This is a genomic window from Sulfurisphaera sp. (assembly GCF_059755235.1).
In genome coordinates, this window is the sequence record NZ_DBPRYF010000027.1 from 1 (window position 1) to 57671 (window position 57671).

A 57671-nucleotide genomic window follows, 5' to 3' on the forward strand; every position below is an offset into this window, starting at 1 on the left:
TCAACATTGTAGTTATGCTTAACCTTGTAGCTAAGAATCTTGTAGGAGTCTTTTTGCACCCTCGACTACCTCCTTGTACTTATGACTCCTCATGCCATAGATTTTCCCTGCGAAGTGGGAGATAATCGTTATTAAGTCCTCCACTAGTTCCTCCTTTGGTTCCTTCTCTTCTTGGTTTATCACAATAATTTCAGTGCCGTAGTTTTGAAAGAACTGCTGGAGAACCTTGAACCCAAACCTTGTCAGCCTGTCTGAGTAGGCGACGATAACTTTCGATACTTCTTTGTTCATGACCATTTTGAGGAGTTTTTGAAAGTTTTTTCTGTCCTCATTTAGCCCACTACCGATGTCTTTGAGGATTTCAACGTTTAGCCCCCGCTCTTTCGCATACTGGGTTATAGCTTCGATTTGTCTCTCTAAATCGTCTCTCTGTGTGTGAGAGGATATTCTAGCATATCCAACTATTTTTCTCTCCTCATGTAGCCCTAGAATCCTCTTAATCTCTGACTCAGGGACTCTCCTTTTGCCACCAACTGTTCTGACACAGTGTATCTTCCCTTCCTCATCCCACCTTTGCAAAGTCCTTAAATTGACGCCAAGCATCTGTGACGCTTCTTTCATTGAATAGAGTTTTTCCATCTTTGTCTATCAAAATATATCTTTGTCTATCAAATATTTAACTGTTTCGGAAGGCTCTTCTCCTAATACTTTTATCTCACCAGAGTCCTTTCTTAAAAGCCCAGAAAGTATTTTTATTGTTGTAGTTTTTCCAGCACCATTAGGCCCAATGAACCCAGTAATTGAATTTCTAGGCACAGTGAAGGTAACCCCTTTAAGTACTTCTCTCCCACTAAAGCTTTTCTTCACGTCGTAAAGCTCGATGACAAACACAAAGAATTTTCTTCTTCGCAATATAAAATCTTTATTTAACTTCAATTTCAAAAGAGAAAAATTTATAAGCTTTAGGGATACCCTAATATATATGATTAGTCTAAATGAAATCTTAAATCCACCTCATGGATTAACAGTACCAGAGATCCTAGTAATCTCGCTAATCCTTGGTATGTTGCACGGTGCTACACCAGATGAACATACATGGCCAATAACGTTCAGCTATGCAGTTGGAAAATATAGTACAAAAGGAGGAATGAAAGCTGGATTTCTATTCTCTCTAGGTTTTACCATTCAAAGAGCATTTTTAACAACCCTAGGATTTATAGGACTGGCAGCCATTTACGAAAAGTATAACTTAGACGGCCCAATATATGCAATTGTAGGTTTTGTAATGGCTATAGCAGGATCTTACATTTTGAAGGGAAAGTATATGCACTTACCAATAGACAAACTTATTCACAGACAAATTCATGAAGAAGAAGAAAACCAGCTAAAAGATATTCCATTAAAGATGACAATAGTCCATGGTCTTATTGCTGGATTTGGTTTTGGAGCATATGCAAGCATAATAACATTTGTCTTAGCTCCACAAATGCCAAGTATATGGTACGCTCCTTTGCCCGGACTGATGTTTGGAATTGGTACAATGATAATGCAGATAATATTTGGAGCAATATTTGCAAATATCTTAAAGGCGAAGAAGATGGGTGAGAAAGAAATAACTTATATAGCTAGGAAGACTGGAGGAAGAACGCTTTACTACGGAGGTATAGTATTTATGATTGCTGGGTTATTAATTATTGGTTTTCCAATAATCGATAACTGGGCAATATCGACTGGAAATCCAATACCCAACTTAGACGCAATTAATATTGGTTTCATGTTAGTAATTGGGGTAGTTGGTGCAATAGGGATTGGTAGTATGATAAAGTCTTACAGAGAAGTTAGCAGAAAGAAAGAAACGCAAAAGGAAGGAAAACCAATTCAAAAATGATTTTTTAAATAATGAACAATTTTTATTCGTCTTTTTATTTCTTTAATATTTTCTTATTGTTTTTGTTGTCTCAATAACAAGCAATGAAGACGAGATTAAAAGTAAGGTAGCAGATATTATGTTTGCCATGTCTAAGTTCTCTTTCAAGGTTTCATGTACTGCAGATGTTATCGTAACTGTAGAGTTATTGGGAACATTATATGTCCCCGCCCATTTGCCGGAGTAATAGAATGGAATAACTTCATATAAGTCTATCTTAGAGTCATTGAAAACCCAGAATGAAAGGTTATTTACCTCAACTAGGTACTGTGGCATATAAATTACGCTTACGTTAATTGGGGAAGTTGAGTTAAACTGAAGTGAAGGTAAGGCGACGTAAATTGCATACCTCATAGAGTTATTCACATATCTAGTTATGTTAAGAATCTGAATTTCGTCAAATTGGGTGTACCAACCAGATGTGAAAGTCACGTTATTTCCATCTACTAGTGCGTAAACAGGGTAGTTTGATTTTACAACGACATAATACTGGATAACCCATTTGGCTATATACGTTAAGCTTTTGTTGACTACTATAGTCTCTGGGTTAGACAATATATTCCTCTCCCTTTGGTTGATTAAATGATATTGAAAGGGAATTTCGATTTTCTCAGAATAGTTATACCAGCCACTTACAAGCTGTTCCCCGAGAGAGTTTAATAAAGGCAATGAGGAATTAAAGAAAACGTAATATTGAGTAATACTCTGAAATGTGACATTGTACGGTTTTGTAACATTTATGATGGTGAATGAGGGAACATACACTATCCTTTCCACGTTACTCAAATACTTGAAGTAAGTGGTATTTAGTTTTATAACTGTGAACATGTTGTACCAATTACTTGTTAAGTTTTCATTACTGCCGTTGACTTTACCTTGAACGGTCATTTCAAAGATAACATAAAACTGCACTGTAGCGTTGATTGTAATTTTCATAGGAGAGTTGACAATAACCTCTATAGGCAACTTAGAATAAATGTAAACCTCTCAAATTCGCCTATATACTGCGGGTTCTGATTAATTATAATTACTGTTGAGGCATTATACCATGAGCTATTTATCACTTCATATTTCCCATTAACGCTAGCATTTATTGGGAAGCTGACGAAAACGTAGTATTGCGTTTGCCATCTTGCTGTGTAGTTTATTGCTTGTGTTATTGTAGTGATTATGGGGTTTAGTAGCACTTCTCTTTGTTGACTATCAACGTAATATGTCTGTGAATGTATTACTATTTTTTCAGAATAATTATACCAGTTAGTAGACAAATTTTCCTTAACCCCATTTATATATGCTGTAACTGGGTACTCAGAGGTAACTTGTAAGTAATACTGTAGGACTTTAGCTACATACACAGTCACATTTTTAGTCATAACGAAGTGCGTGATGTTAGGTAAAAGCATATATCTTTCGAAGTTGTTTACATAGGAGAAATTGACAAAGAGATTAATTACAGTGCCATTGTGATAATAACCAGATTTCACCACCATCTCAGTCCCGTTTACGAGACCCCACAATGGTATGTTGATATCAAGGTAAAAGTAATACTTCAGAGAAATCCTTTCATAATTTGCAATAAGCAAATAGTATCCGTTCTGTAGTGTGAGCGTTTTCTGAGTAGTGTTGTACTCCTTGTTTATATAAGGCTCTTTAACAGTTACTGAAGTCAAAGAAATGAGGCAAGACTGTTCCTTGAAAGTGTAAAATGTAACTGTAATACTATTAGGCGAGGTAAATGATATGTAATATGGCAAACCGAAATGAGAGGAAGTGTTTTCTGGTTTATTGTAAGTGAAGTTGTACCCATTAACGTTGTAAGCCTCATTGGAAATAACTGTAACCTCACTCCAACCCGGTACTAATGGGGTAAAGTAATTAGTTAACAAGGTAGGGTTTGGTGTACCTAACACAAACTAACCCGTTAGTCCCAATATAGGATTGAAGGTCAGAGGCCGACTCTTGTGTGTCAAACCCATAGTTGTAAACAACTGGAAAGGGAGAATACAAGTTAGGTTTTACTTCATAAAATATCGCGAGATTAGACTGAAGGTAATTAAAATAAGCGCTGTTACCTCCACCATTTCCTCCCCAAACTAACTCTATATCATAAGGTAATCCAGACCCAGTTAGGGAAGGCGATATGAAAATTTCCGCTTGATTAAGATTAGCAACACTAATTGTCACTTCGTCATAGATATTTTCCCCGGATGATGTGTTATATCCAAAATAAACATAAATGTAGGAAGAGGAGTATGATATCGAAATAAATAGTGTTGTGGAGAAAGGAGTGGAAAGAGTTGAGTAAGGTGTTGAATAAGAATAATAAGAAACTTGTTTACCGTCGATTACTGTCGCGTAAACTTCTCCGATACCGTATATCGAACTAGGGTTTATGCTAGCATAAGGGGAAGTAAAATTCCAAACATTATCAGTGAAATTGTACTAATTCCCATTAAATTCTATGACATTCTGAACCCAGAAGTCAAAGGTTTGCCCGAAATTGTTCTCAGCCTTTATTACAGTGTTGAACTGAAGTGATGCTGAAGAAGTGGAAATCGCATAAATTGCAACGTAACCTAAGACCTTATTGGTACTTATGTTAAACGAACTCGATACCCCCATTGCGTAGTTATCACTTATGCTGTATCTGGGTATGGTTGCAGTTGATCCTTGTGGTGGTAATGGTAATAAAAGAGTTAGTAGAATCAAAATTACCGCTTTCATAAGATATGATATTTCTTGCTGTTTTTATTTCTTTCTTTTATTCTTCAAATAGTTATATAATTACTGATATAGCCACAAATAAAAAGAGTAAAATAAAACCTAACAATAAAATTCCTATAACTAAATCACTAACTAGTGGTTTTAAATATAACAAAAAGGTAAGAAGCCTTATGAACTTTATCATAAAAATAAAAAACGAAAACTGACTTATAAACTTATTATGGTGATGGCTCTGTTTTTGTTTCCTCTATTATTTCTTCAATCGCTTCTGTTCTAAACCCGCTACGAACAGCAAAATAGTGGAATATCAAGATTACTATGACAGCTATTATAGTATCTTCTGGGAATGGAATTACCGGAACTGAACTTAATCCGAAGTTTCCAAGATAAGATAATATGTATATTGCTAAAAGGAATCCAATATACCACCACGCTGCATTAATTTCCCTTTTAACATCCTGCGAAACGCTTGAAAGTAAAAACGCCAAGGTGCCAATTAGCATTGCAGCGATTGCGATAATATAAATCACAAATGCAAGGTTATTAGGTGCTGAAAGGTATGTTTGAGTTGAAGGATTATATGTTGCTGTATATAGATAATATCCTAAGCCTATATCTATCACTAAGTCAATAATACCTACAGTAGTTGCAATAACCTTGTTTATTCCAAGCATTTTACTAGCATAGTAGAACATGAAGATAGGTAACCCTAGGACTACAGCAGTAAACACATAGAAAAGTGTCGCAAACCCAGACCAATATAGTATTAGCCCAGCTGCAAGTGTAGCCAATGGCGCAATAATTGAGGCCGCCGGAGTCTTAAATGGTCTATTCAACTCTGGTGCTTGCTTTCTTAAAGATGCTAAACCAATACCACCCATGATATAAGTTAATACTGTAGCTGAAGAAATGAACCCTACGAGTGAATACCATGAAGGGAACGGTAATAGAAAGATAAACCCTATTATTAGTGCTGTAATTAGTGAGTATGTTGGAATTCCAGTTTTACCAATTTTTAAGAATATCTCTGGTAAATAGCCGTTAGTTGCGAAAGCATAAATAGTTCTAGTTGAAGTCCCAGTGTAAATCCATCCAGTGCCAGCAGGTGAAACTACAGCATCTATTATTAAGAAGTAGCTCCAACCTAAGAATATTAGAGATATCAATCCTGCTACAGGGGCACTTTGTAATAGTGCAAGATACGGGCCTGTTGATATTTGAACATAATGAGATGAAACGTTCACAAAAGCCGTACTCAAGGCAGACCAATTTCCGTGAGTTACTGGGACTAAATTACCTGATTCATTTAAGTATAAATTATTCCAATTAATAGCTCCGATAAAAGCTGTTTGTAAAAGTGTATATAAGCCAATTCCAATTAATAGTGAAGCTAACACTGCGAATGGTATATCCTTTTTAGGATTCTTTCCTTCACCACCATATTCCACAGATTGCCTGAAACCTAGATAAGAAAATATTACACCAGCACTTGGTATAGCGTACAGTACTGCACTTAATCCAGAAATACCGGAACTACCTCCTACTACATATTGGGCAGATGGAAAGAATCCTCCACCTAATGAGAAGTTAGAGGGATGGAAATAAAAAGCGATGAGTAATAACGCAGTGATTGTAGGTACCATTAGCTTCCACCAACCTGCGCCATGAGTGACTTTCCCTAAGATGTTAACCCCGAAATAATTCAAGAGGAAGAAACCAATTAACAGGAGTCCAGCAAGCAAAATTCCTATTGGAGATAATATTGTTATTGAGCTACCGTTAAAAGTTCCAGTAGTTACTAATTGGGGATAATAAATTGCTATATATTCTACCGCGGCGGCTGCTTCTATAGCAGGTACTGACGAAGCAGAAAGAAAATAAGCCCAAGTGATCAGATATCCTACTACCCCTCCGTGAGTATAGTGTGGGTATCTTGCTAATCCACCGCTTTTAGGTATTGCAGCACCGATTTCTGCGTAAGCTAGCCCTATAAACATGACTAAAATTCCTGCTATAATCCAACTAAGGACTGCTGCGCCACCAGCATAGCTTGCCGTACGTAGTGATGCAAATAGCCATCCAGAACCTATAATTCCTCCTAATGACAAATATAGTAATTCAAATTTTCCAAGTGCTTTTCTTAATTGTTTATCTGAGGATGTACCTAAATCCCTTGCCCCTTTAGTTTCTCTCCCAGCCATCAAACTATATAGTTATAAATACTTTATAAATGTTCATGTATAAAAAGTTTAGATATTGTAGATTTTTAAAAAATTTAGGTATTCCTAAAAAGATGAGTTTACAAAAAGATTGTTTGGCTGAAAACAATTTAACATTATAAGTATTCCCATACTCCTTTGCCACGGTAGTTATATACAATTGTTTTATAAGCAGTGACAGATTCTATCGTGTACCCTATACCTTCCCTTCCTATTCCCGAGTCTTTTCTTCCTCCAAACGGGAAGTAGCCAATACCATGCTTTGGATACTCATTTACGTAGATCGCTCCTACTTCAAGCATTCTCATGGCTTTTCTTATTTTAGTTATGTCATTTCCAAATATTGCTGCATCTAAACCATATCTCCTCCCGTTGCTTAGCTGGATAGCTTCGTCTATGTTGTCGACTTTGCTGATAACGGCTATTGATAGGAAGACCTCCTTCTTGTATAGGTAAAGGTCTTTCACTTTGTTTTTATCAATTTCAATAAGTGTGGGCTCAATATATGTAGGGCCTAATCTTTTTCCACCATAAAGTACTTTCCCACCTTTTTCTGTAGCATCTTTTACAGCGTATTCAAACTCGTCAACAGTTCTTGAATCAATAATGGGTCCCATCACTGTATCAACTTCTCTTGGGTCACCGACCTTTATCTTCTTTAGTTCTTCCACAATATTGTTCTTTAACTCCTCATAGATGTTTGGCTCAGCAAAGATGAATTTCACTGAGTCACACCTTTGACCAGAATAACTAGTTATCCCAGTAACAATTTTTTGTGCAGTGGTCTTAGGATCTGCATCATTTAGGACTATTGCAGGATCGCCACCACCTAATTCCATAACATATTGCTTAAGTCCAGCAGTCTTGATAACATGATCCCCAGTTTCTGCACTCCCGGTTAAGCTGATCACTGGTATTCTCTTATCTGATACAATCTTATCCATCTCTTTACCCGGCACAGTAATTATAGCCAAAGCCTCTTTGGGAAAACCTGCAGTTTCTAGCAGTTTAGCCATCATGATTGCGGGTAAAGGTGTTGCTGAGGCTGGCTTTAAAACAAAAGCATTTCCTGCGACAGTTGAATATACGAGTTTATTTGTAACGTCAAAAAGAGGATAGTTAAAAGGCGTTATAGCTAAAACTATTCCTAGGGGCTCTCTTCTGATTATAGCTTCCGCTTCTAAACTTTCACTGCTCCAATCTCCGGGCACATACTCACCATAAAGTTTTCTAACGTCTAAATCGGCTCTTGTGAGTCTTTCGATAGCTGCATTAACTTCTCCTTGTGCCGCCCCTCTTGTTTTACCATTACCTATCATTAAAACTTCAACGAAATCTTCCCTATACTTGTCAATTAAATCGGCTAAGGTATGAAAAACCTTTAGTCTTTTTTCACCGGGGAAGTCACGTATTGCCCATCTGCCTTTATTGTAAACTACGTTTAGGGTATTGTCAACTATCTCATAGTTAAGTTTTGGAACTCTGCTGTAAACTGATAGGTCAATCGGTGATTTAACATCTTCAACGTCCTTTGTTGTTACCCATTCCCCAGCTAGATATGTTTTAAAAACTGGTATACCGTCAGGGTCTATAGTATATATATCTTTAAATCCGGTTAACTCTTTCAGAGAAACCATACTATATTCTCTCTTTACTCATTTTTATTCTTTCATATCCTTGAGAAAAGCTTCTATGTCCTTTGTAGTAGGCAAGTTTTCTTGATCTCCTCTTATCATGACGTTCAATGTTGAGGCAACAATTGCATAATCTAAAGCTTTCTCTAACTCAAATCCGTTAAAATATAACGAGAGAAAAGTGCCACCTAAGGCATCTCCTGCACCCACAACGTCCTCGACCGGAACTTGGTAACCGGAAGAATAATACTTTTTGCCGTCATAATACAGATTGGCACCTTTTGGACCAAGCTTCATAATGACTATATCAGCGTACTTGGAAAACTCTTTTGCAGCCTTATCTGGGTCAGATTCTCCTAAAATAATCTTAGAATCATCAGTGTCAGTAATAAAGACCTTTAGATGATACTCGTTAAGCAAGTGCAGGATCTCGTTCTTAGCGTCTTCTAACTTTTGCCAAAGAACAGGTCTTATGTTTGTGTCAAATGACCTTTCTTTTGCAACTTCAAAGGCTTTATACACTGCATCTCTTGCTGTATTTGAGATAGCTAAAGTTATTCCAGAAGAGTGTACTAAATCAGCTGACTTGATGTAGTTCTCGTCTACATCTTCTGGAGAAAGCTTACTTCCAGCACTGCCTTTTCTGTAATAAACTGAATAGCTTTTAAAAGGAACAGGGTAGTGTCTTTGAATGAAGAAAATTCCAGTTGGAGCACTCTTATCAATTTTTATATGAGAAACGTCAAGCCTTTGTCCTCTTAACCACTCTATGGCATTGTAGCCAAACTCGTCATCTCCCACTCTAGCTATTATTCCGCACTCATTACCTTGCTTTATAAAGGCAACACAGTAATTTGCCTCGCTCCCTGCCACGTGTTTTTCGAAATATGTAACATGTCTTAAGGGGCCAACATTAAGCGGGTTGAACTCTATTAGGATTTCTCCTAAAGTTACAAGTTTTGCCATAAAGATAGTTATTGTGAAAAAAGTTCTTAACTTTTCTCTTCTGCGAGTTTATTTATCTCTTCTTTTAATGGTTTAACCTCATTTAATAAACTCTTTGCTTCATCATCTTCTAGGGGGAATATTGGACCTCTGGGTACACCAACGTCATAGCCTTGAAATTCCTTTACGAGATAATAATTTGCTGAGATAGAACCGTATTTTCTGCTTATATCAAGGATTTTATTAATAATTTTCTGTAACTCTAACGCTTTATCAAGTTTTTTCTCCCTTACTAGTTCTTTCATTTTTTTCATTACATGAGGTAAATAGTTTGATATTGCAGTTACGCTACCGTCTATAGAGAGGAGGGAATAATAGACAAGGGAGTCAGACCCATTGTATACTCTTAAGTTTGGCATCATTATTTTGTACTCTAGTGTATGGGCTAAGTCTTGGTTTGTATCTTTTAATCCAGCAAGTATATCCTTGAACTGATACATAATCTTAGCTGACACATCATAACCGGTAGCTAAAGGGTAGTTGTATAGATAAAGAGGATGAGGAGAGTATTTAGCTATAGTTGTAAAGTACTTCACTATTGTTTTTTCTGGTAATCTAGGGAAATAGTAAGGAGGGTATGAGGCAATTCCAACTATATCATAATCCTTTGATGCCTTTGCTAGATCAATTACGTCATTAACATTTAGTCCTCCTATTTGAAATATTATTTTATTGGTTACATCATAGACCGCTTTTAAGTTCTTTAGTTTTTCTTCTTTACTTAATGCTGGTCCCATTCCAGTAGTCCCATTCAAAAAAATCAAGTCAATTCCATGGTCTATAAGATACTTTGCATGTGCTTTTAATTTTTCAATGTCTATTTCTCCTTGCTGGGTAAATGGTGTTAATACAGGTGTTATAATTTCCATATATTAAAATAGAGATACATGTTAAAATACCTTGATGAATAAATATTACGCTTTGCTTGTCGTGGGCGGGATTAGCTTTGGTACAGCTTCTATTTTCATAAAATTCTCTGACATGTCACCATCTGCGTTAGCTTTCTTTCGCTTCTTTATATCAGGTTTAATCCTTTCAGCTTTCTCAAGCTTCAGCCCAAGAAAAGTTATAAAATACTCTCCTTTTGGGCTCCTCTTGGCTTTGCATATGTTAACTTTCATAATAAGTGTTTATACTACTACAATAATTGACGCAACAGTCCTTGTCTCTACTTCTCCCTTTTTCGTAATCCTTCTCTCACGCTTTACTTCATTTAAGAACACAAAAAAGGAAATAGTAGCCAGCATTATAGGATTTATTGGCGTTATCCTCGTTAATTTCCCCTTAACATTAGGTTATTTATTTGGTAACGTCATTGCAATTATCTCAGCAGTTCTAATAGCAATTTACACTACCTTTTTGAGCAGAGTCAATGAGGATTCTCTTTCCTTGACTTCGTCAATCTATCTTTCTTCATCAATCTTTACTTTTCCTCTGATCTTTATTCAAGGCTTAGGAAAAATTGATTTGATTTCGATTCTTTCTCTTTTAGGTCTCATTTTTTTGCCTACACTGATAGGACATACCTCAATAGTAGTTTCATCTGGTAAAGTAAAACCTCAGCATATCGAAGTAATTGGGCTGTTAGAGCCAGTAACTGCTTCGATCTTGGCTATTTTTCTCTTTAATCAAATACCCAGTTTGTATCAGATAATAGGATCTTCTCTAATTATTTTAGCTGTAATTTATGTAATAAAATAAGTAAAGAAAAAAATTACTCAGGCGGTATCTCTTTATATATTAAATTGAGGTCTATCCCTCTTCTCTTATTATATAAGTATGCTATTACATATACTGCTATAGAGAACAGTAACGTTCCGATTACAAATGTTAACGTTATTGGGTTTGGTAGACCATTGCTTCCTACGAACCCAAAGTCTGGGTTTGTCGCAGATACATAGGTTAAATACGCAAAATAACCGACGGTTATTAATGCAGGGACTAAGATCTTCATAACCTTGAATTTAATAGAATGCCATATACCAGCAATACCGACAACTAAGAAGTATAAGGCACCTAGTATTGTAGCTCCATACAATGATGTCGCATTTTGAGAACCTAGGAAAACTATTACTCCAAGGAAGAAACCTGTAGCAAATAAATCAAGAAGGTGAGTAAATACTGGACTACCACTCTTTGTAACGTTTGTCAAGAATGATGGTAATACTCTATCAAAAGCAATAGCGAATATGTACCTCGAGAAAACTACAGCACCATAAGATAATACGAAGAACTCCCAAGCTATTAATCCAAGACCTATTATCCACTGCAGAATTTCGTTACCAGCTAAACTAATAGCAGCTGTCCAAAATGTGAAAATATACCCGTTGTTCATATACTGGGCAGTAGTGTAAGTGTAGCCACCAGCATAATACATTATACCGTAACCAGCCATAACCAAAATGAATGTCAGTATTAGACTCGTATATACGTTATACCTTAATGAGTTTTTACCTTTAATCTCAGCAGCTACAGCTGGCCCAGCTTGCATCCATGGGAAAGTGAATAATGCGAGGAACGGTAACATAAACAGTGTTGCGCCCCAGTCAAATGTGGGTCCTTCATATTTGGCTACTGTACCACCCATAAGAGTTATCATGTCGCTCGTTTTTGTTACAAAATCACCAACATTAGCTAAAATTACGAACAAAGCAATTATCGTTGTGGCTAAAGAAAATATACCTAATACTGTTATTAGTGAAAAGCCCCACTTAGCTTTTGCAATATTTATTCCAATAATTATAGCAAAAACAGCAAAGGCTATGATAAATGAGGGAATAGGTTGTATTAGTATATTCCCAATGTTAACTAATCCTTGATTGCCGTTGAGCACACCTATTTCGCTTAATACTGTCTGTATAGCTTGTGACGCAAAAAACGCAGTTAAAGCGAAAAATGCTAGGGATTCTATCATTAGTGTAAGCGCCATTACTACGCCAACACCACCGTTTAGTGTTCTAGATACCCAGACATAATCTCCACCAGTCCTTGGTATTTTTGTAATGAAATATGTATATACAAGGGCTTGAGGCAATGCAAACAAAAATCCTATAAGTGTAGCTATTAGTAAATTAGACCCTGGCAACACATAAGGGGTTATTGATGTGAATAACGCTAGACCTGCAGACATATTACCAATATTTAACATAACAGTGTCTAGGAAGCTTACTTGTTTCATTAAGCCAGAACTCTCCCTTATAAAAAGGTGATGTGACTTTTCCGCCATTAAAATCTCCTTTATCATCTAGTTTCTCCGTTTTAAAAATTTTACTTATTTGTGTCAACATATTACATCATCCGTTCCAAAACAATTTACTTAATCAAGTAAATGTCTAAAGTTTTTATATGATTAGAATTTAAAAAGTATTGTGTACGTTGGCCAAAGCGTAAAAAGGAAGGAGGATCTAAAGTTCATTACAGGTACTGGAAGGTATGTCGATGACATAGAAATTCCAGGGAATCTTTATATTGCGATTTTAAGAAGTAATGTTGCACATGCAAAGTTAAAGAAAATTGATTATGCAGACGCACTAAAAGTTAAAGGCGTCTACGGAGTCGTCACGGGGTTAAATGTACAAGTTCCAAACAGGCCTAGGAATTTTCCAATGGCTAAAGACGAAATACTTTACATGGGTCAACCAATAGCTGCTGTATTAGCAACAGACAGATACACAGCAGCAGACGCACTAGATTATATAACATTTGACTATGAGGAATTGCCAGTTGTTGTTGATCCAGAGGAATCTATGAAAAATGAGGTCAAAGCAATAGAAGATAAAGACAATATAATTTATAAGAAAGTTTATTCTGGTGGGAACGCTGAAGAAGCGTATGAAAAATCTGATGTAAAAATTGAAGAAAAGATTGTAATTTCAAGAGTCTATGCTGCTCCAATGGAGACTAGAGGTGTAGTTGTAGATTTTCAACAAGGAAGACTTACTGTTTATGCTTCCACCCAATCCCCTCACTTTATGAGGTCGTATTTACTTTCAGCTTTTGGTGACAAAGTTTCAGATATTAGAGTTATACAAGCTGATGTTGGCGGAGCATTTGGCTCTAAACTGTTTCAGCACCCAGAAGAGTATATAGCTATTTATGCCTCCTTAACATTTAGAAAACCTGTAAAGTTGATTAACACAAGAAGAGACGACATGTTTGCAACTTACCATTCGAGAGATCAAATATACAAAATCAAAGTTGGTGCTTCAAAAGACGGCAAAATAAACTCGATAATTTCAGACCTAATCATTGATTTAGGTGCTGGTTGGCACGGTACTTATTTAGCTGATATACCCGCAACTTTGATTACTGGACCTTATGATATAAAGAACGCGAAAGTAAACGTTTATGGGGTATTAACAAACAAAACACCTTTAGATCAATATAGAGGTGCAGGTAGACCAGAAGCTGCTTTTGCCTATGAAAGGATTATGGATATAGTAGCTGATGAGCTAGGTATTGACCCTATAGAGTTAAGAAAGAGAAATGTTATCCAGTCCACACCTTATACAAATCCATTGGGAATGAAGTATGACAGCGGAGATTATAAAGCTCTGTTAGCGAAGGCTGAAGGCTTCTATAGGGAAATGGAGCAAAGAGCTCAAGAATTGAGGAAACAAGGTAAAAGAGTTGGTGTTGGTCTTTCATTTTACATAGAACAAAACAACTTTGGACCTTGGGAGAGTGCATCAGTAAGACTACTTTCTAATGGTAAAGTTGAAGTAATTATAGGAGCTGCTCCACACGGTCAAGGCACTGAAACTGGAATTGCTCAAGTAGTCGCTGATGAGCTTGGTGTAAGCGTTGATGACGTAATTGTAACTTGGGGAGACACTGATAAGATATCTAACGCTTTTGGAACTTACGGTAGCAGGAGCTTAACACTTGCGGGTAATGCAGCTTTGCTTGCCTCAAGGAGATTAAAGGAAAACATAATGAAAGTAGCTGCTGCATTTATGAAAAGTGACGTAGAGGAATTACAGTATAAAGATGGAAAAGTTGTCAATCCAAAATCTGGAAGAGAAATGACTCTAAGAGAGATTGCAGGAAAAGCTACAGCTAATTTAGGTGGTGTATGGAGGTATAAAGCTGAGCCAACGCTAGAAGCTACTGCATCATTTGGTTTCGATAACTACACTTTCCCGTATGGTTCTCACATAGCAATGGTTGAAGTTACAGAAGAAGGTTCAGTAAAGGTACTTGATTATGTCGCTATTGACGATATTGGCGTAGTTGTAAACCCAATGTTAGCTGAGACGCAAGTACACGGAGGAGTAATACAAGGATTTGGCGAGAGTTTATTAGAAGAAATGGTGTATGACAAACAAGGGAATTTACTGACTTCAACATTTGGCGATTACTTGATCCCTACTGCAGTTGAAGCATTTAATATGAAATGGCTTTATATGGAGTTAGGTAAATCAAACGCACCATTACCTGCTAAGGGTATTGGAGAAGGTGCTACTATAGGAGCACCTCCAGCAATAGTGAGGGCATTAGAAAAAGCTGTTGGTAGAAAACTAACAAGAATACCAGTAAAGATGGAGGAATTATCTCTCTGAATAAAAGGATTTACGATCTTTTTTTAAACTTAAAAAGTCCATTTTTAATATTTCCTTAAATAATATTATTGCATAAGTTTAAAAGATATGAAATCTAGTTGTATCACATGACAAAAGTACTTGTTTTGGGAGCAAGATTCGGAGGACTAACATCAGCATATACATTAAAAAGATTAGTAGGAAAAGCTGCAGATGTAAAAGTAATAAATCAAAGCAGGTTTTCTTACTTTAGACCAGCATTACCACATGTGGCTGCGAACTATATGGATGTAGACCAACTTAAGATTGATTTAGCAAAAACATTACCAGAAAAAGGCATTCAATTCCAAGAAGGAAAAGTTACCAAAATAGACGCTAAGAACAACAAGGTAATATACAAAAAAGCTGATGGGTCTGAAGTTGAAGAGAACTATGATTATGTAATAGTCGCACTAGGTGCTTACTTAGCAACTGAGTTAATTAAGGGATGGGATCAGTATGGTTACAGCGTATGTGAACCAGAGTACGCCTTAAAGCTAAGAGATAAGTTAATGAATTTCCAAGGAGGAAACATAGCCATTGGTTCTGGCTTCTTCTATCAAGGTCATAATCCAGCGCCAAACGTTCCAAAGAATTTCGTGCCAAATGCCGACTCAGCATGTGAAGGTCCAGTATTCGAAATGAGCTTGATGTTCGCCGGTTACCTAAAGAAGAGAGGAGTGTGGAATAAAACAAAGATCACAGTGTTTTCTCCGGGTGAATACTTATCTGATTTATCTCCAGCATCAAGAAAAGCTGTAGGAGAGATGTATAAGAGTATGGGAATTGAGTTAATTCATAACTTCAAAATTAAAGAAATCAGAGAACATGAAATAGTTAGTGAGGATGGTAAAACAATACCTTCAGACTTAACAATAATTTTACCACCATATGCAGGAAATCCAGCATTAAAGAACTCCACTCCAGACTTAATTGATGATGGCGGTTTCGTACCAACAGACCTAAACATGGTTTCAATTAAATATGATAATGTATACGCAGTAGGAGATGCAAACTCACTAACAGTTCCAAAGCTAGGTTACTTAGCAGTAAAGACTGGTACAATAGCTGCACAGCATTTAGCTAGAAGGTTAGGTTTTGACGTTAAAGTTGACAAATATTATCCAACAATAGTATGTGTAGCAGACAACCCGTATGAGAACTTCGCAGTTGCAGTAAAAGACGACACATGGTATGGAGGAAATGTGTCTGAAGCTGTACCATCTCAAGCAAACCACTTAAAGAAGGAATTGTTCACTAAATACTTTATGTGGACTAAAGGAGATATGGCACTAGAGAAGTTCTTAGCGAGCTGGTAAAAGATGGAGGAATTACAACTCAATAAACTTCTCTCAGAGGAAAATCTCTCAACATTAAATAAACTTCTCGGAGTTTGTTCCAAGGCTGAAAATAAGTATGGTCTGCTCTCATTGATTGACGGAGTCATAGACGATGAGGACTTAATAGGAAAAGTAATGAACAATGTAATGACCGATAACACTTTAGATCTAATGCAAAAATGGAATAACTTAGTAAAACTAGTAGATACAATGTCAGATGATGAAACACTTTCCACTATAACTCAAGCATTAGATTTAATCAAGCTACTTAGCAAGTCAGGTATCCTTGATCCAATAAAAGGTATATTTCAAGATGAAGAAACTATAGGTAAAGTAATGAATGCTATGATTAATGACTTTACGTTAAACCTATTGGCAAATTGGGGGGAAATAGTTAATGACTTATCACGTTTCGATTTAACAAACTTCAAGTATTATACATTATTGATGAATGAGACCGGTGAGGCATTAAAGGAAGAAAAGATAGTGAAGATCGACCACTGGTGGCAATTACTTGGTTTACTTAAAGACCCAGAGATCCAAGTAGGTTTAGGAGTAGTAATAGCAATATTAAGGCACATTGGAAAGTATCATATGAAATATGTTGAAACTAATGGACAGAAATAATTATGTAAAAACAACTTCCTATCTTCTTTATAATGTTTTTATTTCATCTAATGCTTTTTTAATTTCTTCAACGCTGCTCTTATCTTCTAAAGTACTCAGATCACCATGATTTTCGTTCGTAATTAAAGCTCTTAGCACTCTTCTCATTATTTTCCCTGTCCTTGTGTGGGGAAGTTTATTAACCAAAACAACTTCTTTTATATCCACGATTTTCCCAAGTTCATTTCTGACCTTCTCTAATATTTTCTCCCTCACTTTTCCATAGTCAGTAACTCCGTCTTTAGGTACTGCAAATATAACTACTCTACTCCCCTTAACCTCATCTGGTATTGCTATTACTACAACTTCAGCAACCTCATCTATATGTGCTACTTCTTCTATTTCTCCTACTCCAAGTCTATGTCCAGCTATTTTTATTACGTCATCAGTCCTACCTAAAATATACAAGTAGCCATCCGAATCTTTATAACCAAAGTCCCCAGTGAGGTAGTAACCAAACCTCTCATAGTACTTCAAGTATCTGTCATCGTTCCACAGACTTGTCATGAAAGCGGGTGATGGAGTCTTTATTATAATATTTCCAGCCTTACCCGGTGGTAATGGATTTCCTTCCTCATCAACTATATCAATGTCTATGCTAGGTAAAGGTAGGCCAACAGAACCTTTCTTTATTGTTAAAAACCCTTGTAGCATACCACCTGGGGAGGCTATATAACCAGAATTCTCCGTTTGTCCCCATGTTTCAAATGTCATTACATATTTGTTTAACCAATCAAAGGCGTCTCCTCCAAGTATTTCACCAGCAGAAACAACCATTTTTAAGCTAGAAATGTCCTCCTCCGGGGTAATCCCTTCTTTCATCAACTGTCTTACTAGAGTAGGAGCTAACCAGATGTAGTTAACTTTGTACTTTTCAACTAATTCCCATATTCTCGTTGGTATTCCTTCATACCATAAAACAGTACCACCATTAAGCAAAGGACCATATGTACTGTAAGAATGTCCGTTTATCCAGCCAATATCTGGCGTGGAGAAGAAGACGCTGTTTGAAAAGTCAAACAACCATTTATTGTGGAAATAAGCCCAGACGGTATAAGATCCCATTGCATGTACAACGCCCTTAGGTTTACCAGTTGTGCCTGAAGTGTAAAGGATGAAAAGAGGGTCAGTGGAGTCAACTGGTTCAGCCTCAACATTAGGATAACCTTTTGAGATAAACTCTTCAAAATCAATGTCTCTACCCTCTGTATAGTTGCTTTTCCCTTCTCTATTAAGGACTACAACGTGATCAACTCTTGTCTCTTTTAACGCCTCATCTAACACACTCTTTAACTCTACACTCTTTCCGTTTATCCCTAGAGGGTGATTTTAGCTTTTTTAGGATGTTTTATATTGTTCCGTAACATCTCTAATTTCATTTCCTCTAGGGACTTCCGCCTCGCCCATAGTTTCTTCTCAATTACTATGGGGTCATGGGTGGCTTTCATCCCCAACGGCACGGGGGATACATGTAGGTTTAATTTATTCTCACCTAGGCTTGGAGCATTGCTCCCATCACCTAGGCGATATAAAATGTTGTAGACCGCTACTACATCTCTATGCCATATTTCACTACCAACTTTACATATTCCACGTCTGTCCTTTCCATACTCAATTTCAACGTGGTGGATGGGGCAAAGCTTAGAGGTGTACCTTGGATCAACATGGTATACGGGTACTCCTTGCTCTTTTGCCTTTTCTTCAATTGCGTTTTGCGTACCGTTAAATGAAGCTTGATAAATTCTATGTCTCAGCTCTTTGTCTTTTATATGTTTCAACATTTCATTAGCTACGTTTTCTCCAAGATCCTTTAACACAATCCCCTCTTGTCTTTCCTTTGCCTCCCTAACTAATATGTTGGCATTCTTATACCTTGTATCGTTCTTTTTCTTTCTCTCCTTTAACTTTTTCATTACCTTGTTTTTCTCTCTTGACTTTACTCCAAACTTGCGGTCATACCTCTTTTGTATTTACTTCCTTCTGTAGTAATAGCCTAAAACAGTTTTTCCCATATTAGTCTCGAACAAGTAAGCTTTCCCGCCAATTAACGCAGTAATGTTATTCTCATTGACGTCAACAGAAATGAATGAGGTTGGCTTGTACTCCTCAACCTCTTTTGTAAAAGTTAGATAGATCAGAAGTCTTTTGTTTCTTCTATCGATCTTGATCCTACACCCGCTCGATAAGACCCATCCACCGTTAATATATTTCCAGAACTGTTTATGAGGATCTATCTCAAGCTCAATCCGCCCTTTATGAGTTGAAATACTTAACGTGGTATATCCTTTCAAATCCCACAGATGGTCGTCTAACCAAATTGAAACGTTCCTTACCTCGGGATAGCTAGTGTATGCTCTTCCTTCCTCCTTCTTTTTCATAAAGCTTTTAGCCCTCTGAGTTGCGTCTTGAGAAGCAGTGTAAATATAATGTACGGGCATTTGAGGGAACTTTTTCGTCAGATCTTTGTAGTTATCTAATCTTAAACGTGCATGACTCTTTATCTTTTTATCGACAGCATATTTAACTAGGTATGACAACATCTCTTTATACTTCTCTTCAACCTCAGTGAAAATGCGGAGAATGGTAGAGTTAAGTTTAGCGTAAACTACTACAGTCCTACTTACTGTCGCCATTTTCTTCCTCAACCTCCTTCATTAGTTTCTTAACTCCTTCAACAAGTTTTTTCTTCCTTTGACTCCTTATACCGTATAATTTACTAGCAAAACTTGTAATAATGCTCATCAAATCTTCAACGAATTCTTGATATGCGTCTTTTGCCTCTTCACCTAGAACAGCCTCGATCCTCACGTTATACTGTTTGAAGAAGAACTCTAAGTACTCAAAGCCAAAACGTGTTAGTCTGTCCTTGTAAGTTATAACAACTACATCAACTTTTCTGTTAACTACGTAATCAAAGAGTTTTAACAATCCCTTTCTCTCAGTACTTAAGCTACTACCAACATCAGATAAAACGTCAACAACCTTGTAACCTTTAGCTGTACTGTATTCTGTTAAATAACTTACTTGCCTTTTTAAGTCCTCTTTCCGGTCACTGCTTGAAACTCTAGCATAAATTACTGCTCTAGTCTCGTTACTCTGTCTTATCCCTAAAAATCTTTCAACCTCACTGTAAGGTACTCTTATTCTCCCCATGGAAGTATAAATTACTTTTATTTTCCCTTCTCTAACGTATTGCTTAAAAGTTGGATATTTAATGCCAACAAGTTCGCAGAACTCCTTAGGCTTCAACAATCTTTCATTACTCATCCAGTTTCATCCTAATATATACAAAAGCATCCTTAAAAAGATTTCTGTTTCTCAACCCCTTCTGTAAGTAACGTCAGCTGTAAAGATAACTTTTGGTTTTGCACTCTCTATTCTATCTAACAGAGCTTTCTTACCAAAGCCAGAAAACACTACAGTGTGTATTGCTCCTATTCTAGCTGACGCTAGCATAACTTCCATAGCCTCCGGAACCATCGGCATATATAACATAACTCTGTCTCCTTTTCTAACTCCTAGGTCTTTTAATGACTTAGCAATTCTGTTAACTTCTCTATGAAGATCTTGATAGCTTAGTTCCTTAGAATCACCGTTTTCATTTTCCCAGATAAGCGCGACTTGTGTTTTTCTATCATGTAGCCATCTATCCACAGAGTTATAAGAGATGTTAATTTTCCCTCCTGCAAACCACCTATAGTCATGTGGAGACTTATAGTCAAGGACTTTGTCCCACTTCTTAAACCAGACTAGCTCTGAAGCAACTTTACTCCAAAATTCTTCTGGGTTTTGTATGCTGTCTCTCCACGTTTTCATGTACTGTTCCAGTGTCGTAAATTTTATGCTCACATGATAAGGTGTAAAAAGTAATTTATAAATATCAAGGAGATTATTATGAAAATGTTAATAAATAAGTTTACTAATTTTGTACTATGAAAAAGAGTTCCTTAATTCTATCCCTAATCTTCCTCCTATCTCTTTTGTCGCCAATTTTAGTACTACAAGCACAAACTATAGTTCAACCAATACAAATACATGGTTTCATGAAAATAGGGACTTTACCACAAAATCAAAACGTTGTTTTCACAGTTTATATACCATTAAAGAATCAAGGACTTCTGTATTATTATGCTCAAGCTGTCTCTAATCCTTCATCACCATTATATCACCACTTTCTCAGTAAAGAAGAAATTCAAAATCTCTTCTACCCTACTTCACAGTTTAACCAAGTTTTAAGCTATCTGAAGACTGAAGGATTTAACATTTTGCTTACTTCAGCAGATTCAGTTATAGTTGCAGAAGGTACGGTAGGTCAGATCGAAAGAGCTTTAGGTATTAACTATGCTGTTTACTCTAACGGTACATTAACTTACTACACCGTTTATGGAGTGCCAAAACTTGACGTTTACATAGTATCTGATAATCTATCCACATTATTTTTTAACCATCCGTCAACTTTATTAACTCAAAAAGATATACAGAAATTCTATCAATCTATTAATCAAACTTTTGCAATAGAGGCTTATTGGCCAACAGCTCTACAAAAAGTGTATAATTTAACGTGGTTATTTAACAAGGGATATGAAGGACAGAACTACACCATTGGAATATTAGACTTTTACGGTGACCCTTACATTGCCCAAGAATTAGCTTATTTCGATAAAGTAACTGGGTTACCAAATCCACCTAACTTCACTATTGTTCCAATCGGACCATATAATCCTAACCTAGGAATTGCTACCGGTTGGGCAGGGGAAATATCCTTAGATGTTGAAGTTGCTCACACAATGGCTCCAAAAGCAAATATAACGCTTTACATTGCAAACCCTAATTTACCTCTATCAGCTATAATTTCTTACATAGTGTCACAAGACAGAGTAGATACATTATCACAAAGTTTTAGCATACCAGAATCTTATTTATCTATGTTTGACGGACCATTATTTTACTCTTATATATACCTTACTGATGAATACTACGCAATGGGTGTAGCTGAAGGAATTACATTTCTTGCAAGTAGCGGAGATGCTGGTGGTAGCGGTTATAGTAACGGACCTATTGGAACTGTAGGTTATCCTTCAACATCACCATTTGTAATTTCTGTAGGAGGTACAACAACTTATATACAGTTCCCTAACGGTTCCTCTTTACAGACAGCTTGGTCAAACTACGGTTTTGTACCACCATTTGTAAATTACGGTGGTTCAACTGGTGGAGTAAGTATAGTGGAGCCTAAGCCATGGTATCAGTCAGCTTTAATCGCTCCAGCATCTTATCCAAGCGGTAGAGAAATTCCAGACCTCTCAGCGAACGCTAATGTGTTCCCTGGGATTTATATAATTTGTTCGGGCAATGTTACCTGCATAACGGGTGGGACTAGCGAAGCCTCTCCATTAACTGCGGGTGCCTTAGTTAGTGTGATGAGTTATGTTGGCCATAAACTTGGTTTAATTACTCCTACGTTGTATCAAATTGCTGAGAGTTCTTCTACATATGATAAAGTGTTTTACCCAATAACTTTTGGTTATATCATACCATGGACAGCAAGTTATGGCTATAACTTAGTAACTGGATGGGGTGCTCTTAACTTTGGAGAGTTTGCTACTGTTCTTTCTTCTCTCTCTCCTCCAAACCCCAGCTTTCCATTGTTGTAAACTTATTTAACCAGTCTGGCATTACACCAGAAGAATTTTACCCTGGACAGCAGATGCTAATAAGTGCCAACATAACTTATCAAGGTGTCCCCGTTGCTTCTGGTACATTCTTTGCCACCATAGAATCTGTAGAAGGTAATTTAACTACTGTAGCACTGTCTTATGATCCAACGGCTAAAGAATGGGTAGCAACAGTAACGTTACCTTCAAATGCTAACGGAATCCTCTTCGTATATGTATATGGAAGTTCTAACGGAATAAGCGGTTCTGGTTATTCTGAAACGTTTTCTGGGTACTATCTGACCTTCCTCTCTCCAATTACTGGAGCACCTTTTGATAGTAATATAACTCCGTTGATAGAGGCTTTTGCTACCAACATCTATGGAGAACCGGCACCACCAAACACAACGTTCTCTTTAACATTTTATAGTTACAATGTAACTACTAACATATATGCAGATATAGGAAGTTCAACATTATCATATAATCCAACTACTGGACTGTGGGTTGGATCATTACAGTCATTACCTAGCGGAGTTATACTAGCTGAGGCTAACAACGCTTATGGTTTCGTTGCATTTATGAACGGAATTTACTTACAAAACATGTTTATCTTACCAGATGTAGTAGTGGAGCCTGGTGCTGTAGGAGAAGGTCAGTATATAATTATTCAAGGACAACCACAACCACCAACTGGGCTTTTATTTATTTCTCCGTCTACATATGTAAATATGCTCTACGGTACTAATATCACTGCTTATCTTCTTAACCCAGCCGGTAAGGTAATCAGTAGTGCAAGAGTGTTATTGTCACCTAGCGGAATATATTTAGGATATTTGAAAGTACCAACTGGAATTACACCCGGTCTGTATACAGTCTTGCTCAACGCTGTTTACTATAGCTATACGCTTGGTGAGTATGTTACTGGTCAATTCTTTGGTCAAATATATGTAAGTCCTTCAACAAGTGTTCCACAAATAAATACTGTGAAGTATGCCTATGAAGGACAGACAATACAAGTTTACGCAAACATAACTTATCCAAATGGGACAGAAGCAAAGTTTGGAATGTATTCTGCAACATTATATCCAACAATACTGTCGCCAAACTATAGCTATATAACAACTTTATTGCAAATACCGTTATGGTATAATCCATCGTTAAATCTGTGGGTGGGTAATGTCACCTTACCATCTTTATTATCTAGAGGTAATCTTACTTACTATGCTGTTACTTATTACGGTACGCCTTTCGATATTTATGTATCTGGAGTTTCTGCTGACGGAGTGCCAACAACAACTAATATTTCCGCTCAACAAGAGTTCTATGTGCTTCCGTATACTCAAGTGCAGGGTCAAACAATTGACGCTGGTTTAACCTATAACGCCTACTTAAAGAATGATGTAATAGTAGGTAACGTCACTCTAATAAACGACGTTTTGGAGAATGTAACAATAAAAGGACATGTTACCATAGCCAACTCTAACGTTACATCTATAACAGTAAAAGATGGTTCTGTTTACATAGTAAATTCACAAGTTTCTTCAATTACTGCCATTAACTCCTCTGTGTCTCTTGTGGATACTTCTGCGAAATATGTAAACTTAACGTCTTCTACAATAAGTTTAGTTAACTCGAAAGTTATTAGTATATCTCCTTCATTGCCTATTGTAACTATTTCATCACCAACTCCAAATAGCAACGTCACTGGGACATTAACAATATCTTATTCAGTTTCTGGTAATGACATTTCCGCAGTTAAGATATTCTTAAACGGTAAACTATTAACTACTTCGTCATCAACAACAAGCAGTTATACAATTAATACTGCGTCTTATCCAGATGGGACTTACAACATAACAGTTGAGGCTATCCAGACTGATGGGTTATCCAATAGCACAAGTGTGTTAGTTAACTTTGCGAATCAAGTTTCTTCTTTAAGCACACAGCTACACTCTTACGTTTCTGCTATAAACTCGAGTATCTCTTCAACATCATCCTCGCTAAACAACAAACTGTCCACTGTGCAGTCTTACGCTTTAGTTGGAATTATACTAGCTGTAATAGGTATAATAATTGGTATAATAGCATTGGCAAGAAGGAGATAAAGTTAGTATTATTTTTTAGTAATTTTTAATTTTGTTAGAAATCATCAGTTCAGAAAGGTAATAAGAAACGTTTTTTAGTATTTTGTTATTAGTAACTAAGGGTAAATTGTGAGAATCTTAAACATCAAATAATAGAAATCCCAAATTTAAAGGTAAGAGAAAAAGAAATGAAAGAAAGGGTACGTAGCCTTATGAGAAACAATTATAATGCCTTCAACCTCTTCACTTATCACTACTTAACCAGCCACTTCAGTGTTTTATCATGAAGCGCTTTTCTCATTGGGAAAAAGTATTTAAGAAGATAAGAGATAAAGCCAGATAAATGAGTTACATATTTCAAGGCCTACAAGGTTACTTAACTTTATTAATGCTAATGACAGGAGAAGGCATTGGTCTACCAATACCTAGCGAAGTGATAATGCCCTACGTAGGTTACTCAGCTTACTTAGGAGGTATTTCGCTTTATTTGGGATTTCTTGTTGGTACTTTAGGAAGCTTCATAGGTTCATTAATAGCATATTTTATAGGTTACAAGCTAGGATATCCATTCTTAAGGAAATACGGCAAATACGTTCTAATAGATTCTAATAGACTTGATAGACTCCATCAATGGTTCTTAAAATATGGAGATCCAGCAGTTTTTGGCTTTAGGTTTGTACCAGAGTTAAGAGCACTAATATCTTATCCTGCTGGAGTAGCTGAAATGAGTCTATCGCGTTTCTCTCTGTTTACAATATTAGGGCATGGGATTTGGGATCTTTCTCTCTCAATCTTAGGATATTATCTTCATAACCAAATAGATTATGTTATAAGCTTAGCAGAAAAGTTTGGGGTTTATGCTCTTGGGATCACTTTACTCCTCGTAATAGCTTACGTAATATGGAGAATTAAAGGTAAAAAGTAAAAAAGACGAGGTTTCTCTTTTTATTCCCTTTCTTCCTTCTTTTTATTCTTTCAATCGTGAGGATACACCAATTACGTAAAATACTATTGCTAAGACAGCAACCATTGCAGTACTATAATAGAAATTGATAATATTTAACGCACCATCACTACCTACATATGTCATTATTAAAAGGGATGCAATATATCCAATGTACCACAAAGCGTTTTTAACATTCTCTTTAATTTTGTATATCACAGAAAACACAATACTTATGATTGTCAGCAAGAGAACCGCATAAGGCACTGATGGCCATCCACTCCAGAATATTATAAGAGAAGCAAATATGAAAGCAAGAGGAGCAAATACTTCGCTGAACGGAATAAACTCCTTTAGTTTTCCTTGTTTCTTCAATGAAACTAAGGCTACTGGTGCAGCTGAAAATCCAATATAACCAGCTACTACAGAATCAGAGATTAATCCATATATCGTGGGAACTGGTGCTGAGAGGTACACAACAAGGGCACTAACTATAGCAAAAATTATCAAAGCCCACAAAGGCACTGAATATTCATTAAGCTCTTTCATTTTCTCAGTTATGTATTTTGACCTTGCCATAGCGAACAGAATTCTCATTCCTCCTCCCATGTATATGTAACCAGTAACGAAGGGACCAATAACTCCAATAATTATAGTAAGTAAGAGCAAGAGAGAAGGAGCATTGCTAGTACTAGCAATCTCTATGAAAGGATTCCCGGGTATACTCGATAAAGAAGTCCAATTACCAGGGGTAAACCCTAGACCTTTCCAGTCTATTGATGCAACAAACGCAACTGCAAACAAAACGTAGATCAGTGTTTGACCAACTACTGTGTATATAATTGCTTTATCTAAGACCTTGTGGTCTTTTACTTCTTCTGCATAATCTGGAATAACTCTGATACCTCCAAATGCAAACATAGCTAATGGTATTGCAGAAAAAATACCTAGAATGCCAAATGGTGCAAAACCTCCATAAGCTGTGAAGTTCTGTGGATGGTAAAACAGAAAGAGAAAGCCAAAAGCTACCGCTAAATACAGAAGAAGCTTTATTATACCTATAGTTGTCGTTGACTGACCAAAAAATTTCACCGAGAAATAGTTAAATGGCACAAAAAGCAGTGTTATTAAAATGCCAAGTAGAGCGCCAAAAGTAGTTGGTGTACCCGCTTGGCTTATAAGGACAAGATGAGGAGAAGTGAATAAGTTTAAGCCATAAACCACTGCTATTGCCTCAATTGGTGGGATAAATATATACCAGATTAGATCAGAAAAAGCATTTATCATGTTTGTTACTCTTCCATGTGAGTAGATAGAATACCTCGAGGGACCTCCAGCTTCTGGGTAGTTAAGACTTAACTGAACGTATGTAAGTCCTATAAAAAAGTAGAATATCCCTCCTAATATCCACGATAAAATGAGTGCAGGGCCAGCAGATGCAGCCATACCAGCAGAACTAAATAATGCTCCAGTACCCACTGCACCAGCTACTCCAATAACTACTAAGTTTAATAAAGAAAGCTCTTTCCTTAATTCCTTTTTTCCTTTATCCATGTTCACATTAACAGTTTATCTTACATATAAACTTTATTTTGTGCAACTTTTTCCCTCTATTTCTATCTACTCCGAGTAATGTTTAAATTTTATAAAGAGATTATTAACTCAAAAATAAACTATTAACTTTATCTATTATGTTTAATAAATATTGTTATGCTAACTATTTCAACTGTGATAGGCCCAGTGTCTTATCCAATAATAACATCAACTATGAAAAGGCATGACGTGAAAATCTACTTTGATGAGAGAGAAGCCGATGTCTATCTAAATGCCGTTCCCGCTCTAGGAAAAGTGGATTACTTCTTAGTATCAAAAATGCTTCTAATAACACCTAAGTTAGGTAATAAAATAGCAGTTTGGAAGAAAGGGAGTGCAAACGATTTGCTACTTCAACTCCTCTTTAAGTTATATTCGCTAAACCCTGAAGTTGTATACGTAGATAATCCTAATGAAGTTTACAAACTTTATTCCTCTGGTGTAGTCGACTCTGCTATGGTAACAGTAGGTATGGCATCAGAAGGTTTATATGTTGAAGACCTGTTCAGAAATAAGGGATTTGACTTACCCGGGATATGTGGAGCAAAAGTAATAAGGAATGGAGATGACTTTGAGTCAGCTTATCAAGAAGGAATTGATTTATTTAAGGAAAACCCAGAAGAGGTCTCTGAATACGTAATGGACAATTTGCCAATTATGAGACCTTCAACTTTCATAAGGAAGATAATGGAGACAGCAGTTTATGAAGTAAAAAGGACAAGCTTTGACTTTGAAGCTTTTAAGGAGAGAGTGCTTAGTTCTGTTAATGAAACTCCTTTCAATGACAAAGGACGAGATTAAAAAAGACATGATAGCTTTAATTCCAATAGGAAGCATTGAGCAACACGGTCCCCATTTGCCAATGGGTACTGATTCTATAATAGCTGAAGAAGTTAGTAAGAAGGTAGAGGAAGTCTTGAGGGACAGAGTTGTTCTTTTCCCAACAATTTACTTCACATGCTCTCTTGAACATTCTGGATTTCCTTATTTTGGTGTCTCTTATATGACCTTGTTTAATTATCTCCTTGATTTACTGAATAAAGTGAAAGAGTACTTTCGCTCTGCCGTAATAATAAATGCACATGGAGGGAATTTATCACTTCTTGACCTAGTTAGAAGGCAGATAAACTTCACTGGCAACTTCAAAGTTTATATTTTCAATGTAAATCAGTTTTACAAGAAAGATTTACATGCTGGCAGTGTCGAGTCTTCTATCATAAAGTTCACTGATCCAAAGCTTGTTAGAGAGGAAAGGCTAAAAGGAGTTGGCTACGAAGTAAAAAACGGAGTATTCGAGACTATTACCACTGCTCAGGCTAATCCCTATGGGATAATTAACTTAGATGGGGAAGTAAAAATAGATGCAAAAGTAGGTAAGGAAGTGATTAACCGAGTTGTTGATGAAGTCGTTAGTTTAATTAACTCGATAACTTCTTAGCTAATTCTTTTCCTTTTTCAGTCAAAACATATCTTCCTTTAACCTTTTTTATAACTCCTTCTTTTTCTAAATCGCTCAGTTCCCTCTTTAGAGCGTCAGTTGAAATATTTATTTGATCTTTTATATCCTTGAAGAGTGCTGGTCTCTCGAGCGAGTACATCATTGAGACGATCTTATCTTTTATTTCACTTAACACAGTAAGCTTTCTATTTTGATATTTAAAAATATGGTTTTAAGCCGAAAAATTCATAGTTAAACTTTTTTATGAATAGAGAGAGATAAGGTTATGGCTTGGTTCAACCCTGAAGAGTTAAAAAAATACATAAGGAAAGATAACTCAGTTCTAGTAGTATGGGATGTACAAGAAGCATTAGTTAACAGCATTTTCAATAAAGATGAATTCCTACAGAAACTGAAGGAGCTGATCTCTGCAGCTAGACAATACAACGTGCCAATAGTTTATACGAAGATTACACCATATCCAGAAAGGTTTCAAAATCCGGCTTTCAGAAGGTCTTTCAATCCAGGGGACATAGTGAAAGATGTTTATCCTCAACAAGGTGATGTGGTACTTAACAAGAACACTCCAAGCATTTTCGTTGGTACTAACTTTGAACTAATGTTAAGGAATGTAGGGATAACAACTATCGTTTTTACGGGGATTGCTACTGATTTTGGAGTTGAGACTTCAGCTAGACATGCTCATGCTTTAGGTTTTATGCCAGTAATAGCTAAAGAAGCAGTGTCATCAACTGACAAAGAAGCACATGAGAGAAGCTTAGCTAACATGCATAGGTTAATGCTTGTACTCAATAATAAAGAGATTATTGAAAGGTGGAGTAGTTAATTGAATTAATGTTTTTTCTTACTCATAATACGTTTAAGAAATACTTAGTTAAGGATTGTGAGAACTTACCCAAACTCCAGCCTTTTTATTCCACTGGGCATATACCCGGACAGAGATGTGAAACCAGACACATCAATATCTTTCAGTTTCATTATCACAACTTTCCCTAACAGACCTCCTAAGTCTATAACTTTCCCAGGCTCATCATCCACTGGTATTACCCTAACCCCTAAAGTCTTGTTTAGCATTATCCCTAAAGCTAAAACGTCACTAATCAGCCCTACTACTTTGTCCTTCCCTTGTTTTTTACTTACCCCTACCATGTCTATACCAGTGTTGCAGACTGCTGAAAGCGAAAGAAGTGTAAAGAAATCTATGGAACCGTCTAAAGCCCTTTGGCTCATGACAGAATCTTCACTAACTGGGATGAAAGCACCGCTAAGACCGCCAACTGAAGAAGTCGCCATTGCTCCACCTTTCTTTACGGCATCAATCAAAAGTGCTAAAGCCATTAAGCTCCCATGCCCTCCCATTTTAGAAATCCCCATAGCCTCTATAATTCCTGCAACACTATCTCCTACTTTTGGTGAAGGGGCTAAAGAAAGATCAACAATACCAAATTGCACTCCAAGTTCTTTGGAAACAGCCTTTCCAATTAGTTCTCCAAGCCTTGTTATTTTAAAGGCAGTTCTCTTTATTAAATCATGTAACTCTTGTAAGGTCTTGGGTTTGTTTCTTTTTATTACTCCCTCAATTACACCCGGACCACTAACGGCAATGTTTATCATAGCATCTGGCATTCCTAAGCCATGATGAGCCGAAGGGACAAAAGGAGAATCTGGAGGAACATTACTCATTATAGCTACCCTAGATGAAGCTTCTGGTTTCATCTCAAATAGCTGATCAACAAACATCTTTATTGCATCAATGTTTACCCCTCCCATTGTTGATCCAGCATTTATCATGCCAGAAAGTCTTGAAGTAGAGTTCAGAACTGCTGAGAGGAAGGAGATGACCACATTCCCCCCCTTACTTACTCCTCTATCTACAAAGGCTGAATAACCGCTGATGTAGTCAATCTGGTTGTTTAATGCTATCAAGTCTAGTTCTTTAGCTATGTCCATTGCATGAGGTGAAGGTAATACTTCAAAGAGGAACTGTAAAGGGGAAATTGCAATCCTTTTTGTTACAATTTTAACTCCAAACTTCTCTCCTACTGCATCAACTGTTTCTGAAAATTTTTTAGCTAATGGTTCTAACCCCCTAATTTTATCTATTACTTTTTTTGGGTCGTCTGAGATAACGTTATTTGTATTAATACTCAAAGTAACAGACCTTATATCTAGATCTTCTTCACTTAACATCTGATGTACTTCTATTATTTCATCAACGCTATACTTCATTTAAACCCTCTCCATGTACTTGAACACTTCCTCATGATACACGCTTACCTCTACATTTAGGTCTTTTCCTCTCTTTTGCAACTCTTCTCTCAACTTAGGTAAGGAAAGTTTGCTTTGGGAAATATCTACAATCATTATCATGGCAAAAACTCCCCTTAACACTGTCTGTGAGATGTCAATAATGTTAACGTTATTTTGAGCTAAGATAGAAGTTATTCCAGCAACTATTCCAGGTTTATCAGCACCAACAACTACTATTACTGCATTTTCCATAATTTTAGATAAAATGAGAGTAATATAAGCTTCTCTTTTGCAAAAGAGAAGTAGCAATAACACCAACTTCATACTGTTTTATCTGTTTTAACAACTGTTCAAAAGATTTTTAATTAACTGGATCTTCTATTTTTATATGAAAGGATATTATTTATTTCCGGATATAAAAGAAAATTCTATAGCTTTTACATCAGAAAGCCTCGCTCTTTAGAGCGGGGATGAGAGAGTTTAAATATTAACAAAATAGGCTATTTTTGTGACTAGGTCAACTGGATTTCAAGTCTCAGTTCAGATGAAAGTTGCACCTAGCCATGAGGTTAAACACCTTGCCTACTTGTACACTAGGGCTAAACAACTCATTGTTAATTGGCTAGTTGAAACTAAGCCTAGCTTCAAGAGTGAGAAAGAACTATATAACATAATCCACCATGAATGGTATGAAAAGTTAAAGCAAATAGGATTAAAATCACGCTTAGCCGAGGACTGCTATAGGGATGCTGCAAATGTATATACATCGTGGTTAGGAAACCCCAACAAAAACAAATCAAAACCTAGAGTAAAGAGTGTATCAGTAATCTTAACGCCAAAACTGTCATATAATCTGAATTTGAAGAGGATGAGACTTAGCATCTTAGGTTACAGAACACCAATCTTAGGCTATTCGAGGACATTGTCGTTATACAAGGACTGGAAGATAGCTGAAGCCAAAATGGTTAAGAGAGGAAAAGATTGGTTTTTATTTATCACTTTTAGAAAAAAGGAAGAGAAGAGGAAAAAAGCAAAGAAAGAAGGATTAACAAATGAAAGCAAAAATAAGGATAAAGAGGAAAGAGAGAGGAAGGGAAAGAAAGAAGAGTTTAAGGTAACTGGTATAGTAGCAGTAGACATTAATCAAGACTTTCTTACTGTTGGTAATGACAAACAGATAATCGAAATACCAACCCGTTTAGATGATGTATATCATTACGTGGATGAGGCTAAAAAGTTACAAGAGAGATATCCTACAAAATGGAGATATTCCAAAAAGATACTTAACAGAATTGCTCATTTCTTCAGAAGGGAGAGGAACACCTTAATTGATTTTGCTAAGAAAGTTGGTAGATGGATAGTAGATATTGCTTTACTGTTAAAAGCTAACGTTATAGTGTTAGAGGAACTAAACAAAATGATTAAGCACGTTGGCAATTTATGGAAAAACTATAGACTGAAGTTATACCTTATGCAGTATAGCAGAATACAAAAATGGATAGAGTGGCAAGCAAAAAAACACGGTTTGAAGGTGATCAAGGTTAATCCTGCATACTCTTCAACAACTTGTCCTAAGTGTGGTACATTAATGAAAGAGAGTGATTATAGGACTTTTCGTTGTCCAAATTGTGGCTTTAAAGAAAACCGTGATTATATAGCTGTCCGCAACTTGCATGGGAGGGGTCTTCTGCACCTCTCGACTGCTCACGGAGTGAAGGGTGGGAAAGACCACTCAGACCGTGAGAACCCTCGCTCTTAAGAGCGGGGGGAAGTCAGAGAGACTGGGTAGAGAGAAACAGAAGATATGTACACGAGAAGACTAAGGACAGGATAGGCTATGTGCACATTCCAGATATGATGTATCAAGGTTTTAGCGAGTTTTATAGGCTCTTCCTATCAGAATTTGACGAAGAAGGATTAATTGTTGATGCTAGATTTAACCGTGGCGGTTTTATTTCTGGTTTAATACTTCAAAGACTCTTGTTAAAGAGGTCTGGCTATACAGTGCCTAGGAATGGTAAGCCAATTCCAGAGCCTTATTTCTCTTCGCCGAATGTAATGGTGGAAGTAGTAAATGAATATGCTGGATCTGATGGAGATATTTTCACCTATCTGTTTAAGAAGTTCAAGCTAGGCCCGGTAATAGGGAGAAGGACTTGGGGTGGAGTAATAGGGATTTCACCAAGAATAAGGCTTGTTGACAAAACCCAAGTTACTCAGCCAGAATATGCCGTACATTTTGATGATATAGGTCTTGGAATTGAAAATCGTGGTGTTGATCCAGATATTGAAGTAGATATACCTCCAAGTAGTCAAGGAGATCCTCAGCTTGATAAAGCGATAGAACTCATATTAGAAATGTTAGAGAACTACAAGAACAAAAATAACTTTTAAGTTATGAACTTAGTTTTAGTCGTTAAATTCAATAAATTATGAAAAGTAAAAAATAGAGTTTCACTCTTTGAATTTGATTCTTTTTTATCTCAGTCCACAAAGTTTAATCTTTTTCTTCAAACTGTTCTTGCATACAAATAATTTTAAATTTCTTTGGTTTTTGTAAACTTATACTTTAACAACTTATAACTAAACAAACCATTTCTGCTTCCCTTCCCTGTTTTAGATTTAAATTGGGATTCAAAAGTTTAAATGTTCTTCCTTTTACTTAGTTATGTAAATTCTTATACAAATGGCAAGGATTCTTGTTATTACACAGAAAGTAATTTTTTAAGCGCCTACAATACGTTTATAGTATGGAGAAGTCACATCCTTTCATAAGGGAAAGCTCTGGCTTAATAAAACAAGTGAGCTTTCTTGACGCAGTAATGCTAAATCTTGGTAATATGTCCGCTGGTCTAGCATTATTCACATCAATAACCCCCTATGTTTTGGCAGGGTCTAATTTACTCGTAGCTACATTAATAGCATTTCTCTTGGCTTTACCTCAAGCTTACGTCTATTCCTACTTTACGACAAAAATACCAAGGACTGGTGGAGACTACGTATGGGTATCTAGAAGTCTACACGGCAGTGTTGGTGCTATAATGGCACTTATCTTATCAGTACAGTCGCTATCTTATCTGGCCTTAACTGTGTTTTTCGCTTCACAAGCGATACAAACAGTATTTAGTGAAATTGGTTTAATGAACGACAATCAAGGACTAGCAAATATTGGAAACGAATTGGCACAACCTATTCCCTCATTTATTCTTGCTTTAGTAGTATTTGGTGTAATTATAGGAATAAACGTGGTTAAGGCTAGATGGGGCTTTTCTTTAGTGAGTGGTCTTGGTATATTTTCTATAGCAACTACGATAGTTGCTTTGTTTGTCATTTTAGCTAATGTTGGTGATTTTGTAACAAAAACATCCGCAATGATTACTCTTATGGGTGGTACTGTAGCTAAATATCAAGGGCCGATATTCGACTGGGAAGCAACACTGTTCATGTTACCATTCCTAGCACTTTTCACTTTCCCGTGGATGCAAGCAGGTGCGGCTGTGTCAGCGGAAATTAAAGGAAAAAGATCACTTAAGTACAACATGTATTATGGTATTATAATAACTCTCATTTTGGTTATGGCTGGTTACGGTATAATGTATTATGCTGGTGGCTATGAATATACTACTGCCCAATACATTCACAACGGGTATATTTTCACTTTTTGGACAGCTGCTATTAGTTTATCTGGTAATGAAATTCTGCAGTGGATAATAGGACTTGGATTAATAGCATGGGAGTTCTTCGTATTATCTTACGGTGTCGTAGTTTTCGCTAGATACATATTTGCTTTAGCTTTCGATAGAGTATTACCATCTGTATTTACTTATGTGACAAAAAAAGGTAGTCCAGTGTTCACTCACTTGTTAGACTTAGCTGTTACCGGTCTCTTACTTGGAGTTATAGTGTTCCTTGGATCACAAAACGCGTCGTCACTATATGGTACAATAATCCTTGGATCGTTATATTTCCTTGTAGTTGGTATCGCTGGATTTGTGCATTCAATAAGATTTAATGTTAAGAGTCTTCTTCTTCCAGCATTAGTAGTGATCGGATATTTTGGTTATCTGACATACATTTCAGCTACAAATCCAGACTTTGGGTTTGTAGGGAGCAATGGTCTACCAAACCCAATAACGTTAACATTTGTAATCGGGACTATAGTATTTTCAGTAGCGGTGTATATAGTATCCTTGCTATATAATAGAAGAAAAGGTATCGATTTAGGTATAATCTATAAGGAAATCCCACCAGAGTAATTTTTCGGATGCCATTGATGTCAACAACTATATTGAACTATCCGTGATAAGTGTTGTTTGTAGTGATGAAGCCTACGTTGAAAAAAGTCTAAGTTTATTTTTCGAGGGAAAATCCATTTTATGTAAAGTCTCTATAAATGTAAACTAATTCAACTAAAAAATCAATATTAATGAATCCTAATATAGAACTAACAATAAGTTTTCCCTCAAATTTAATCATTGTTATTTTGACTAATGGCTGATACAAATTTAAGATAAAGCCCTAAATCACCCAATACTTCAGCTGGAGTTAAATTCTGATATGCGGAGCCTTCTATGTATGCTGTAACTATTATATTTTTATCAGAGAACGTAATATTAGCGGTTGTGTGATTAAAACTTAACACGACAGTATTTCCGTTATCAAAATATATCAATACATAAAGTGAAGCGAACGTTATATTTGGCTTGATTCCAATGATGTATACCCCTTTCTTATCTACGTGAAGTTTAAACTTTACTTTAAAAGAGAAGTTATACAGTGATGAAGAAGTTGTTGTAGTTGGAGAAGTTGTAGATGACTTAGTACTTGTTAAAGTAGGAATAGTTGTTGTAGTAGTTGTAACTACGGTTGACGTATTACTTGTTTCTATTTGAAGCTCACTAATGTTTAGAGGGGTTTGAGCTACAGGCTGTGATGACTTGTGTAAAGCATAATAAAGCTCTATTCCAAGTACAACATTTACAATTAATGTAATTAAAAGTAAACTTATTATTAATGTTTGTCTTTCCATATATCATAGGATTATCAGTTTTCTCATATAAACATTAGTTCCGTTTCATTAGTGAAACGCTAAGCTAATAAACCTTGAAAGTGATTATCTATCGTGAAGAATTTACTTATTCTTCTTTTGTTTGTATTATTATTTCCATTTATAGCTAAAGGATATGCTGTGATTGACGTTTATTATAATGGTACAGTTGTTGCACATATTTATAACGAGAGCGAGTTTACCTTGGTTGGAAATTACGCAGGAGGACTTCACGTAATTGGAAGTAAATATAACTTTACTAATAACCAAGTCGATTTTGAAAACGGAAGTAATGTAACGATTTATTATCAAACTACTCTAAAGGGTGTAGTTAAGGCTCAAGAAAGTTATAATTTTACCCTAAATGTTCTATTACCGTCTAATGTATCAATAAGTTACCTTTCAACTCAACCTTATAGTTTTTCTGCTGTACATAATTTTTATAACATTTCCTTTAGAAACGTGGATAGCGTCCTTATCCTTTATGCAGAGTCAAGCGCAACTATAAAAAATCAGACAGATAATACGGAATTTTACCTGATAGTGGCACTAGTGATAATAGACATAATTCTAATTGGTCTCTTATTGAGGTTTTTGCTTAGTAAGAAGAAAACAACTGAGCAGAAGATGGAGGAAGAGGTTACACCAACTTTGGTTAATGACGTTTTAGATGAAAGGGATAAAGTGGTTTTAGAAGCTATAAAAAACGGGGCTACGACCTTGTCAGAGATAATAAGCAAAACAGGATTACCAAAAGCTACAGCTTATAGAAGAGTTAAGAAATTGGTTGGACTAGGATATGTGGAGGAAGTCAGGGAAAGAGGAAAGGTGTATTATAAATTTAAAAAAGAATAGAAGAGACTAAACTTGTTTTATGTTTCTTCAGAGATGAAAAAAGAACTAAACAGTATAGTATTCTTTTGTTTTCTCTTATCTTGAATAAGTCATATCTTTAAAAAAGAAATAGAAGAGGAATGTAGCTACCAAATATAAACTCCCAGTTATAAAGAAAGGAAATGAAAGGTTCCCTAGAGAGAAAAGATATCCGGTCACCTCTGGTCCCAACGACCTTGGAATGGCATCAAGAAGTTGGAGCATACTATTTACCCTGCTCCTTTCCTCTTCTTTCACCACTTTCATGACGAAAGACGACATTAAAGGTCCACTCAAGTTCATCATAGTATTCCTTAAAACATAAAATATTCCAGCTATTATGGATGTTGGAGAAAAAGGAATTAGAAATAGGAAAATAATTGCCACTAGATGAGTAATGAAGATTGCTCTAATTCTTCCCAAAGCTTCACTAATCTTAGGCGAAAAATATGTCCCTAAAGCGAGAGTAGCCTCTGACATAGTGTAGATTGGAGATAATGAAGGGGCTAAAACCCCAAATCTAAGGTTAAACCACAATGATAACATGGGTAGAAGAATCCCAGCACCTAAACCAATAATTGACTCAGTAGTTAACTTTCCTAAAAGCTTTAACGAGGAAATCCTCAAAGTGATTTTTCCAATCCCTTTATACTTTTCTTTCACGGGGATCAACAGAAGAGTGGACATTAGCACGATAAAGGAGTCTAATGAAATTATTTCCCTATAAGTTAGGATTATTGGTAGTAAAGATCCAACAATAGAGAAAAGTATGTTTAGAGAGCCCCTATAGGCCATTGCCTTATCGAGGTCTTTTGACTTCTCGGCCATTAATGCGGATATCAATCCATATCCTTGGTTCACGAATAGATATGCAAAAGGGGAAAAGAGCAAAAGAGTGAAAGCAATAAAACTTATTCCCTTGGACAAAAGGATAAACTTTTTCCTTCCATAAGCGTCTCCTAAAGAAGACCAAAATAAGGAAAGAAAAGAGCTTATCAGAATCCCTCCTCCTAATATTTCCCCTATAAGTATTGGAGACAGACCAAGGGACTTAAAGTAAATTGCAATAATAATTGTATTTGCTCCCCATACTATGCCTTGAAGCGAGGAGGAAAGAATAAGGAAAAAATTCTCTTTATCCACGAATAGTAAGTTGAATGTGCAGTAAAAAGTGCGACTATTAAGGTTAGAGATAAGGAGATCTTTTTGTTTATTAAGGTGTTCTAGGAAAGTTATCTAATTGGAATTGTGATTCATCAAGGTCAAGATTAGGTCATTCTCCATTGTTTATCTTTCCTTCAGACTCTCTAGAACTCTATAAACAATAAAAACTTTTAAGGATTGATAGCTATAATTAAATTAAATTAGTTTTGAAAAGTTAGGATAGATCAATTAAGTGAGAGTAGTTTCAGTAACATAAGATCTTGAAAAGGAACCTTTGGCTATTATAATTATTTTATAACTAAATCACTGAACTTTTATTCCTAATATAATTACGTAGAGGCTTTAATTATTCAAATTTTAAAATAAAATCCTTTATATCTTTTAAATCACTGTTCTCAATTTCATCAATAAATACTGTTTCCAGTTTAACATGATACTTTAACTCTATCTGCTTAATGAACTCAGTGATATTCCTAAGATTTCTGCTAATCCTTTCTTTTATTATTACAAAAGCTCTCTTTGGTCTTATATCATTATTTAAGACCCTTAAGCTGTTTAATACATTCGTTAGCGCTTTTTGGTATTCTGACACAGATTCCTTGATCTCCACAAGAAAAGCATTCTGCCTAAAAGTAGGGTTTACCTTAAAAATAAAAGATTCGTTGCCCTCTTTATCCTTCAACCCTTTTCTAAAACATAACATATCAGTACCTTGTCCACATAGATAATCTAGTTTTATGCATATATAACTCTGACTTTCCGCACAGATTGCGGTCATTCAAACCTACCTTCAAGCATCTTGTTAATAGTCTCTAAAGATATCGGCCCAATAGTTTTAAGCTCTTCCAATAAACCGTCCTCTGTCACTTTCCTTTCTTCTGCTTTACCATCAACGAGCTCATAGACCTTTACTTTTTCTCTAAGTAAATACGCTATGGTCATAGTCAAATAGCTCCCATGAGTTGTTATAAACAACTTTTTATTGTATCTTGATGAGCGTCTTCCAGCCTCAATTTCAGCGTCTATATGCAGATTTAATTCTGGCTCCTCAATTATCATTCCCCTTACTTTGGGGTTTCTTGCTATACTTTCAATTATTGCAAATTGGTCAATGCTTGGTGAAGGAATAACTTCTTCCCCCTTTAAAAAAACTCTAATCGTCGGAAAGCCATTTTCACCAGTTTCTACTCTAACTTCATGACCAAACACTTCTAATTCGGTTGGCTCAACCCAACGCAAAGCATCCAAACTCAAAGGCTTAAAGGGTGTCTCTCTGAACGGCGAAAAAACGGAATATGATATGAAAGGCTTGAAACTCCTATATGCTATCCTTTCAACACTTATAAAGGCAGTTGGATCCCATCCCATTGAGAAAAGGGCTTTTAAGGCGTAATCTGTAATTATATCATTAGCAAATTCCTTATCCCCATTAATTTCAATTTTTTCAATTTCAACTCCTTCTTCATCTTCAATTATGTGAGGTATGACCCTGTTAACAGTGCTTTCTTTATATTTAATCAATAATTTCAACTCCTTCTTCATTTCCACTTTAACCTTTCTATCTTTTTTCAGGACAACCTTTGCATTGTCGTTTTCAATTACACCCTCATTTTCCCCTACCGTAATTATTTTGTCTATAGGAACACCAAAATGCCTTGTAAGCGCGTATGCTATGAACTTCTCTAACTCCTCTTTTTTAAAGTTAATTTCATATTCATTTTCTCCAGTTGATAAATTCATGTTTATTAATGAGTAATCATGAGGAGTCATTGGTATGTTTACAAGGGAATAAAACGCCGTAGCCAAAAACGTTTTTCCACTGTTGTTAGGCCCAACTATTACTGTTTTATCGCCAATTTTAAGATTTGCCTCTTTTATAGGGCCAATATTTATGATGGTGAGCTTCATAATTAGATTTTCATGTTTTGCCTTAAAAACTTAGAAGAGATTATAAAACAACTTATTTATCTTTCTAGCGCTATAAACTCAAGCTCATTATTTGGGAATTTAATAGGACTAACCATTTCAATCCCTTGGCAAATAGTTTTCATTACTCCATAAGGGTCATTAACTTTAACCCCAGCTAAAATATCAAAATATTCTAACATGTCTTTTAGCATAGGAGTTGAAGGACCAACAAGTATTTTAAACGCTTTCTTTCCCAGCTCAACAAGCCTGTCTACAGACTTATTGATTATTGTGGTTGCAGTTATTATTAATACATCCGCATCTTCAATAACACTATCTGAAGCAGTTGCTGGTAAAATCCCTTCATCAGGGTCTATTAGATTTGGATTAAGCTCAAGAATGATAAATTCTCTAGCCACCTTTTTAAATTTCTCAATATAGGGAAACTTTCCTATCATAACTACTTTTTTCCCTTTCCCAACCTCTAGCCCTACATCTAAACCATTGATATCTTTTCTCACATTCGCTGGCGGATCAATTACAGAATTTATCGCAGCTAAACCAATACCAGCTTCTAGCAAATTCCATGATTTAAGATATTCAGCCAATTGCGAGGTTGTCATCTCCTCAAGTCTGCCAGCGTTCTTTATTTCCTTACCTATATCGTGAGTCATTCCCATTCCACAATACTTTGATAATACACATGTCCAGTGCAAACCAACTGTCACGTTTTCAACTCTATAATCTCTTTCCTTTGCATATGATATCAAAAAATCAATTATCTTTTGCATATTCTTTCCCCTTCACTCTTTCTTAATTCCAACTCCTAATGCCTTTTTCACTTTTAGCAACAAGGAGGGTTTAACAGCAAGAATAAAACCCAATATGCCTCCCAATGCATGTTGAAAGATAATATGGAAGAATAAGAGCCCCCCAGCAAATGGAAAGCCTGCTATGACAACAGGTACTAGGAGTCCATGAGCTATTATCATTGGTACTCCTTGAAGGTATATAAAAAGAATAGATAGAACTGAAGTAATTCCCGCCAATATTCTACCAACCATATTTATTCTTCCGGTTATCCCAGAATATATCAAAATTATGCCTAAAATCCCCATAATAGTTACGGGATAAATAAATGGTATATGAAAATACCCTGTACTTCCTTTAATCAGCATATTGAAATGAACTATATATGCGTAGAAAAAAGTATAAAGTATGAAAATACCATCACCTATGAGCAACCATCTAACGTATTTGTTCATGATAAATATTTCTAGTTAAAAATATTTAAATCTATCCATATAAGAGAACAAAATGAAAATAAGTGAAATAAAAGTAGTAAAAGAGCTCTATATAATAGTTTCGTATCCAAAAGAGGATTATTAAATAAAAAACATGCAATAAAAAAGAGATGAGAAAAATTCTTTTTCTTTTACTTATTTCATTACCGCTTTCCCTACTGGTGGTTTCTTTCCTAAACTCTCAGCAACTACTTCCGCTAAACCGGTGTACCAGGCTGCAATTGCAGTCAATATACCCACATAACCTCCAGCATGAGTTAAAGAAGCATTACCAGTCATGGCACCAGCACCGAGTAAAAAGAACGTTATCCATAACAGCAAAAACGTTACAAATAAACCTAAGTTAGCCTTGAAAGTCCCAAACCACATAACTAAAGTGAAAATGCCAAAAGCTATTAACACGAGACCTATAGACTGTGCTGTAGCACCAGGGAAAAGCCCAGACGCTGTTAAGAAGTACCATTCCCAAAATGCACCATAAGTGAAGAATGCTGTATATCCAAATGTGTTACCAGCCCTCCACTCTAAAATCCCAGCAACTAACTGTGCTAATCCCCCGTAAAAAGCTGCTAGTCCTAATACTGCTGAAGCGCCTTGAGTTAATAGCCCCGCATTAAATGTTGATAGAACTAGTGTTGTTAATGCGAAACCGGATAGACCTAGAGGTGCAGGATTTGCTCTTTTTTGATCTGACATTGTTCTTATTAAAGTAAATAGATGTTTATAAAGTTTATACATTTTGAAATAATCCAAATTGATAGCGGAAAAGTGCAACGTATTTTCCTTTAAGAACTTTCTAATTCAAAGTGAGTGTATTTTACTACATTATGCAGTTTTTATTTATCTAAAAAATTCTCTATGTTAAAACTTTCAGACTAACGTGACTTTAGCAATTAGCAGACTAACTTTAAACATTTTGACGTTGCTCTCATCGATAATTAACTAGGAATATTTAATATTTTACCTAAAACTGATGTACCAAATTTCTGTTGAGAAAGTTATGTCTACATCACATTAAAGATATATCGAAAGGTTTATTTTACCATAAGATAATTTATCATTATGGATTCTCAAAAGGAAGCAATGAGAACTTTAATTACACTCACATTGATGTTAACCCTCATTAATTACGTCGAAACAATGGTAATCCCTGCCATGCCTAAAATAGAAAAGCAGTTTGCGACTACTGCTACAACAGTAGCCTGGATCACATCAGCTTATCTGATTGTTGGTGCCGTAGCTTCTCCAATTTTCGGAAAGCTGGGGGATCGCTATGGAAAAAAGAAAGTTTACTTAATCTCTATAGCTTTTTACTCTCTAGCAGTACTATTAGCTGGTTTCTCGCCAAACATCTACTTCCTAATTGCAGCAAGAGCAATTCAAGGGTTTGGTTATGCAGTTTTCCCATTAGCAATAGCTATTATAACTGACTTGTTTCCTAAGGAGAGAGTTGCATGGGCACAAGGTGTCTTAAGTGCTACATTAGCGGCTGGTCCAGCTCTTGGATTACTTATAGGCTCTTATATTGTCCAAGATCTAGGCTGGCCTTACGCTTTTCATACAGCTTTTATTCTTTCTCTAATACTACTTGGTGTTTCCTCAAAATATATAATTGAAATTCCTTCAAAAACTAAGGAGAAGATCGACTATCTAGGAGCAACGTTTTTATTGCTTACCGTTGTACCCTTTCTAGTTTATTTATCTAACGGACCGAGTGCAGGTTGGACAAATTTACCTCAACTTTCTCTCCTTGTTCTGTCCTTTATCTCTCTTTCCATTTTCATAATAATAGAGAGAAGAGTGAAAGAACCTTTAATGGCTCTTCATCTATTTAAAGTGAGGAACATAATGGTTGCTAACGTTGCTGGTCTAATTTCAGGTTCTGCGATGTTCCTCTTATTTACTGGTCTTATTTATTACCTTCAATTGCCTAAACCATATGGGTTAGGTCTTTCCATAATAGAATCTGGACTATTGATGAGCCCAGTAGCTATAATCATGATGGTAATAGGGCCTATCGTGGGAAGATTGATAAACGTGATAGGACCTAAACCGTTGCTTATTACTGGGTCTTTAGTAAGTATGCTTGGCTATTACCTCCTTGACGTTTTTAGATATAACGAATACGAGATACTAGTTGGAGTAATAGTAACTATTGCTGGCTTAGTAAATTTAATAATACCTTTAGTTAACATGGTCGCTGTTTCGCTACCGGAAGAACAAAGAGGTATTGGAATTGGTATGAATACATTAATAAGGACTATTGGGAGTTCTACTGGTCCAGTAATTTCTACAGTGTTTATGGACTCTTACGTAACATGGGCTGTATATATATTACAAGGTAAGATGTTGCCGATTGCCCAGTTTCCAGCCTACTCAGCATTCCACTACATGTATATGACAGCAATTGGACTTATGTTCTTCAGCCTAATTGTTTCGCTCTTCACAAAGAATTATATCATTAAACAGCAAAAAACAAAGAGACAAGTACTACAAGTCAAAGCATGAGAGTAGAAAAGCAATATGTGTTTTTCCGGTTTTATTATTAACAACCAACAAGAACAAGAAGAATAATAAGCATGCAATATTAGGATTAAACGAAAAGTGACTAATACCTTTTCTTTACATAGTTTAACTTTTAAACCCCTCTAAACGATAAAATTAAGATGTCTGATCAGATTGAGATTGACCTCAAGGACTACAATCAAGGTACATCAAAAGTAACTGATGAATTTTACAATCCTAATATCGCCCCTTTGCCCAAGTCGCAAAAGACGTGGACTTGGGTTAATTACACTACCATTTGGGCAGGTATGATACATAATGTGCCTGCGTTTATGCTAGCTGGTCTCCTAACGTTTGAATTTGGAACGCCCTTAGCATTGTTCATAATAGCTTTCGCATATTCAACGCTTTTGATTGCTCTTTACTTAAATGGGCATATTGGAGCTAAATGGGGGATTCCTTATCCTTCTTCAATAAGACCTATGTTTGGAATTAAAGGCTCAAGAATACCGGTAATAATGAGAGCAATATCTGCATTATTCTGGTTTGCGGTTGAAAGTTATGCTGGTGGCTTAATACTTGATGCAACTATATCAGCATTCTTCCCATCATGGCAGTATATGTCAATGAACTTCTTAGGAATGCCCCTTCATATGACAATTTCGTTTTTCACATTTTGGGTTCTTAACGTTCTAGTCCTTTTCAAAGGAATGAATGAGGTAAAGAATTTCGAACTTATTGCAGGTCCTTTAGTTTTGCTTACCTTAGGAGGTTTATTAGCTTATGCCATAATGCAAGCTCATGGTTTACCTTTAATTAGAGGTTATGAAACACCTACAATCTCAAGTGTAGCTCTTGGTATATCAACAATGGCAGGATTTTGGGCAACTCTAGTGCTGAATATCCCAGATTTTACCAGATTCTCAAGGTCTCAAAAGGATCAACTCGTTGGACAAGCCATCGGATTACCAATCCTTACGCTTTTGTTCAGTTTTGTAGCAGTAGGTCTTACGTCTACGATGATATATTTATATCATATTCCTTCATCGGAAGCACTTCAATACGCTAATCCAGTTAATATAATGTACTTATTCACAAATAATCCCGTGTTAACGTTGGTAACCGGGGTAAGCTTGGTTATTGCCACAATTTCGGTAAACGTTGCAGCGAATATAGTATCTCCAGTTTATGACTTAATTAGCTTGTTTCCTAGAAAATTAGACTGGGGAAAATCTGCATTAATTGCAGCCATAGTTAGTCTATTTTATGTTCCATGGCTGTGGTACAGTAATAGCTCAAGTATTGAGAATGTAATTAATTTGATAGGTGCAGGTTTAGGCTCAGTAGCTGGTGTCATGATAGCACACTATTGGATTTTAGATAAAACTGAAATTAGCCTTATTGATTTATTTAAGCCAAATGGAAAATATTGGTACACTCTTGGTTATAATGTCGAAGGGATTATAGCAATGATTGTTGGATTTCTTGTGCCAGTTTTAGGGTTTCTGATCCCTACTCTGTCATTTTTATACTCATATGGATGGTATCTATCATTCTTTATAAGTATGGGAACGTACTTACTAATTAAGAAACATTAGAAATTATTATATGGAAAATTTATATTTTTCAATATTTTAATAAAATTTAGAATATAAATTAATATAATATATTTAATTTTTCATTGATTATAACTTTGGATTTATCGAATAAAATATTTTATGAAATATTCGGTAAAGCTTGAATTAAGAACCGTTTTGTCCACTGCCATTCTAGTCATGGAGGTTAAATTAAGCATTACATAAACCAGCTCTGTAGAAAACCTTGGTAAAGTACTTATTTAGGAAGATTTCGCTGAATTTATGGTTCAACGTATTATGGTAAAATTACCTAAATTCGTTATGGGATCAGAAGAGTACAAGTTGAACAAACAGGCTGTAACTATATTCAAAAGGGTCCTCCGTCCTTATTGCTCCAAGTTCGCCTAGAAGAAATACAAGCAGTATCAGCCCTTTGTCGTTCTTTTACATGAGATTTGGATAAACAAAAGTTATAGAGATATCATCGAAATAATATCTCCTAACCCCGTATTTGTTGCCCTTTTGTCTCTCTTAGAAATACCTCACTTTGCGACAACGGAAATTTGCGAAAAGGTTCGAAATAAATTTTTTGAGACTGTCTTTAACAAGGTTTTGAAATTTTTGAGAGACTATTGGGAAATATAATATAATTGATAGTCCAAGGGATTTTTCGTTAATTATCATTCATTACGATAAGGGGCTTAACGATTTTGGTACGAAAATAAGGAAGAAGTAAGTTAAAACAACAATAACTGTTGATGATAAATCGCAAATAATCGTTGCATACGACATTCATTTTGGGGAGATTCATGATTCAAAGGAGTTTAAGAAGATACTGAATAGTATAGACAGAGAAATAACTAACAAATTCAAAATCATAATTGGCGGTAAGGGATATAATTAGGAAGAAAGCCACATTACTGCGAAAAAACACGGTCTTTTAGCAATAATACCGGCTAGGAATGAGGATTTACCAATACATGGAACTAAATGGAAAAACAGAAAGAGGATGAAAAGGTACTTGCCAGAAGAGTACAAGAGAAGATCAATAGTCGAAACAGTGCATTTAGTATTAAAGAGGAAGAGCGGGGGTCATTTATTAGGTCAAAGATTTCAGAACCGGTTGAAAAAGAAATTGTGTTAAAGATAATAACATGCAACCTAAGGAGAACAGTAGTTCTAATTAATTCTATCTTTATTTTAATTATTTCAAGGTTTTCTGTAGAGCTTATTTCATGGCAAGCGTTTTAAGAGATCTTCATTAATTAAATATCTAACTTGAACCTCTTGTCATTTTTTGCAAATTTTATAAATGTGTTTATCCATGTTTCTTTTGTTCCAATATCATACCTAATTGCATTGATTTTTGTCCCATAAAGCTCCTTTTCCCTAGCTAGAAGATCAAGTGCATCCGATAATTGATATTCATTATTTTTCCCCGCTTTTATCTTTTGCAGATATTCAAAAATATCTGGGGTTAGAATATAAAGCCCCGATATTCCGAGATTGCTTGGAGCTTTTTCCGGTTCAGGTTTTTCTACTACCTTGTTTATTTTGTAGTATTCGCCTATTTCTTTCTCTACACCTATTATCCCGTAATCCTTGACTTTTTCTTTTTCAACTTCTTCCACCATTATCAATGGTTTTTGTATTTTTTCAAATTTTTCAACAAGCTGTCTCGATGCGGATTTTTCGCTTTTCGATTCATAAATTGTATCTCCAAGAAGAACTAGGAAAGGTTCATCACCTACAAATCCTCTAGCGTATCTTAAAGCATCACCAAGGCCCAAAGGCTTTTTCTGCCTTACAAAATATACGTTAGGAAGGTTCTCTATCCCATATTCCTTAAATTCGTCGTCTAGAGGGTTATGATCAAAGTAATGTATTATTGCATCCTTACGATAACCGGTGATTACGAGAATGTCTTCAATGCCAGCAGAAACAGCCTCTTCAACAACGTAATGTATTACTGGCTTGTCAACTATCGGAAGCATCTCCTTAGGTTGTGCCCTTGTTAAAGGGTAGAGTCTTTTCCCCATTCCCGCGGCTGGTATAACGGCCTTCTTAACTTTTTGGACCAAGTCCAACACCTCTATAAATCCTTATATTTCTTGGGTCAAGGACGCGCCTCAGATCAATTACTACTTTGTTTTCAAGTAATTTCTCATATTCCTTGAATATTGGCCATTCCGTTGCAATTACAACATTTTCATGGTTCTTGATGCACTCTTCCGCTGTATCATATCTATGTGCATTTTCTATTTCTATCTTTACAACAGGATCGTAATATGAAACGCTATACCCGTTCCTAATAAGCTCCTTTATTAAAAGCAATGCTCTTGATTCCCTTATATCATCCGTATTTTCTTTAAAGGCAACTCCAAGAACACATACATCTTTGTTTGTTGCTGTCTCCCTTATTATCTCCATTGCATCCTTGATCCTCGCGTCGTTAACTTCTATAGCTGCTTTCACAACTTTTAATTCTACTCCTAAAGACTCGGCAAAGGAGACAATGGCTCTTGTGTCTTTTGGCAAACACGATCCACCGAATCCTAAACCTGCCTTGAGGTAACTCTCTCCTATCCTTTTGTCTAGTCCCATGCCCTTTGCAACTACTTCAATATCACACCCGGGTATCTTTTCGCACAGTTTTGCGAATTCATTGATGAAGGAAATTTTTACTGCAAGGAATGCGTTGCTTGCATATTTTATTAGCTCGGCAATCTCATTAGTAGTTATTATTATTGGAGTATTTGTAAATTTCCATATACCTGCAACGATTTCAGCATTCTTTCCACCAACAACAACCCTATCCGGATGTAATGTATCGTAAACTGCAGAACCTTCCCTCGTAAATTCAGGGTTTGATATAACGTTAAGCCCAGTTAATTCCATAATTTTCCTTGCTGTTCCCGGGACTACTGTGCTCCTAATAACAAGTATGGCGTCTTTATTAACAGATGCCACTGACTTAGATGCACTCAAGACGTAGCTAAGATCAATTTTATTGTTTATAGTAGGCGTAGGTACAGCAACAAAAACTATATCTCTGTCTTTCAAATCCTCGTAAGAATCAGTAAAGTTAATTTTTGACTTATCTGAAAATAGTATCTCAGCAAGGCCCGGTTCATATATTGGTAATTTCCTGTTCTTCAGCATCTCTATTTTTTCTTTGAGAATATCCATTCCAATAACGTCGTATCCTTGATACGCTAAAACCCCTGCTGTAACAAGGCCTACATAGCCAAGTCCTACAACGCCTATTTTCATATTCTCCCCCTAATCCATTCTATTGTTTTTAATAACCCTTCATCAAGCGATACCTTAGGCTCCCAGTTTAATAGTTTCCTTGCTTTTGTTATGTCGGCAGCTCTTCTTCTTGGATCATCAGGTCTAGCTTTAAGATAAACTATTTTTGATGAACTCTTTGTAAGATCCTTTATTTTGTACGCTAAATCCCTGATCGTTATTTCCTTATCTGATCCAATATTCATTATTTCCCCCGCAAGATTATCGTTCATAAGAAACTTCCACGTGGCCTCAAGCCAATCATCGACGTAGAGAAAACTTCTTGTCTGCAACCCATCCCCATAAATCGTTATATCTTCATTTTTAAGTGCTTGAGAGATAAACCTTGGGATCACTCTTCCATACTGACCGTCAATTCTTATTCTTGGACCGTAAACGTTAAAAGGCCTTTCAATCCTTACATCTAAGCCGTATTCCCTGTAGTATGACAAAGCAAGTGCCTCTGAAAACCTCTTACTTTCATCATAGCATGCACGTATACCCGTAAAGTTGACTTTTCCCCAATAAGTTTCCGGTGTCGGAATTATTTCTGCATCGCCATATGTTTCCGATGAGGACGTGTAAAAAAATATGCCGTTATGTTTTCTTGCCATTTCCAGCATTCTGTATGTCCCTAAAGAGTTTGAGAGCATTGTTTCAACGGGGTATTTAACATAATCATCGGGGGATGGTCTTGCAGCAAGATGAACATAATAATCGTACCTCTCGTCTGTGTAGAAATCTTCAATTCTTTTCTTGATAAATTCAATGTCATCGGGTATGTTTTTTTCGCTCATTGTGCTCATGTCATCGACAACAGTCACATGAAATCCTTCATTCAAAGCCTTTTCAACAAGGTATGATCCAAGGAATCCATTTCCACCTGAAATCAGAATCTTTTCCATGGGAAATATGACGTTTAACAGAATTTAAATATAATGAAATCTTCATGGAAGATCTTAGTTAACTAAAGTTATTTTCTTCTAAGTTGTATCCTTTGTCACTTATAATGATCGTGAATTCACTACTCATTGCATATTCGTATTTTCCTATTTTTATGAGTCTTTTGAATTGTGAATTTCTCCAAAATATACAACAAATAAAACAATCATATCTTGGAAGAAGAATAATAAGAAAATTGAAATTATCTGACATACACGTATTTGGAGACTATTGGTTTTGCTTAAAGAATGGGCATCTAGTGTATATGGTGAAGACTATGTGAAAACAATTAATGCTACAAGGATCAACGTGAATCTCTAAGCTCAAGTAAGTGTAAGAGCAAATACACCAACAATGAAAACATTTGAAGTCGCAGGGTGCAAAGGTTTTCAGACCTCCGATTACATGCCTTTTATCAAGAAGTACTTCCTAGAAACGGTTACATTTCGAGACTCGAAGAAACTGAAGGAATTAATCTCACATTATCTTGAAAACGATGAGGAAAGAAGTGAAATGATTGCTTAAACTAAGGATAAGAGTTACAAGTATTTTACATACAATGATGAAGCAAAAACTGTGTTTAGAAATCTATAATAACACCAGTATCTGTACAACGTGAGAAGGATAAAGATCATAAATAATTTTATATTAATTTTTAATAATGTCAAGAATTTCTTCAGAATTTCATAAACCAAAAATTTTAAATTTATTCCATGCAGTTTGACGTATGCATATTTTTAGAATTGCAACTCCTTCATTCTTATCTGGTGGCGGTGGTGGCGAGCTTAGACCTTATAATGTAGTTAAGTTTCTCTCAAAGAAGGCTAAGATTACTGTAGTCCCCCCTCTTTCTGCTTTGTGTGGGAAAGATGTAAATGAAATAATTAAAGATGTTAGAAGTCTCAACGTAATAGTCCCAGACAAAGCTCAGGAATTGGCTAAAAAATGTAAGAGTTATCCAAAAAATCCGCTTTCATTAGTTAAAATGGAGAGAGACTATTATTCTAATTTTCTAGAAGAAGCTAAAGCCTCAGATATAATTCTTTCCGATCATGCTTCGTATCATCTGGTTAGTGCAATATCTTTGTTGAAAGAGAAATCAACCGCTAAAAGTACAATAGTCTTGCAAGATGGTAACTTAAAATCAATATATAGTTTAAAATACATGATAAAGCTCAGAGGTTTTAATGCTCTTACACTTTTAAAATACTTTAGGAATTCGTATAGCAATTTAATTTTCAAGAAGTATTCCAAAGATGTTGATTTTCTTTTAGCCGTTTCCAAGGCAAGTATAGATGAATTTAAGGAATTGGGGTTAGTAAGAAGGGAAACTCCATGGAGGGTTTTAAAACCAGCATACGCTTTTGAAAAAGAGCTGTTGAATTATTCTTCTTCAGATAAAGAGGATTATGCAATATTTTTTGCTAGGTTGGTGCCAGAAAAAGGGATTTTTGAACTTCCAAAAATTTGGAAGAAAGTGAGAGAGAGAATTCCGAATGCAAAGCTGATCGTTATGGGAAAGTTTTACAATGAAAAAGTAAAGAAAAAGTTTATACAAATGGCAAAAGATGCCGGAATAGAGTATATAGGATATTTGCCTAGGTACTCGCCTAAAGGAGAACTATTAAGGGCTGTTGCTAAAGCAAGACTTTTCGTTTACCCTACACACTTTGATGGGTTCTCAATGGTTACTTTGGAATCTCTAGCTTTAAAAACGCCAGTCGTAGCTTATGACATTCCAGCGATTAGAGAGATTTTTGGAAAATTAAAGGCTGTAAAATTCGTCAAGGAATTTGACGTAAATGATATGGCAAACAGGATTGTCGAATTTTATAACTTAAGGGAGTACGACAATCTTTTTGATGAAGAGTACAAATCATTCATCAACCTTTACTCCTCATGGGAAAATGTGGCTGAAGCAGAATATAATGCATTAGAGGAGTTCCTTGAGATAAAGTAATGCACTTATTTCCTCTTTCTTTTTATACTGAAAAAATAAGTTTACAATTGTGCCATTTGAGGAATAAAGTTTCGCAGAACGAGTGAAAACTTTTCTTGTAACATCAGCAGGGTTTTTATTAGACGGTTACGACTTAAGCGTAATTTCTTTCGCTTCAACTTTTATTTTAAAAGAATTTTCCCTCTCTACAGTTGAGTACGGTCTTTTGCTTTCAGCCTCTCTTATGGGCATGATACCAGGGTCAATAATTTTTGGTTATCTGTCAGATAAACTTGGTAGGAAGAAAAATATTGTGGTTCGATCTATTTTTCTTCCTAATATTTGGTACATTATCCTCACTTTCAAATAACTTCATTGAATTGTTTACTTCACGTCTCCTTTTAGGTGTAGGGATTGGTGGCGATTATCCTATAAGTAGCACTTTCATATCTGAGTTATCACCATCGAAGTCTAGGGGAAAATACTTAACTGGTTCCGTTTCGATGTACTGGATTGGCACTGCGGTCTCTGGTCTAGTAACTCTCTTGTTTTTAAGTCAAGGTCCATACTTCTAGAGATTTGTTTTCCTTATTGGTGCTCTTCTTTCATTGCCAGTCATCTTGTTAAGGCTTCGGCTTGTAGAGTCGCCTAGATGGTTGAAAGCTAAGTCTGGGCAAAAAGAAGAGAAGGAGGTACAAAATAAAGGAGTTTCTTCTGTGAAAGATTTATTTAAGGGAAAACTTCTTAAAATAATGCTTTTCGTAAGCAGTATTTGGTTCCTATTCGATGTTGCATCCTACGGTATAGGTCTTTATTACCCTTATGTTTTAAAAGAGTTTGTGTTTCCATCAAATTATGAGGTAGTCCTAGGAACGTTAGCGATTTCCGGTGGTGCTTTGGCTGGTTATCTAATTGCTGAGTTTATTGTTGATTCTTTAGGTAGAAGAGTGATGTTACTAGTAGGTTTAGGAGGAATGGCTTTGCTTCTTTATTTAGGTGGTTTGGTGAAGATTGTTGGAGCTGGTTTAGTTCCTTATTTTATGTTATTTGTAGGTTTAGAGCAGTGAGGTTCGGGTTGGGAGCTGATTTTTAGGTATTTGTTGGGATTTCTAATTAGGTGTGACAACCTCAGCACAGCTACCCCTCATCCCCTCATCTTCTTTCCCCCACTCTGTCTGGTTTCATCCTTCACTGCAGGGGCGTTCAGGAGAGACCCAAGGCTCCCCCACATCCTCTTGTAGATGTTCATGGCTGCATTTTTGTCTCTATCCGCGATAAATCTACACTTAGGGCAAATTCCTAATCTACCTTCATAGATTAGCTCTGCACCACACCTATAGCACAACTTTGACGTACCTTTAGGCTCCACAAAATATAGCGGAACACCATACTCTATTGCCTTAGTTATTATCGCGTTTTGTAGTATACGATAATCAAGACGTGATAATTTCCATCTAGTCTTTTTACTTGTGTTGTTCATTTCCTCAATTAAACCAGTTAGTTCTTCTAACTTGATAGCATACTTCTTTTTTAATGCAAATAAAACAAGCCTTTTGGCAAACTTCCTAGACTTGTCTGTGACAACATTCTTAGCTTTTCTGTGAAGTTCTCTTATCCTTTCTAATATTCTCTTATTATGTCTCCACCTTTTTGGATACTTTTTCTGTATCTCTTCAGCTTTTGCCCTTAAGGACAGAGCTTTGACAAATGGAGTATCAACTCTCCTCACTTTTTTACCATCATAAAACACTATCTTTCTTAGGTTAACATCAAGCCCTATAACACTTAGCGGGGTGTAAGGTTTGTATTCAACTTCAAAAACTACGCTAACATAGAATTTTCCGTTGCGGTATGAGACATACACCTCTTTCCACTTGTATTTTCTTTCTAACATCTGTTTCTGAAACTTATTAATGTACTCTTTTTTATGCTTTAATCTGATGGTAAACCACTTGCCCTTGCTCTTAAAGATAACCTTTACCTCTCCTCTTTCTAAGTCAACTCTAGCGTCATAATTATCAAACTCAGCCGTTAGCCTTTTCAATATTGGCACATGTGAAGCTCCATTCTTTATTGCCTCCTTCACAATTTTCCCTGCCTTGATGTACATGTTCTTTGTTACATGAGCTCTGTAACCTCTCTCTTTTGCTAGTCTTTCGTAGAACATTGCGTGTAATTGGCTCTTGCCTGGAACCTCTTTTAAGCTCCACAACTCGTCCACAAGTTTCTGCATATTGTAGCGGTACTCTATTAGTTCCCACAACAGTTCCTCTCTGTTTGACACTTCAACTTCCGCTCTTAATGCTAGTCTATACTTCGCTTGACTTCGCTTCTCACCCATCCCCTCATTTGAGGGGATAAACGGGTTCATCGGTTGAGTGGTTTCCACGAGTTTTCATTTAGCATACAGACTTATAAACTTTTGTATAAATATTAGATTATGGCAACTATATATGTATTTGAGGGAAAAATTGTAAGAGCAATGAAAAGGTACATAGTTTATCCACCTAAGGAATATCAATAGAAGTTGCAAAAGTTACACGGAAAGAAAGTAAAAGTCATTGTCATTGAGGAAAGTGATTAAGAGAGTGAGAAGATTGAAAGTCCATTAAAACTGGAAGTGGCTCAAGGAAAGTGAAACGAAGTTACCACGATAATTCTGTATATAAATAGAGAAAGCAAAAGACAGTTTGTATTTTTATTTTTGTATTTTTATTATTGTTTGTTCTTAGACCTTTTCCTTGCGAGATAACATAAAATTTTTCAACTTCTGGGGCAGACCTCATATTCTGGGGCAGAAGTCGTTATTTGATGAAAGACCTAAAACTAAAAAGGAAGATTTGTTTGATAGAGAAAAAGAACTAGAAGACCTTAGAAAGAATATAAATAGACCGTTTATCCTCCTTACTGGTGTTAGAAGAATAGGAAAGACCTCGCTTTTAAACGTGTTTTTGGATGAAATTAATATACCTTATATCTTGCTAGACTGTAGAAAACTGAAAGAAAACTATGGCTGGAAGGATTTTTATGAGTTACTTTCTAAATCGAGCAGTAGAATTATTGAATTGCTAAAAGGGATAAGAGGAATTAAAATATTTGAAGGAGAAGTAGAGTTCTCATGGAAAGGGAGGGACTTTGTCTCGCTTTCTGATTTGTTTGATCACCTTAACAAGCACAAACTGATAATAGCTTTTGATGAAGCGCAAAAACTTAGAGGCCCTCTCTCTAAGGAGATTAAGGAGGCATTAGCACATGCATATGATTACGACGCAAACTTAACATTTATCCTAACTGGCTCAGAAGTGGGTTTATTATACGACTTTCTGTCGGTAGAAGACCCATCATCTCCCCTTTACGGTAGATATTTCCATGAAATAAGAGTAGAGAGATTCGATAAAGAGACCTCTATCTCTTTTTTAAAGCAAGGATTCTCAGAGCTTTCTATCAAGGTGAGTGATAAAACGATAGAAGAGATTGTAAGCTTTTTTGATGGAATCCCTGGTTGGTTGGCATTTGCAGGTAATCTGTACTCTCAAGTTAAGGATATGGAAAAGTGAAGGAAATTGCAGTAAATGTTGCATCACAAGAACTTAGGAACTTGATGGAGTCTAAAAGAAAAGTGTCTGAACAGCTAGGAAAGAGATATCTCCACGTGCTAAAATGCTTATCAGAAGGGAAAAATACGTGGGGAAAGTTGAGAGATTGTGTAAGTGAGAAAGAAGGAAGTACAATTTCATCAAGTGTTTTAAGTAACATAATAAACCAGCTGGAAAGCATGAGCATTATAAAAGATTACAATTTCCTTGACCCGGTATATAAAGAAGCCTCGAGAAAAATATGAAAACATATGAGAAATGTTTCTCAATCTCATGAGGCATATCAAGTTTGATCTCCTACACTCTGAATACGAGAGAAATGGTGTTTATAAATGTGTATTCGAACACCTACTAGGCACTTGGTTCTGCATATTTGAAAAAGACTTTAAACTAAGGGTGCCTAGAAATACTTACTATGACTAGTGAAGAGGTTAGTTCGAAGATTGTAATAATAGGTGTAGGTAATAGACTTATGGGTGATGATGGTTTTGGTTCTTGCATAGCAGATGCGCTAATGGGAAAGGTAAAGAATGCGTATGTAACAGATCTTGGCCCCGGAAGTCTACTAGGGGTGAACCTAGAGAATTATGACGTAATAGTGATCATTGACATAGGTAATATTGAAGAGGACTACGGGATATATAGGATTAGTCCTAGTGGAAGATTTGACATTTCGCTTCACGATTTAGGTCTTTCTTCAGTAGTAAACTTGTATAAGAACAAGACGTTTTATTTTGTTACTTGTAAACCGGAGAGAATTGACGTTCAGTTTGGACTTTCTAAAGAGTGTAAGTCGAGAATAAAAGAACTAATACCACTTTTTATTAAATTTCTATCTGGTCTAGGTGTTCAACTAGGAGGCAGTTATGAGGAAATCATTAATTTCATTGAAAAAGGATGTGACGAGACTTAAATGGAAATGTAAATTAAACTTTCAACTCCTATGAAAACCGTCCTAATAAAAGAAGACATTTAAGACTGCTAATACTTTATGTACACTAATCTTGGAATTCTATTATTTTTCTTGCAATTTTATAGTTGACATAATCAATCAATTTATCATCTAGCCCTATAGCCCCTTTCCCTTCCTTTTTGGCATTTTCATAAGCTCCTATAACTTTCTTAGCCCATTCTATTTCCTCTTTTGTAGGGGAGAATACCTCATTGGCTATATCAACTTGTGAAGGGTGAATAGCTTGTTTGCCAACATAACCTAACTTCTTCGCCTCTATACATTCTTTTCTGAATCCTTCTTGATTTTTTAAATCAAAATACACTTTATCTATTGCGTCAACGTCATAAGCCCTCGCTGTTGCCACTATTACAGTCTTTATATACTGGTTGTTTTCGTAAAAGGTATGATCTCCTCCAAGAGACAAGGAGAGGTCAGCAATTCCATAACTTATGCCAACAACTCCTTCAGAGCGCACAATGTCTTCAATTTTAACACTCCTTTAGCAGTCTCAATTAGAGGTATTAGGTTTTTTCCGGTGGCTTTATAAAGAAAGGAGAGGTCGTTCTCAGCCTTAGGAACAACAATACATGAGATTTTGTCTTCCATTGAAACGAAAGAGATATCTAGGTAAGGGTCAAGCAATTGCAAGGAGTTTATTCTAACGTAAAGTTCCTTTCTTCCCCAATCTAACTCCTTTAACATTTTGCTCAGAAGCTCTCTCGCTCTTTCCTTATCTTCCGGTGGGACCGCATCTTCAAGGTCGAAAATTATCGAATCTACGTTTAGTTCGACCGACTTCTTGACCATTTTTTAGAAATAGAGGGGACATATAATTGAGATCTCCTTTTCATAAAGTAAGTAATGAAAATAAGGTATAAAACGTTTATTAGTGAAATAGATTGAGGTGATAAAAAACTTCTTAAATTACGAAGAATAACAGAAATTCAAAAAGTGAACAAATTAAAATATTTAACAATAGACTAGATATACACAGATTATTATAAAGACAGAGACATCATTCCTTGTTTCTTGTAAATCCTTGATTTATAAATAGCTTGGTATATTTTAATCTCTTGCAAGGATAGCAATTATTTGAACAATAATAATTTATAAAAAGTTAAAAATTTAGTTATATGTTAGTGCAATCACATCATGATTTTGCGCAATTTTATCACTCTATCATAATACTCTTATAATAAGTTTTCAATTTTAAGGGTAAACAATCAAGGTAATTCTTATAACTTTCTAGTTGTGTATAAAACTTTAATTAGTAAGTTTTGAATGAGAAAGATTCTTTGATAATATCTATTTTTCAGCAACGATATGAAAATTTTTATATAACCCTATATCGATTTATATATCATGTATAGTTCCCCTAAAATAAAAAGCGTCATAAGAAAAATACTTCCTTTCCTAATGTTATTATCAATCTTGGTAACACCAATGTCCATGTTAGCACAAACAAGTAGTTATCCAGCATCAACTTCAAT

50 protein-coding genes and 7 pseudogenes (1 of these 57 running past the window's edge) are annotated in these 57671 nt (G+C 35.9%); 25 read left to right on the forward strand and 32 right to left on the reverse strand.

Annotated features, from left to right (window positions below):
- Positions 1–30 precede the first annotated feature (30 nt).
- A complete protein-coding gene (locus AC3OCB_RS03455) occupies positions 31–639 on the reverse strand; it encodes an IS607 family transposase (RefSeq protein WP_498340816.1) in 609 nt (202 codons plus the stop codon).
- 30 nt (positions 640–669) lie between these two features.
- Positions 670–882 (reverse strand): annotated as a pseudogene (locus tag AC3OCB_RS03460) (ATP-binding cassette domain-containing protein); the annotation flags it as partial.
- A 100-nt stretch (positions 883–982) separates the two neighbouring features.
- Between AC3OCB_RS03460 and AC3OCB_RS03465 the strand changes: the two are divergent.
- Positions 983–1888 (forward strand): hypothetical protein, encoded by a 906-nt coding sequence (locus AC3OCB_RS03465; protein WP_498340817.1) that lies wholly within the window; start codon positions 983–985, stop codon positions 1886–1888.
- Positions 1889–1930: 42 nt separating this feature from the next.
- On the opposite strand, the gene AC3OCB_RS03470 is transcribed toward AC3OCB_RS03465, so the two are convergent.
- The 8 genes and pseudogenes from AC3OCB_RS03470 to AC3OCB_RS03505 form a co-directional block, all read right to left on the reverse strand.
- Positions 1931–2863: a hypothetical protein gene (locus tag AC3OCB_RS03470; RefSeq protein ID WP_498340818.1), complete on the reverse strand. Its 933-nt coding sequence runs from the start codon at positions 2861–2863 to the stop codon at positions 1931–1933.
- Positions 2864–2883: 20 nt separating this feature from the next.
- Complete coding sequence (locus AC3OCB_RS03475; protein WP_498340819.1) at positions 2884–3837, reverse strand: hypothetical protein; 954 nt, start codon at positions 3835–3837, stop codon at positions 2884–2886.
- Positions 3803–4651 (reverse strand): annotated as a pseudogene (locus AC3OCB_RS03480) (thermopsin family protease). Before AC3OCB_RS03480 ends, AC3OCB_RS03475 begins: the two are co-directional and overlap by 35 nt.
- Positions 4652–4703: 52 nt before the next feature.
- Entirely contained in the window at positions 4704–4835 is a 132-nt protein-coding gene (locus AC3OCB_RS03485; protein ID WP_498340820.1) for a hypothetical protein, read from the reverse strand.
- 34 nt (positions 4836–4869) lie between these two features.
- Positions 4870–6852, reverse strand: coding sequence for an APC family permease (locus AC3OCB_RS03490; protein ID WP_498340821.1), 1983 nt, complete (start codon positions 6850–6852; stop codon positions 4870–4872).
- Positions 6853–6986: 134 nt separating this feature from the next.
- The gene (gapN, locus tag AC3OCB_RS03495; protein WP_498340822.1) at positions 6987–8507 is read right to left on the reverse strand and encodes an NADP-dependent glyceraldehyde-3-phosphate dehydrogenase; all 1521 of its coding nucleotides are present in this window, start codon (positions 8505–8507) and stop codon (positions 6987–6989) included.
- 24 nt (positions 8508–8531) lie between these two features.
- Positions 8532–9470: a bifunctional 2-dehydro-3-deoxygluconokinase/2-dehydro-3-deoxygalactonokinase gene (gene kdgK / locus AC3OCB_RS03500; RefSeq protein ID WP_498340823.1), complete on the reverse strand. Its 939-nt coding sequence runs from the start codon at positions 9468–9470 to the stop codon at positions 8532–8534.
- 26 nt (positions 9471–9496) lie between these two features.
- Positions 9497–10378, reverse strand: a complete 882-nt coding sequence (locus AC3OCB_RS03505) for a bifunctional 2-dehydro-3-deoxy-phosphogluconate/2-dehydro-3-deoxy-6-phosphogalactonate aldolase (RefSeq protein WP_498340824.1) — start codon at positions 10376–10378, stop codon at positions 9497–9499.
- A gap of 34 nt (positions 10379–10412) precedes the next feature.
- On the opposite strand from AC3OCB_RS03505, the gene AC3OCB_RS03510 reads away from it, so the two are divergent.
- Positions 10413–11210: a DMT family transporter gene (locus AC3OCB_RS03510; RefSeq protein WP_498340825.1), complete on the forward strand. Its 798-nt coding sequence runs from the start codon at positions 10413–10415 to the stop codon at positions 11208–11210.
- 13 nt (positions 11211–11223) lie between these two features.
- Here the strand turns inward: AC3OCB_RS03510 and AC3OCB_RS03515 are convergent, their stop codons facing one another.
- A complete protein-coding gene (locus AC3OCB_RS03515) occupies positions 11224–12735 on the reverse strand; it encodes an APC family permease (protein WP_498340827.1) in 1512 nt (503 codons plus the stop codon).
- 142 nt (positions 12736–12877) lie between these two features.
- Here AC3OCB_RS03515 and cutA point away from each other — a divergent pair, with 142 nt between their 5' ends.
- The 3 genes from cutA (at position 12878) to AC3OCB_RS03530 (ending at position 17055) form a co-directional block, all read left to right on the forward strand.
- Positions 12878–15070 carry a glyceraldehyde dehydrogenase subunit alpha gene (cutA, locus tag AC3OCB_RS03520; protein ID WP_498340828.1) on the forward strand — a complete coding sequence of 731 codons (2193 nt, stop codon included), beginning with the start codon at positions 12878–12880 and terminating at the stop codon, positions 15068–15070.
- Between the two features lie 107 nt (positions 15071–15177).
- On the forward strand, positions 15178–16407 hold the full coding sequence (locus AC3OCB_RS03525; protein ID WP_498340829.1) for an NAD(P)/FAD-dependent oxidoreductase: 1230 nt from the start codon (positions 15178–15180) through the stop codon (positions 16405–16407).
- Between the two features lie 3 nt (positions 16408–16410).
- Positions 16411–17055: a helical membrane plugin domain-containing protein gene (locus AC3OCB_RS03530; RefSeq protein WP_498340830.1), complete on the forward strand. Its 645-nt coding sequence runs from the start codon at positions 16411–16413 to the stop codon at positions 17053–17055.
- Between the two features lie 27 nt (positions 17056–17082).
- On the opposite strand, the gene AC3OCB_RS03535 is transcribed toward AC3OCB_RS03530, so the two are convergent.
- Genes AC3OCB_RS03535 through AC3OCB_RS03555 form a run of 5 tightly spaced genes read right to left on the reverse strand, consistent with a single transcriptional unit; the run spans position 17083 to position 20943 of the window.
- Entirely contained in the window at positions 17083–18378 is a 1296-nt protein-coding gene (locus AC3OCB_RS03535; protein WP_498340831.1) for an acetate--CoA ligase, read from the reverse strand.
- Between the two features lie 32 nt (positions 18379–18410).
- Complete coding sequence (locus AC3OCB_RS03540) at positions 18411–19007, reverse strand: transposase (protein WP_498340832.1); 597 nt, start codon at positions 19005–19007, stop codon at positions 18411–18413.
- Positions 19008–19064: 57 nt separating this feature from the next.
- Positions 19065–19727 carry a hypothetical protein gene (locus tag AC3OCB_RS03545; protein ID WP_498340833.1) on the reverse strand — a complete coding sequence of 221 codons (663 nt, stop codon included), beginning with the start codon at positions 19725–19727 and terminating at the stop codon, positions 19065–19067.
- Entirely contained in the window at positions 19711–20361 is a 651-nt protein-coding gene (locus tag AC3OCB_RS03550) for an IS607 family transposase (RefSeq protein ID WP_498340834.1), read from the reverse strand. Before AC3OCB_RS03550 ends, AC3OCB_RS03545 begins: the two co-directional genes overlap by 17 nt.
- A gap of 51 nt (positions 20362–20412) precedes the next feature.
- Positions 20413–20943 carry an AMP-binding protein gene (locus tag AC3OCB_RS03555; RefSeq protein WP_498340835.1) on the reverse strand — a complete coding sequence of 177 codons (531 nt, stop codon included), beginning with the start codon at positions 20941–20943 and terminating at the stop codon, positions 20413–20415.
- 101 nt (positions 20944–21044) lie between these two features.
- Between AC3OCB_RS03555 and AC3OCB_RS03560 the strand changes: the two are divergent.
- Together AC3OCB_RS03560 and AC3OCB_RS03565 are read left to right on the forward strand one after the other, a co-directional pair.
- Positions 21045–24856 (forward strand): annotated as a pseudogene (locus AC3OCB_RS03560) (protease pro-enzyme activation domain-containing protein).
- A gap of 322 nt (positions 24857–25178) precedes the next feature.
- Positions 25179–25760: a DedA family protein gene (locus AC3OCB_RS03565; protein WP_498340836.1), complete on the forward strand. Its 582-nt coding sequence runs from the start codon at positions 25179–25181 to the stop codon at positions 25758–25760.
- Between the two features lie 42 nt (positions 25761–25802).
- Here AC3OCB_RS03565 and AC3OCB_RS03570 read toward each other — a convergent pair whose 3' ends face one another.
- Positions 25803–27332: an APC family permease gene (locus tag AC3OCB_RS03570; RefSeq protein ID WP_498340837.1), complete on the reverse strand. Its 1530-nt coding sequence runs from the start codon at positions 27330–27332 to the stop codon at positions 25803–25805.
- A 156-nt stretch (positions 27333–27488) separates the two neighbouring features.
- Here AC3OCB_RS03570 and AC3OCB_RS03575 point away from each other — a divergent pair, with 156 nt between their 5' ends.
- Both AC3OCB_RS03575 and AC3OCB_RS03580 read left to right on the forward strand, forming a co-directional pair.
- Positions 27489–28172 (forward strand): DUF3834 domain-containing protein, encoded by a 684-nt coding sequence (locus AC3OCB_RS03575; protein ID WP_498340839.1) that lies wholly within the window; start codon positions 27489–27491, stop codon positions 28170–28172.
- Positions 28138–28809 carry a creatininase family protein gene (locus tag AC3OCB_RS03580; protein ID WP_498340840.1) on the forward strand — a complete coding sequence of 224 codons (672 nt, stop codon included), beginning with the start codon at positions 28138–28140 and terminating at the stop codon, positions 28807–28809. The genes AC3OCB_RS03575 and AC3OCB_RS03580 overlap by 35 nt, the downstream gene beginning before the upstream one ends.
- Here the strand turns inward: AC3OCB_RS03580 and AC3OCB_RS03585 are convergent.
- Positions 28790–29005 (reverse strand): winged helix-turn-helix domain-containing protein, encoded by a 216-nt coding sequence (locus tag AC3OCB_RS03585; protein WP_498340841.1) that lies wholly within the window; start codon positions 29003–29005, stop codon positions 28790–28792. The genes AC3OCB_RS03580 and AC3OCB_RS03585 overlap by 20 nt on opposite strands.
- 90 nt (positions 29006–29095) lie before the next feature.
- On the opposite strand from AC3OCB_RS03585, the gene AC3OCB_RS03590 reads away from it, so the two are divergent.
- Positions 29096–29656 (forward strand): cysteine hydrolase family protein, encoded by a 561-nt coding sequence (locus AC3OCB_RS03590; RefSeq protein ID WP_498340842.1) that lies wholly within the window; start codon positions 29096–29098, stop codon positions 29654–29656.
- Between the two features lie 65 nt (positions 29657–29721).
- Here AC3OCB_RS03590 and AC3OCB_RS03595 read toward each other — a convergent pair whose 3' ends face one another.
- Together AC3OCB_RS03595 and AC3OCB_RS03600 are read right to left on the reverse strand one after the other, a co-directional pair.
- Positions 29722–31059: a DUF711 family protein gene (locus tag AC3OCB_RS03595; protein WP_498340843.1), complete on the reverse strand. Its 1338-nt coding sequence runs from the start codon at positions 31057–31059 to the stop codon at positions 29722–29724.
- Positions 31060–31332: an ACT domain-containing protein gene (locus AC3OCB_RS03600; RefSeq protein ID WP_498340844.1), complete on the reverse strand. Its 273-nt coding sequence runs from the start codon at positions 31330–31332 to the stop codon at positions 31060–31062. It abuts the gene before it with no gap.
- A 256-nt stretch (positions 31333–31588) separates the two neighbouring features.
- On the opposite strand from AC3OCB_RS03600, the gene AC3OCB_RS03605 reads away from it, so the two are divergent.
- The 3 genes and pseudogenes from AC3OCB_RS03605 to AC3OCB_RS03615 all read left to right on the forward strand — a co-directional run bounded on the left by AC3OCB_RS03605 (position 31589) and on the right by AC3OCB_RS03615 (position 35336).
- Positions 31589–32839: an RNA-guided endonuclease TnpB family protein gene (locus AC3OCB_RS03605; RefSeq protein ID WP_498340845.1), complete on the forward strand. Its 1251-nt coding sequence runs from the start codon at positions 31589–31591 to the stop codon at positions 32837–32839.
- 17 nt (positions 32840–32856) lie between these two features.
- Positions 32857–33474, forward strand: a pseudogene (locus tag AC3OCB_RS03610) (S41 family peptidase); the annotation flags it as partial.
- Positions 33475–33830: 356 nt separating this feature from the next.
- The gene (locus tag AC3OCB_RS03615; RefSeq protein ID WP_498340846.1) at positions 33831–35336 is read left to right on the forward strand and encodes an APC family permease; all 1506 of its coding nucleotides are present in this window, start codon (positions 33831–33833) and stop codon (positions 35334–35336) included.
- Between the two features lie 212 nt (positions 35337–35548).
- On the opposite strand, the gene AC3OCB_RS03620 is transcribed toward AC3OCB_RS03615, so the two are convergent.
- Positions 35549–36109, reverse strand: coding sequence for a hypothetical protein (locus AC3OCB_RS03620; protein WP_498340847.1), 561 nt, complete (start codon positions 36107–36109; stop codon positions 35549–35551).
- Between the two features lie 93 nt (positions 36110–36202).
- Here AC3OCB_RS03620 and AC3OCB_RS03625 point away from each other — a divergent pair, with 93 nt between their 5' ends.
- Positions 36203–36982 (forward strand): helix-turn-helix transcriptional regulator, encoded by a 780-nt coding sequence (locus AC3OCB_RS03625; protein ID WP_498340848.1) that lies wholly within the window; start codon positions 36203–36205, stop codon positions 36980–36982.
- 75 nt (positions 36983–37057) lie between these two features.
- Here the strand turns inward: AC3OCB_RS03625 and AC3OCB_RS03630 are convergent, their stop codons facing one another.
- From AC3OCB_RS03630 to AC3OCB_RS03655, 6 genes are all read right to left on the reverse strand, one after another.
- On the reverse strand, positions 37058–38143 hold the full coding sequence (locus AC3OCB_RS03630) for an MFS transporter (RefSeq protein WP_498340850.1): 1086 nt from the start codon (positions 38141–38143) through the stop codon (positions 37058–37060).
- Between the two features lie 367 nt (positions 38144–38510).
- On the reverse strand, positions 38511–38942 hold the full coding sequence (locus AC3OCB_RS03635; protein WP_498340851.1) for a hypothetical protein: 432 nt from the start codon (positions 38940–38942) through the stop codon (positions 38511–38513).
- Positions 38939–40072, reverse strand: coding sequence for a hypothetical protein (locus AC3OCB_RS03640; RefSeq protein ID WP_498340852.1), 1134 nt, complete (start codon positions 40070–40072; stop codon positions 38939–38941). Before AC3OCB_RS03640 ends, AC3OCB_RS03635 begins: the two co-directional genes overlap by 4 nt.
- Positions 40073–40128: 56 nt before the next feature.
- On the reverse strand, positions 40129–40863 hold the full coding sequence (locus AC3OCB_RS03645; RefSeq protein ID WP_498340853.1) for a Rossmann-like domain-containing protein: 735 nt from the start codon (positions 40861–40863) through the stop codon (positions 40129–40131).
- Positions 40864–40875: 12 nt separating this feature from the next.
- Positions 40876–41337 (reverse strand): hypothetical protein, encoded by a 462-nt coding sequence (locus tag AC3OCB_RS03650; protein WP_498340855.1) that lies wholly within the window; start codon positions 41335–41337, stop codon positions 40876–40878.
- A 174-nt stretch (positions 41338–41511) separates the two neighbouring features.
- Positions 41512–42072, reverse strand: coding sequence for an acetate uptake transporter (locus AC3OCB_RS03655; RefSeq protein WP_498340856.1), 561 nt, complete (start codon positions 42070–42072; stop codon positions 41512–41514).
- Positions 42073–42438: 366 nt separating this feature from the next.
- On the opposite strand from AC3OCB_RS03655, the gene AC3OCB_RS03660 reads away from it, so the two are divergent.
- The 4 genes from AC3OCB_RS03660 to AC3OCB_RS03675 all read left to right on the forward strand — a co-directional run bounded on the left by AC3OCB_RS03660 (position 42439) and on the right by AC3OCB_RS03675 (position 46709).
- Positions 42439–43884 (forward strand): MFS transporter, encoded by a 1446-nt coding sequence (locus tag AC3OCB_RS03660; RefSeq protein ID WP_498340857.1) that lies wholly within the window; start codon positions 42439–42441, stop codon positions 43882–43884.
- 158 nt (positions 43885–44042) lie between these two features.
- Positions 44043–45479 (forward strand): cytosine permease, encoded by a 1437-nt coding sequence (locus AC3OCB_RS03665; RefSeq protein ID WP_498340858.1) that lies wholly within the window; start codon positions 44043–44045, stop codon positions 45477–45479.
- Between the two features lie 727 nt (positions 45480–46206).
- Positions 46207–46362 (forward strand): transposase, encoded by a 156-nt coding sequence (locus tag AC3OCB_RS03670; protein ID WP_498340882.1) that lies wholly within the window; start codon positions 46207–46209, stop codon positions 46360–46362.
- Positions 46363–46448: 86 nt separating this feature from the next.
- Positions 46449–46709, forward strand: coding sequence for a hypothetical protein (locus AC3OCB_RS03675; RefSeq protein ID WP_498340859.1), 261 nt, complete (start codon positions 46449–46451; stop codon positions 46707–46709).
- A 14-nt stretch (positions 46710–46723) separates the two neighbouring features.
- Here AC3OCB_RS03675 and AC3OCB_RS03680 read toward each other — a convergent pair whose 3' ends face one another.
- From AC3OCB_RS03680 to AC3OCB_RS03690, 3 genes are read right to left on the reverse strand one after another with little or no spacing between them, the layout of a single operon-like run.
- Positions 46724–47539, reverse strand: a complete 816-nt coding sequence (locus AC3OCB_RS03680) for a UTP--glucose-1-phosphate uridylyltransferase (RefSeq protein ID WP_498340860.1) — start codon at positions 47537–47539, stop codon at positions 46724–46726.
- Positions 47523–48731 carry a UDP-glucose dehydrogenase family protein gene (locus tag AC3OCB_RS03685; protein ID WP_498340861.1) on the reverse strand — a complete coding sequence of 403 codons (1209 nt, stop codon included), beginning with the start codon at positions 48729–48731 and terminating at the stop codon, positions 47523–47525. Before AC3OCB_RS03685 ends, AC3OCB_RS03680 begins: the two co-directional genes overlap by 17 nt.
- The gene (locus AC3OCB_RS03690; protein WP_498340862.1) at positions 48728–49654 is read right to left on the reverse strand and encodes an NAD-dependent epimerase/dehydratase family protein; all 927 of its coding nucleotides are present in this window, start codon (positions 49652–49654) and stop codon (positions 48728–48730) included. The genes AC3OCB_RS03685 and AC3OCB_RS03690 overlap by 4 nt, the downstream gene beginning before the upstream one ends.
- Positions 49655–50042: 388 nt before the next feature.
- Here AC3OCB_RS03690 and AC3OCB_RS03695 point away from each other — a divergent pair.
- From AC3OCB_RS03695 to AC3OCB_RS03705, 3 genes and pseudogenes are all read left to right on the forward strand, one after another.
- Positions 50043–50216 (forward strand): annotated as a pseudogene (locus AC3OCB_RS03695) (glycosyltransferase family protein); the annotation flags it as partial.
- A gap of 202 nt (positions 50217–50418) precedes the next feature.
- Positions 50419–51651, forward strand: a complete 1233-nt coding sequence (locus AC3OCB_RS03700) for a glycosyltransferase family 4 protein (RefSeq protein ID WP_498340863.1) — start codon at positions 50419–50421, stop codon at positions 51649–51651.
- A gap of 151 nt (positions 51652–51802) precedes the next feature.
- Positions 51803–52697: pseudogene (locus AC3OCB_RS03705) on the forward strand (MFS transporter); the annotation flags it as partial.
- A 77-nt stretch (positions 52698–52774) separates the two neighbouring features.
- Here AC3OCB_RS03705 and AC3OCB_RS03710 read toward each other — a convergent pair.
- A complete protein-coding gene (locus tag AC3OCB_RS03710; protein WP_498340865.1) occupies positions 52775–54019 on the reverse strand; it encodes an RNA-guided endonuclease TnpB family protein in 1245 nt (414 codons plus the stop codon).
- 352 nt (positions 54020–54371) lie between these two features.
- On the opposite strand from AC3OCB_RS03710, the gene AC3OCB_RS03715 reads away from it, so the two are divergent.
- The 3 genes from AC3OCB_RS03715 to AC3OCB_RS03725 all read left to right on the forward strand — a co-directional run bounded on the left by AC3OCB_RS03715 (position 54372) and on the right by AC3OCB_RS03725 (position 56139).
- Positions 54372–55187, forward strand: a complete 816-nt coding sequence (locus tag AC3OCB_RS03715; protein ID WP_498340867.1) for an AAA family ATPase — start codon at positions 54372–54374, stop codon at positions 55185–55187.
- Positions 55184–55471: a hypothetical protein gene (locus AC3OCB_RS03720; RefSeq protein WP_498340868.1), complete on the forward strand. Its 288-nt coding sequence runs from the start codon at positions 55184–55186 to the stop codon at positions 55469–55471. Before AC3OCB_RS03715 ends, AC3OCB_RS03720 begins: the two co-directional genes overlap by 4 nt.
- Before the next feature lie 170 nt (positions 55472–55641).
- Positions 55642–56139, forward strand: a complete 498-nt coding sequence (locus tag AC3OCB_RS03725; protein ID WP_498340869.1) for a hydrogenase maturation protease — start codon at positions 55642–55644, stop codon at positions 56137–56139.
- 85 nt (positions 56140–56224) lie between these two features.
- On the opposite strand, the pseudogene AC3OCB_RS03730 reads toward AC3OCB_RS03725, so the two are convergent.
- Positions 56225–57032: pseudogene (locus tag AC3OCB_RS03730) on the reverse strand (HpcH/HpaI aldolase/citrate lyase family protein).
- Positions 57033–57543: 511 nt separating this feature from the next.
- Here AC3OCB_RS03730 and AC3OCB_RS03735 point away from each other — a divergent pair.
- Positions 57544–57671, forward strand: partial view of an ABC transporter substrate-binding protein gene (locus tag AC3OCB_RS03735; protein ID WP_498340870.1) — the beginning only. 2482 nt of this gene lie beyond the right edge of the window; the window shows 128 of its 2610 coding nt (coding positions 1–128); its start codon is at positions 57544–57546; its stop codon lies off the right edge, out of view.

Coding starts and splice junctions, on each gene's coding strand:
- AC3OCB_RS03725 (WP_498340869.1), top strand. CDS start 55,642: ATGACTAGTGAAGAGGTTAGTTCGAAGATTGTAATAATAGGTGTAGGT.
- AC3OCB_RS03505 (WP_498340824.1), bottom strand. CDS start 10,378: ATGGAAATTATAACACCTGTATTAACACCATTTACCCAGCAAGGAGAA.
- AC3OCB_RS03655 (WP_498340856.1), bottom strand. CDS start 42,072: ATGTCAGATCAAAAAAGAGCAAATCCTGCACCTCTAGGTCTATCCGGT.
- AC3OCB_RS03645 (WP_498340853.1), bottom strand. CDS start 40,863: ATGCAAAAGATAATTGATTTTTTGATATCATATGCAAAGGAAAGAGAT.
- AC3OCB_RS03590 (WP_498340842.1), top strand. CDS start 29,096: ATGGCTTGGTTCAACCCTGAAGAGTTAAAAAAATACATAAGGAAAGAT.
- AC3OCB_RS03620 (WP_498340847.1), bottom strand. CDS start 36,109: ATGGAAAGACAAACATTAATAATAAGTTTACTTTTAATTACATTAATT.
- AC3OCB_RS03575 (WP_498340839.1), top strand. CDS start 27,489: ATGCTAACTATTTCAACTGTGATAGGCCCAGTGTCTTATCCAATAATA.
- AC3OCB_RS03485 (WP_498340820.1), bottom strand. CDS start 4,835: ATGATAAAGTTCATAAGGCTTCTTACCTTTTTGTTATATTTAAAACCA.
- AC3OCB_RS03545 (WP_498340833.1), bottom strand. CDS start 19,727: ATGGCGACAGTAAGTAGGACTGTAGTAGTTTACGCTAAACTTAACTCT.
- AC3OCB_RS03685 (WP_498340861.1), bottom strand. CDS start 48,731: ATGAAAATAGGCGTTGTAGGACTTGGCTATGTAGGCCTTGTTACAGCA.
- AC3OCB_RS03600 (WP_498340844.1), bottom strand. CDS start 31,332: ATGGAAAATGCAGTAATAGTAGTTGTTGGTGCTGATAAACCTGGAATA.
- AC3OCB_RS03595 (WP_498340843.1), bottom strand. CDS start 31,059: ATGAAGTATAGCGTTGATGAAATAATAGAAGTACATCAGATGTTAAGT.
- AC3OCB_RS03665 (WP_498340858.1), top strand. CDS start 44,043: ATGTCTGATCAGATTGAGATTGACCTCAAGGACTACAATCAAGGTACA.
- AC3OCB_RS03580 (WP_498340840.1), top strand. CDS start 28,138: ATGAAACTCCTTTCAATGACAAAGGACGAGATTAAAAAAGACATGATA.
- AC3OCB_RS03530 (WP_498340830.1), top strand. CDS start 16,411: ATGGAGGAATTACAACTCAATAAACTTCTCTCAGAGGAAAATCTCTCA.
- AC3OCB_RS03515 (WP_498340827.1), bottom strand. CDS start 12,735: ATGGCGGAAAAGTCACATCACCTTTTTATAAGGGAGAGTTCTGGCTTA.
- AC3OCB_RS03470 (WP_498340818.1), bottom strand. CDS start 2,863: ATGAAAATTACAATCAACGCTACAGTGCAGTTTTATGTTATCTTTGAA.
- AC3OCB_RS03510 (WP_498340825.1), top strand. CDS start 10,413: ATGAATAAATATTACGCTTTGCTTGTCGTGGGCGGGATTAGCTTTGGT.
- kdgK (WP_498340823.1), bottom strand. CDS start 9,470: ATGGCAAAACTTGTAACTTTAGGAGAAATCCTAATAGAGTTCAACCCG.
- AC3OCB_RS03465 (WP_498340817.1), top strand. CDS start 983: ATGATTAGTCTAAATGAAATCTTAAATCCACCTCATGGATTAACAGTA.
- AC3OCB_RS03565 (WP_498340836.1), top strand. CDS start 25,179: ATGAGTTACATATTTCAAGGCCTACAAGGTTACTTAACTTTATTAATG.
- AC3OCB_RS03675 (WP_498340859.1), top strand. CDS start 46,449: ATGGAAAAACAGAAAGAGGATGAAAAGGTACTTGCCAGAAGAGTACAA.
- AC3OCB_RS03660 (WP_498340857.1), top strand. CDS start 42,439: ATGGATTCTCAAAAGGAAGCAATGAGAACTTTAATTACACTCACATTG.
- AC3OCB_RS03650 (WP_498340855.1), bottom strand. CDS start 41,337: ATGAACAAATACGTTAGATGGTTGCTCATAGGTGATGGTATTTTCATA.
- AC3OCB_RS03550 (WP_498340834.1), bottom strand. CDS start 20,361: ATGAGTAATGAAAGATTGTTGAAGCCTAAGGAGTTCTGCGAACTTGTT.
- AC3OCB_RS03525 (WP_498340829.1), top strand. CDS start 15,178: ATGACAAAAGTACTTGTTTTGGGAGCAAGATTCGGAGGACTAACATCA.
- AC3OCB_RS03570 (WP_498340837.1), bottom strand. CDS start 27,332: ATGGATAAAGGAAAAAAGGAATTAAGGAAAGAGCTTTCTTTATTAAAC.
- AC3OCB_RS03490 (WP_498340821.1), bottom strand. CDS start 6,852: ATGGCTGGGAGAGAAACTAAAGGGGCAAGGGATTTAGGTACATCCTCA.
- AC3OCB_RS03635 (WP_498340851.1), bottom strand. CDS start 38,942: ATGACCGCAATCTGTGCGGAAAGTCAGAGTTATATATGCATAAAACTA.
- AC3OCB_RS03640 (WP_498340852.1), bottom strand. CDS start 40,072: ATGAAGCTCACCATCATAAATATTGGCCCTATAAAAGAGGCAAATCTT.
- AC3OCB_RS03615 (WP_498340846.1), top strand. CDS start 33,831: ATGGAGAAGTCACATCCTTTCATAAGGGAAAGCTCTGGCTTAATAAAA.
- AC3OCB_RS03700 (WP_498340863.1), top strand. CDS start 50,419: ATGCATATTTTTAGAATTGCAACTCCTTCATTCTTATCTGGTGGCGGT.
- AC3OCB_RS03540 (WP_498340832.1), bottom strand. CDS start 19,007: ATGAAAAAGTTAAAGGAGAGAAAGAAAAAGAACGATACAAGGTATAAG.
- AC3OCB_RS03455 (WP_498340816.1), bottom strand. CDS start 639: ATGGAAAAACTCTATTCAATGAAAGAAGCGTCACAGATGCTTGGCGTC.
- gapN (WP_498340822.1), bottom strand. CDS start 8,507: ATGGTTTCTCTGAAAGAGTTAACCGGATTTAAAGATATATATACTATA.
- AC3OCB_RS03690 (WP_498340862.1), bottom strand. CDS start 49,654: ATGGAAAAGATTCTGATTTCAGGTGGAAATGGATTCCTTGGATCATAC.